The 57,671-nt window shown below is 59.3% G+C and carries 45 protein-coding genes (2 of these 45 cut by a window edge); 22 read left to right on the forward strand and 23 right to left on the reverse strand.

The annotated features are described in order from the left end of the window. Positions 1-980, forward strand: the 3' portion of a protein-coding gene (gene guaD / locus JFU37_RS04500; RefSeq protein WP_201113362.1) for a guanine deaminase. It extends 325 nt beyond the left edge of the window; the window shows 980 of its 1,305 coding nt (coding positions 326-1,305); its start codon lies beyond the left edge, outside the window; its stop codon occupies positions 978-980. Between the two features lie 154 nt (positions 981-1,134). Here guaD and JFU37_RS04505 read toward each other — a convergent pair whose 3' ends face one another. Next, a complete protein-coding gene (locus JFU37_RS04505) occupies positions 1,135-1,899 on the reverse strand; it encodes a GntR family transcriptional regulator (protein WP_084318661.1) in 765 nt (254 codons plus the stop codon). Between the two features lie 338 nt (positions 1,900-2,237). Between JFU37_RS04505 and JFU37_RS04510 the strand changes: the two genes are divergently transcribed. Then, positions 2,238-3,431, forward strand: a complete 1,194-nt coding sequence (locus tag JFU37_RS04510; protein WP_201113364.1) for a benzoate/H(+) symporter BenE family transporter — start codon at positions 2,238-2,240, stop codon at positions 3,429-3,431. Positions 3,432-3,594: 163 nt separating this feature from the next. Here the strand turns inward: JFU37_RS04510 and JFU37_RS04515 are convergent, their stop codons facing one another. After that, complete coding sequence (locus JFU37_RS04515) at positions 3,595-3,939, reverse strand: YggL family protein (RefSeq protein ID WP_007896965.1); 345 nt, start codon at positions 3,937-3,939, stop codon at positions 3,595-3,597. A 233-nt stretch (positions 3,940-4,172) separates the two neighbouring features. Between JFU37_RS04515 and dacB the strand changes: the two genes are divergently transcribed. Then, on the forward strand, positions 4,173-5,633 hold the full coding sequence (gene dacB / locus JFU37_RS04520) for a D-alanyl-D-alanine carboxypeptidase/D-alanyl-D-alanine endopeptidase (RefSeq protein ID WP_201113372.1): 1,461 nt from the start codon (positions 4,173-4,175) through the stop codon (positions 5,631-5,633). 111 nt (positions 5,634-5,744) lie between these two features. Here the strand turns inward: dacB and JFU37_RS04525 are convergent, their stop codons facing one another. Together JFU37_RS04525 and rlmKL are read right to left on the reverse strand one after the other, a co-directional pair. After that, positions 5,745-8,144 carry a sensor domain-containing diguanylate cyclase gene (locus JFU37_RS04525; protein WP_201113380.1) on the reverse strand — a complete coding sequence of 800 codons (2,400 nt, stop codon included), beginning with the start codon at positions 8,142-8,144 and terminating at the stop codon, positions 5,745-5,747. A gap of 222 nt (positions 8,145-8,366) precedes the next feature. After that, entirely contained in the window at positions 8,367-10,643 is a 2,277-nt protein-coding gene (gene rlmKL, locus JFU37_RS04530) for a bifunctional 23S rRNA (guanine(2069)-N(7))-methyltransferase RlmK/23S rRNA (guanine(2445)-N(2))-methyltransferase RlmL (protein ID WP_201113390.1), read from the reverse strand. Positions 10,644-11,172: 529 nt separating this feature from the next. On the opposite strand from rlmKL, the gene rmf reads away from it, so the two are divergent. After that, positions 11,173-11,388, forward strand: a complete 216-nt coding sequence (gene rmf / locus JFU37_RS04535) for a ribosome modulation factor (protein ID WP_003223300.1) — start codon at positions 11,173-11,175, stop codon at positions 11,386-11,388. 292 nt (positions 11,389-11,680) lie between these two features. On the opposite strand, the gene JFU37_RS04540 is transcribed toward rmf, so the two are convergent. Both JFU37_RS04540 and JFU37_RS30590 read right to left on the reverse strand, forming a co-directional pair. Then, on the reverse strand, positions 11,681-12,700 hold the full coding sequence (locus tag JFU37_RS04540; RefSeq protein WP_201113392.1) for a quinone-dependent dihydroorotate dehydrogenase: 1,020 nt from the start codon (positions 12,698-12,700) through the stop codon (positions 11,681-11,683). Between the two features lie 82 nt (positions 12,701-12,782). Next, on the reverse strand, positions 12,783-13,130 hold the full coding sequence (locus tag JFU37_RS30590) for a hypothetical protein (RefSeq protein WP_242485716.1): 348 nt from the start codon (positions 13,128-13,130) through the stop codon (positions 12,783-12,785). A 1,125-nt stretch (positions 13,131-14,255) separates the two neighbouring features. Between JFU37_RS30590 and JFU37_RS04550 the strand changes: the two genes are divergently transcribed. From JFU37_RS04550 to JFU37_RS04590, 9 genes are all read left to right on the forward strand, one after another. After that, positions 14,256-15,467, forward strand: a complete 1,212-nt coding sequence (locus tag JFU37_RS04550; RefSeq protein ID WP_201113394.1) for a CmpA/NrtA family ABC transporter substrate-binding protein — start codon at positions 14,256-14,258, stop codon at positions 15,465-15,467. Positions 15,468-15,482: 15 nt separating this feature from the next. After that, positions 15,483-16,058, forward strand: coding sequence for an ANTAR domain-containing response regulator (locus tag JFU37_RS04555; protein ID WP_201113396.1), 576 nt, complete (start codon positions 15,483-15,485; stop codon positions 16,056-16,058). A gap of 320 nt (positions 16,059-16,378) precedes the next feature. Then, a complete protein-coding gene (locus JFU37_RS04560; protein WP_201113398.1) occupies positions 16,379-17,590 on the forward strand; it encodes a nitrate/nitrite transporter in 1,212 nt (403 codons plus the stop codon). A 7-nt stretch (positions 17,591-17,597) separates the two neighbouring features. Continuing rightward, positions 17,598-19,262, forward strand: a complete 1,665-nt coding sequence (locus JFU37_RS04565; protein ID WP_201113400.1) for a bifunctional protein-serine/threonine kinase/phosphatase — start codon at positions 17,598-17,600, stop codon at positions 19,260-19,262. A 375-nt stretch (positions 19,263-19,637) separates the two neighbouring features. Further along, the gene (nirB, locus tag JFU37_RS04570) at positions 19,638-22,106 is read left to right on the forward strand and encodes a nitrite reductase large subunit NirB (protein WP_201113401.1); all 2,469 of its coding nucleotides are present in this window, start codon (positions 19,638-19,640) and stop codon (positions 22,104-22,106) included. Continuing rightward, positions 22,103-22,420, forward strand: a complete 318-nt coding sequence (nirD, locus tag JFU37_RS04575) for a nitrite reductase small subunit NirD (protein ID WP_201113404.1) — start codon at positions 22,103-22,105, stop codon at positions 22,418-22,420. Before nirB ends, nirD begins: the two co-directional genes overlap by 4 nt. After that, on the forward strand, positions 22,420-25,137 hold the full coding sequence (locus JFU37_RS04580; RefSeq protein WP_201113406.1) for a nitrate reductase: 2,718 nt from the start codon (positions 22,420-22,422) through the stop codon (positions 25,135-25,137). Before nirD ends, JFU37_RS04580 begins: the two co-directional genes overlap by 1 nt. 11 nt (positions 25,138-25,148) lie before the next feature. Further along, entirely contained in the window at positions 25,149-25,937 is a 789-nt protein-coding gene (cobA, locus tag JFU37_RS04585; protein WP_201113408.1) for a uroporphyrinogen-III C-methyltransferase, read from the forward strand. A gap of 203 nt (positions 25,938-26,140) precedes the next feature. Continuing rightward, positions 26,141-27,112 (forward strand): IS110 family transposase, encoded by a 972-nt coding sequence (locus tag JFU37_RS04590; protein ID WP_201113410.1) that lies wholly within the window; start codon positions 26,141-26,143, stop codon positions 27,110-27,112. A gap of 162 nt (positions 27,113-27,274) precedes the next feature. On the opposite strand, the gene JFU37_RS04595 is transcribed toward JFU37_RS04590, so the two are convergent. The 8 genes from JFU37_RS04595 to ppsA form a co-directional block, all read right to left on the reverse strand. After that, entirely contained in the window at positions 27,275-28,324 is a 1,050-nt protein-coding gene (locus JFU37_RS04595) for an OmpA family protein (protein WP_201113412.1), read from the reverse strand. Between the two features lie 107 nt (positions 28,325-28,431). After that, positions 28,432-29,022 carry an RNA polymerase sigma factor SigX gene (gene sigX / locus JFU37_RS04600; RefSeq protein WP_026331741.1) on the reverse strand — a complete coding sequence of 197 codons (591 nt, stop codon included), beginning with the start codon at positions 29,020-29,022 and terminating at the stop codon, positions 28,432-28,434. An 87-nt stretch (positions 29,023-29,109) separates the two neighbouring features. Continuing rightward, complete coding sequence (locus JFU37_RS04605; RefSeq protein WP_008027407.1) at positions 29,110-29,934, reverse strand: mechanosensitive ion channel family protein; 825 nt, start codon at positions 29,932-29,934, stop codon at positions 29,110-29,112. Between the two features lie 2 nt (positions 29,935-29,936). Beyond that, positions 29,937-30,185, reverse strand: coding sequence for a CrfX protein (locus JFU37_RS04610; RefSeq protein WP_201113414.1), 249 nt, complete (start codon positions 30,183-30,185; stop codon positions 29,937-29,939). Between the two features lie 63 nt (positions 30,186-30,248). Further along, positions 30,249-31,244, reverse strand: a complete 996-nt coding sequence (locus JFU37_RS04615; protein ID WP_201113416.1) for a zinc transporter ZntB — start codon at positions 31,242-31,244, stop codon at positions 30,249-30,251. A gap of 39 nt (positions 31,245-31,283) precedes the next feature. After that, the gene (rraA, locus tag JFU37_RS04620; protein WP_201113418.1) at positions 31,284-31,775 is read right to left on the reverse strand and encodes a ribonuclease E activity regulator RraA; all 492 of its coding nucleotides are present in this window, start codon (positions 31,773-31,775) and stop codon (positions 31,284-31,286) included. A gap of 115 nt (positions 31,776-31,890) precedes the next feature. Further along, positions 31,891-32,886, reverse strand: coding sequence for an alpha/beta fold hydrolase (locus tag JFU37_RS04625; protein WP_201113420.1), 996 nt, complete (start codon positions 32,884-32,886; stop codon positions 31,891-31,893). A gap of 236 nt (positions 32,887-33,122) precedes the next feature. Then, positions 33,123-35,498 carry a phosphoenolpyruvate synthase gene (ppsA, locus tag JFU37_RS04630; protein WP_201113422.1) on the reverse strand — a complete coding sequence of 792 codons (2,376 nt, stop codon included), beginning with the start codon at positions 35,496-35,498 and terminating at the stop codon, positions 33,123-33,125. Between the two features lie 174 nt (positions 35,499-35,672). Here ppsA and ppsR point away from each other — a divergent pair, with 174 nt between their 5' ends. Then, entirely contained in the window at positions 35,673-36,491 is an 819-nt protein-coding gene (ppsR, locus tag JFU37_RS04635) for a posphoenolpyruvate synthetase regulatory kinase/phosphorylase PpsR (RefSeq protein ID WP_046053150.1), read from the forward strand. A 168-nt stretch (positions 36,492-36,659) separates the two neighbouring features. Here the strand turns inward: ppsR and JFU37_RS04640 are convergent, their stop codons facing one another. Next, the gene (locus tag JFU37_RS04640) at positions 36,660-38,069 is read right to left on the reverse strand and encodes an aminotransferase-like domain-containing protein (protein ID WP_201113424.1); all 1,410 of its coding nucleotides are present in this window, start codon (positions 38,067-38,069) and stop codon (positions 36,660-36,662) included. Positions 38,070-38,161: 92 nt separating this feature from the next. Between JFU37_RS04640 and JFU37_RS04645 the strand changes: the two genes are divergently transcribed. Beyond that, positions 38,162-39,094 carry a DMT family transporter gene (locus JFU37_RS04645; RefSeq protein WP_201113426.1) on the forward strand — a complete coding sequence of 311 codons (933 nt, stop codon included), beginning with the start codon at positions 38,162-38,164 and terminating at the stop codon, positions 39,092-39,094. Positions 39,095-39,194: 100 nt separating this feature from the next. Here JFU37_RS04645 and prpD read toward each other — a convergent pair whose 3' ends face one another. The 6 genes from prpD to JFU37_RS04675 form a co-directional block, all read right to left on the reverse strand. Then, on the reverse strand, positions 39,195-40,679 hold the full coding sequence (gene prpD / locus JFU37_RS04650) for a 2-methylcitrate dehydratase (protein ID WP_201113435.1): 1,485 nt from the start codon (positions 40,677-40,679) through the stop codon (positions 39,195-39,197). A 182-nt stretch (positions 40,680-40,861) separates the two neighbouring features. Next, a complete protein-coding gene (gene prpF, locus JFU37_RS04655; RefSeq protein WP_201113444.1) occupies positions 40,862-42,052 on the reverse strand; it encodes a 2-methylaconitate cis-trans isomerase PrpF in 1,191 nt (396 codons plus the stop codon). Positions 42,053-42,114: 62 nt separating this feature from the next. Next, complete coding sequence (gene acnD, locus JFU37_RS04660) at positions 42,115-44,709, reverse strand: Fe/S-dependent 2-methylisocitrate dehydratase AcnD (RefSeq protein ID WP_201113446.1); 2,595 nt, start codon at positions 44,707-44,709, stop codon at positions 42,115-42,117. Between the two features lie 202 nt (positions 44,710-44,911). Then, positions 44,912-46,039 carry a bifunctional 2-methylcitrate synthase/citrate synthase gene (gene prpC / locus JFU37_RS04665; protein WP_201113448.1) on the reverse strand — a complete coding sequence of 376 codons (1,128 nt, stop codon included), beginning with the start codon at positions 46,037-46,039 and terminating at the stop codon, positions 44,912-44,914. 169 nt (positions 46,040-46,208) lie between these two features. After that, positions 46,209-47,099 carry a methylisocitrate lyase gene (gene prpB, locus JFU37_RS04670; protein WP_162438309.1) on the reverse strand — a complete coding sequence of 297 codons (891 nt, stop codon included), beginning with the start codon at positions 47,097-47,099 and terminating at the stop codon, positions 46,209-46,211. Further along, positions 47,096-47,815 carry a GntR family transcriptional regulator gene (locus JFU37_RS04675; RefSeq protein WP_201116400.1) on the reverse strand — a complete coding sequence of 240 codons (720 nt, stop codon included), beginning with the start codon at positions 47,813-47,815 and terminating at the stop codon, positions 47,096-47,098. The genes prpB and JFU37_RS04675 overlap by 4 nt, the downstream gene beginning before the upstream one ends. A gap of 302 nt (positions 47,816-48,117) precedes the next feature. On the opposite strand from JFU37_RS04675, the gene rloA reads away from it, so the two are divergent. From rloA to pabB, 4 genes are all read left to right on the forward strand, one after another. Then, positions 48,118-48,654, forward strand: a complete 537-nt coding sequence (gene rloA / locus JFU37_RS04680; RefSeq protein ID WP_201113450.1) for a retropepsin-like aspartic peptidase RloA — start codon at positions 48,118-48,120, stop codon at positions 48,652-48,654. A gap of 5 nt (positions 48,655-48,659) precedes the next feature. Beyond that, positions 48,660-50,195: an osmotic stress tolerance membrane protein RloB gene (rloB, locus tag JFU37_RS04685; RefSeq protein WP_201113452.1), complete on the forward strand. Its 1,536-nt coding sequence runs from the start codon at positions 48,660-48,662 to the stop codon at positions 50,193-50,195. After that, positions 50,195-51,181 carry an alpha-L-glutamate ligase-like protein gene (locus JFU37_RS04690; protein ID WP_201113454.1) on the forward strand — a complete coding sequence of 329 codons (987 nt, stop codon included), beginning with the start codon at positions 50,195-50,197 and terminating at the stop codon, positions 51,179-51,181. Before rloB ends, JFU37_RS04690 begins: the two co-directional genes overlap by 1 nt. A gap of 205 nt (positions 51,182-51,386) precedes the next feature. Continuing rightward, positions 51,387-52,724, forward strand: a complete 1,338-nt coding sequence (gene pabB / locus JFU37_RS04695; RefSeq protein WP_201113456.1) for an aminodeoxychorismate synthase component I — start codon at positions 51,387-51,389, stop codon at positions 52,722-52,724. 132 nt (positions 52,725-52,856) lie between these two features. Here the strand turns inward: pabB and thrH are convergent, their stop codons facing one another. Continuing rightward, a complete protein-coding gene (gene thrH / locus JFU37_RS04700; protein WP_201113458.1) occupies positions 52,857-53,474 on the reverse strand; it encodes a bifunctional phosphoserine phosphatase/homoserine phosphotransferase ThrH in 618 nt (205 codons plus the stop codon). Positions 53,475-53,647: 173 nt separating this feature from the next. Between thrH and JFU37_RS04705 the strand changes: the two genes are divergently transcribed. From JFU37_RS04705 to JFU37_RS04715, 3 genes are all read left to right on the forward strand, one after another. Next, entirely contained in the window at positions 53,648-54,388 is a 741-nt protein-coding gene (locus JFU37_RS04705) for a phosphoadenylyl-sulfate reductase (RefSeq protein WP_008042297.1), read from the forward strand. A gap of 564 nt (positions 54,389-54,952) precedes the next feature. Then, positions 54,953-56,494 carry an NCS1 family nucleobase:cation symporter-1 gene (locus JFU37_RS04710; RefSeq protein ID WP_201113460.1) on the forward strand — a complete coding sequence of 514 codons (1,542 nt, stop codon included), beginning with the start codon at positions 54,953-54,955 and terminating at the stop codon, positions 56,492-56,494. Positions 56,495-56,551: 57 nt separating this feature from the next. Next, positions 56,552-57,280, forward strand: coding sequence for an aspartate/glutamate racemase family protein (locus tag JFU37_RS04715; RefSeq protein WP_201113462.1), 729 nt, complete (start codon positions 56,552-56,554; stop codon positions 57,278-57,280). 116 nt (positions 57,281-57,396) lie between these two features. On the opposite strand, the gene JFU37_RS04720 is transcribed toward JFU37_RS04715, so the two are convergent. Beyond that, positions 57,397-57,671, reverse strand: the 3' end of a protein-coding gene (locus JFU37_RS04720; protein ID WP_201116402.1) for a LysR family transcriptional regulator. 649 nt of this gene lie beyond the right edge of the window; only the last 275 of its 924 coding nucleotides appear in the window; the start codon falls outside the window, past its right edge; the stop codon is at positions 57,397-57,399.

The following is a 57,671-nucleotide window of genomic DNA, read 5'->3' on the forward strand; positions in this document are numbered from 1 at the left end:
TCGCCGACAAGGCTCACGCCGACGAAGTCGCCGACATTTTCATCAAGGAACTGCTGCGCAATGGCACCACCACCGCGCTGGTGTTCGGCAGCGTGCACCCGCAATCGGTGAATTCATTCTTCGAAGCCGCCGAACAGCTGGACCTGCGGATGATCGCCGGCAAGGTGATGATGGACCGCAACGCGCCGGACTACCTGACCGATACCGCCGAATCCAGCTACGTGGAAAGCAAGGCGCTGATCGAACGCTGGCACGGCAAAGGTCGGCTGCACTACGCCGTCACCCCGCGCTTCGCCCCGACCAGCACCCCGGAACAACTGACCCTCGCCGGCCAGTTGCTCAGCGAATTCCCGGATCTGTACATGCAGACCCACATCAGCGAAAACCTCAAGGAAGTCGAGTGGGTCAAGGCGCTGTTCCCGGAGCGTAAAGGCTATCTGGACGTCTATGACCACTACCAACTGCTGGGCGAGCGCTCAGTGTTCGCCCACGGCGTGCACCTGTGCGATGACGAATGCGCGCGCCTTGCAGAAACCGGTTCGGCGATTGCCTTCTGCCCGACCTCTAACTTCTTCCTCGGCAGCGGTTTGTTCAACCTGCCGATGGCCGAGAAGCACAAGTTGAACGTCGGTTTGGGCACTGACGTTGGCGGCGGCACCAGTTTCTCGCTCCTGCAAACGCTGAATGAAGCGTACAAGGTCATGCAACTTCAAGGTGCGCGACTGAGCCCGTTCAAATCGTTGTACCTGGCCACCCTCGGCGGCGCACGGGCACTGCGACTGGAAGACAAGATCGGCACCCTGCAACCGGGCACCGACGCCGATTTCCTGGTGCTCGACTACAACGCCACGCCGCTGCTGAGCTATCGCTTGAAGCAGGCGAAAAACATTGCCGAGACGTTGTTTGTATTGATGACGCTGGGGGATGACCGGACGGTGTTGCAGACGTATGCGGCGGGGAATCAGGTGCATCAGCGCTAAGGTTTTACAGGCACAAAAAATCCCCCGCAATCGATGGTTGCGGGGGATTTTTTATGATCTGTAGGAGCGAGCTTGCTCGCGATGGGCTTGAGGACGCCAGGGGGTGTCAGACTTCCCGCGTAATCGTTTACGACCATCGCGAGCAAGCTCGCTCCTACAGTTTGGCGGTCGGCCGCCCTGGCTTCTTGGTCTGCAACAAATGCGAGAACACCGCATGCAAATCATCCGACGCGCTTTCTTCGTCGAGGTTGAGTTTGCTGTCGATGTGATCCATGTGATGCATCATCAGGTTCACCGCCAGCTCACCGTTGCGTGCTTCGATCGCGTCGATCAGTTGCGTGTGCTCGTCGTAAGAGCAATGCGAACGGTTGCCACTTTCGTACTGCGCGATGATCAACGAGGTCTGGGAGACGAGGCTGCGCTGGAAGCTGATCAGCGGGGCATTCTTCGCCGCCTCGGCCAGTTTCAGGTGGAATTCGCCCGACAGACGGATGCCGGCACCGCGATCGCCGCGGGAGAAGCTGTCCCGCTCGTCGTTGACCATTTGGCGCAACTCGGCAATCTGCTCGGCGGTAGCGTGCTGCACCGCCAGCTCAGTGATTGCTCGCTCCACCAGACGCCGTGCCAGGAAGACCTGACGGGCTTCTTCGACGCTCGGGCTGGCGACGACAGCGCCACGATTCGGTCGCAGCAGCACAACGCCTTCATGGGCCAAACGCGACAACGCGCGGCGAATGATGGTGCGGCTGACCCCGAAAATTTCCCCCAGCGCTTCTTCGCTCAACTTGGTGCCGGGCGCCAGACGCTGTTCGAGGATGGCCTCGAAGATATGCGCGTAGACAATATCGTCCTGGGTACCACTGCGGCCGGCTTTGCCTGCGCGTGGCTGTTTCTTTAGGGGTTGCAACTGTTCGTTCATGGGCACTCGAGTCGGGAGAACTGCGGCGAATTGACCGTGACTGTAATACGGCACAGTGGGTCGCTGGCAAGTATCGCGTAAAAAACACCGCGATTGTACACAATGGATGGTGGCAACACGACTGTACGGCTGTTTGTTGCCTCCGCTGTACTGCAACGACGGGTTACTTTTGAGTTTAGGCTTTAACGCAGAATCCGCGATCTCTGTGGGAGCGAGCCTGCTCGCGATGGTGTGTCAATCGACACCGATGTATCTGACACTCCATCGCGAGCAGGCTCGCTCCCACAGGGTATTGCGGCGCTACGGACATCTTTATCTGAGCAAGGAACACCGCTGTCATGAATGACGCCACGCACACGCAACTGCGCCCATTGGCCGACACATCACCCTCGGCCATCGTGGCCGGGTTCATCGCGATGATGACCGGTTACACCAGTTCACTGGTGCTGATGTTCCAGGCCGGGCAAGCGGCTGGCCTGACCAGCGGGCAGATTTCGTCGTGGATCTGGGCGATTTCGATTGGCATGGCGGTGTGTTCGATCGGCCTGTCCCTGCGCTATCGCACCCCGATCACCATTGCCTGGTCGACCCCCGGCGCCGCGCTGCTGATCACCAGCCTGGGCGGTGTGACTTACGGCGAAGCCATCGGCGCCTATATTACGTGTGCGGTGCTGGTGACCCTGTGTGGTCTGACCGGCAGCTTCGAACGGCTGGTGAAAAAAATTCCGGCCTCCTTGGCTGCAGCGTTGCTGGCGGGGATTTTGTTCAAGATCGGCAGCGAGATTTTTGTTGCCGCTCAGCACCGAACAGGACTGGTGTTGGGGATGTTCTTCACGTACCTCGTGATCAAACGCCTGTCGCCGCGTTATGCGGTGCTCGCCGCGCTGCTGATCGGCACCGCACTGTCGGGGCTCATGGGTTTGCTGGACTTCAGCGGCTTTCACCTGGAAGTGGCGACGCCGATCTGGACCACCCCGCATTTCTCCCTGGCCGCGACCATCAGCATCGGCATTCCGCTGTTCGTGGTGGCGATGACTTCGCAAAACATGCCGGGCATTGCCGTATTGCGTGCCGACGGTTACACGGTGCCGGCCTCGCCGCTGATCACCACCACTGGCATCGCCTCGCTGCTGCTTGCGCCGTTCGGTTCCCACGGGATCAACCTGGCGGCCATCAGCGCAGCCATTTGCACCGGGCCGCACGCCCATGAGGATCGCAACAAGCGCTACACGGCGGCCGTATGGTGCGGGATTTTCTACGGGATCGCCGGGGTGTTCGGCGCGACGTTGGCGGCGTTGTTTGCTGCGTTGCCGAAAGAACTGGTGCTGTCGATTGCGGCGCTGGCGTTGTTCGGCTCGATCATCAATGGCTTGAACATCGCCATGAGCGAAGTGAAGGAACGTGAAGCGGCGTTGATCACGTTCATGGTCACGGCGTCGGGGCTGACGCTGTTTTCCATTGGGTCGGCGTTTTGGGGGATTGTGGCGGGGGTGTTGACGCTGGTGATTTTGAATTGGCGCAAGGTGCCTTGAAACACGCCCCTCTGTAGGAGCGAGCTTGCTCGCGAAAAACGTTAACAATGACGTGGGCCGCTTGAATGCACACGTTGTCTGGACGTCTTTCGCGAGCAAGCTCGCTCCTACAAAAAGCAGGCATAAAAAAACGGCGACCCTTGGGCCGCCGTTTTTTAGAACATCAAGCTACCGGATTGATCGGCTTTTCCGGGTACCAGACGTCGATCAGCGGGCTGACGGTTGCTTCGGTCAGTTCGCTGCGGCCTTTGAGCCAGGCTTCAACAGCGGCACGCTGCTCTTCGGAAACCGAGCCACGCTTCTGCAGGCAAACCAGACCGAAGTCGTCGCCGCCGACATAGCCCAGACCATTGGCTTCCATGGCTTCTTTCAGGAACGCGTCGAGGAAAGCATCAATGGCTTCATCAGCCAAATCTTCTTTGAAATCCAGGTTCAGTTCGAAACCCAGCTCTTGAAATTCATCGACGCACAGTTTTTTGCGCAGACGCTGGGAACGGTTAGTCGCCATTGGAACAATCCTCATAAGTAATAACGGGCGGCACTTTAGCAGTTTAAGCCGCCAATTGCCCGAATCTCTGGGCTTGCGGGCCTACCATCGGTAAAAAATAGCGCATTAGAGGGCCAGGGCACGGCACAAGCCGCTACAGCTTGGGGCATAATGCCGACACTTTCGTGACCACTGAGGGAATTTATCTTCATGCCCTCGTCTTTTTCCCCCTCGGCTGTAGGGTTTTATTTCAGATGATCAAATCTTTGCGTCCATTGTTGCTGGCCGGTTTTCTGCTCCCACTGGCCTTCTCCGTCTCTGCTGAGCCCATCAATACCGCCCTGTCGCCCAATGTCGAGAAAGCCCTCAAGGCCAGCAAACTGCAGGACAACGCCCTGTCGCTGGTGATGATCCCGCTCACCGGCCCTGGCACCCCGACCGTGTTCAACGCTGACGTCTCGGTCAACCCGGCCTCGACCATGAAGTTGGTCACGACTTACGCGGCGCTGGAAATGCTCGGTCCGAATCACCAGTGGAAAACCGAGTTTTACACCGACGGCACCCTGAGCGGCGGCATCCTCAACGGCAACCTCTACCTCAAGGGTGGTGGCGATCCGAAGCTGAACATGGAAAAACTCTGGCTGCTGATGCGCGACCTGCGCGCCAATGGCGTGACGCAAATCACCGGCGACCTCGTGCTGGATCGCAGTTTCTTCGTACAGCCGCAATTGCCCGAGTTCAACGATGATGGCAATGACGAGAACAAGCCGTTCCTGGTCAAGCCGGACTCGCTGATGGTCAACCTCAAGGCCCTGCGCTTTGTGGCGCGCAACGATAATGGCCGAGTGCTGATCTCGGTCGAACCGCCGATTGCCAGCATCAACATCGAAAACCAGGTCAAAGCCATCAACTCCAAGCAATGCACCGGTGGCGTGCGCTACAACCCGGTGACCCAGGCCGATGGCAGCGTGACCGTGACCGTTGGCGGTCAGTTGGGCGACGGTTGCAGCTCTCAGACCTACCTGTCGCTGCTCGACCACGCGACCTACACCGCGGGTGCCGTGCGGGCGATCTGGAAGGAACTGGGTGGCAGCATTCAGGGCAAGGACCGTCTGGCGCCGACGCCAGGCAACGCCAAGGTCCTGGCTCGGGCTTTCTCGCCTGACCTCGCGGAAATCATTCGTGACATCAACAAATACAGCAACAACACCATGGCTCAGCAGCTGTTCCTGAGCCTGGGTCAAAAATTCCGCACTGACGCCGACGCCGACGATGCCAAAGCGGCGCAGCGTGTTGTACGTCAGTGGCTGGCGAAGAAAGGCATCACCGCACCGCACCTGGTGATGGAGAACGGCTCTGGCCTTTCCCGTGCCGAACGTGTGAGTGCGCGGGAAATGGCTGCGATGTTGCAGGCCGCATGGCGCAGCCCGTACGCCGCCGAGTTCATCAGTTCGATGCCGATTGCCGGCACCGACGGCACCATGCGCAAACGCCTGAAAACCACCGCGATGCGCGGTGAAGCCCACGTCAAGACCGGCACGCTGAACACCGTGCGCGCGATTTCCGGCTTCAGCCGCGACGTCAACGGCAATACCTGGGCGGTGGTAGCGATCCTCAACGATAAGGCACCGTTTGGCGCGTCCTCGGTGCTGGATCAGGTGCTGCTGGACCTGTATCGCCAGCCAAAACTGCCGACCACGGCTTCTGTGTTGTAAGCTTTTAACGGCAAAAGATCGCAGCCTCGTTTCACTCGACAGCTCCTACAGGTGTACGCATAACCCTGTAGGAGCTGTCGAGTGAAACGAGGCTGCGATCTTTTGATTCACCTAATTCAACGCCCCCTCAACCCGATCCCGTCCTGCCTGCTTCGCCTCATACACCCCCGAATCCGCCCGCAACAACAGCGCATCCGCGCCCTCGCCGACGCGCCAACTGGCAATCCCGAAACTCGCGGTCACCGTCCCGACGCCGTCGATCGGTGAATTGCGCAAGCCTTGCCACAGTTGCAAGGCCAGGACGTGAGCGTGTTTGCCGTCGATATCCGGGCAAAGCACCATGAACTCTTCGCCGCCCAGACGACAGAACACGTCGGTGCGCCTCAGCCGATGACCAATGCGCTCACACACGACCTGCAGCACCCGATCGCCCACCGCGTGACCGTGCTGGTCATTGATCCGTTTGAAGTGGTCGATATCGAGCATGATCACCGACAGCTCGCCACCGCCGCGCTCGACACGGTCCATTTCGGTGGTCAGCCGTTCCTGGAAATAGCGGCGGTTATAGATGCCGGTCAGGGAGTCGGTGACCGACAGTGCGCGCAACTCTTCTTCCACGCGCTTCAGGTCGGAGATGTCCGAAATGTAGCCATGCCACAGCACACCGCCACCGGGCAGTTCCTCCGGGGTTGCCTCGCCCCGGACCCAACGCAGCCCTCGCTGAGGCAGCTGCACGCGATATTCCTCACGCCACGGGCTGAGGGTGTCCGCAGAGGCCCGGATCGAGGCGCGGACGCGGGTGGAGTCCTGGGGATGAATCCGGGTAAAAATCGCTTCGGCATTCAACAGCAGTACGTCCGGTTCGAGTTCGTAGATCTCGCGAATGCCATCACTGGCGTAGATCACACTGAAACGACCGTCGAACTCCATCTTGAACTGGTAGATCCCGCCAGGCACGTGGGCGCTGAGTTTCTTCAACAGCAGGTCCCGTGCCGCCAATGCCTCGTGGACCCGCTTGCGTTCGGTGATGTCGATACAGATCGCCAGGTGTCCGACCCACAGGCCTTGCTCATCGAGGACCGGGGTCGCCAGCATGTTTACCGTCAGGTGGCTGCCATCGCTGCGGACCAGCGTCCACTCCCGCGCTTCGTGCCCTCCCTTCTCGCCACCCTCGACCAGCATCGCCTGGCACGTCGGCACCGGTTTTCCATAACGAGCGCTCAACTCCGCCGAACGTGCGACGAGCTCTCGGGGCAGGTGCAGGTTTTCCAGGGTCATGTGGCCCACCACCTCAATGCTGGCGTAACCGAGCATTTGCTCGGCTCCGGCATTGAAGGTGCTGATGACCCCACGCAGGTCGGTGGCGATGATCGCCACTTGGGTCGCGGCATTCAGCACGCCGCGCAACTGGCCATGCGTGCCGCGCAGCTCCTGTTCACGGGCGCGCAGTTCCTGGGTCCGCTGTTCGACCATCTTCAGCGCCCGTTGTCGCTGGCTGACCAGCACATACAACAAGGCACTGAGCAACAGACTTAGCAAACCGCCCAATACCACCAGACTGCTCACCGAAGAATGGTTGGCTTGCAGAAATGCCTCGCTGGGCTGAATGTCGACCTGGTAGTCGTGATCAGCCAGCCGCAGCAACCGGGTCGCAGCCAACTCACTGGCGGCCGGCGTATTGGGGGATTGATAAAGCACTTCGTGCTGATCGTCTGTGGATAAATCGAGAATGCGCACCGACAAATAGTCACGGTCCACCTCTGGCAATCCATCGGCTAGCAATTGACGCATGCTGATGACCGCCATCACGTAACCGAACGGTTTTTTCGTCGTCGGTCCCGGATTATTGCCAAGCATGACCGGCGCGACGAGTAGCACACCCCGGGCATAAGCGGGCTCGATATTGACCAGATGCATCGGTTGGGAAACGGCCATGCCGCCATGCTGGTCGGCCCGCTCAAGGGTAGACCGGCGCAGGGGTTGGGCCAGCAAGTCATAGCCCAGCGGCGAGCCAAGTTTGCTTTGTGTCTGGCTATACAGCACCACCACATACTCATCCCGCTCGGTCGCCAGTTGCAGTTCGCCGTCGGCATTGAGCTCACGCAGGGTGAAATCGCTCAACCCCTCATCCCGCACCCGGCGTTCGAAAGCCCCGCGTTCGGCACCGCTTACCCGCTCAGCAAATGAGTACGCCTGAGTCCGGTGCAACAGAGGTTGGGTGTAGCCGTCGAATTCTTCTCGGGACACCGAGTCGGAATTGGCAAAGAACCGGCGCAGGCCATCGAGGCGCTGTTCCTGATCTTCGAAACGCTCTTCGATACGGCTGTAACGTTCACTGGCCAGTAGCTGGAAACGTTGCCGCAATTGATGGTGAAACAGATTCAGCGTCGACCAGGTCAGCAACCCCGTGAGAATCCCGCCGAGGAGCAATACCAAAAGCGCGACCAGCCAGGCCGAGACATCTTCGCTGATAAAACCCAGGATCTTGGGGCGCACGGCGTGCAACGACATAAACGCAACTCAAAACGCCAGGTGCGGGAAAGCCCTTTGGCCATGCGTTGAGTTATAGCTATTAGCCACTAATTTGACCAGCACTGAAAGAAGCCTGTAGGAGCGAGCTTGTTCCGGGCGGCGTTCCGACGATAGACACGAGAGCACCGCGTGCATCCAGAAAGCACGCGTTATCGTTATCGATCATCGCGAGCAAGCTCGCTCCTACAGTGGATCTGACTATCAACGCGCCATGATTTTCCAGGCGCGGTGGATTTTGCCGTTGCGGGAAAAGTCCGGGTCGATGGTCTGTGTGGTGATTTCCTCGACCGCGTAACGCTCGGCGAGGTTTGGCTCCAGCTCGAATTTGCGGAAGTTGTTGGAGAAGTACAACACCCCACCCGGTGCCAGACGCGCCATCGCCAAGTCAATCAATTGCACCTGGTCACGCTGCACGTCGAAGATCCCTTCCATACGCTTGGAGTTGGAGAACGTCGGCGGGTCGATGAAAATCAGGTCGTACTCTTCACGGCAGGCGTCGAGCCAGACCATCACATCGCCCTGCTCCAGACGGTTCTTGTCGGAGAAACCGTTCAGCGACAGGTTGCGACGCGCCCAGTCCAGATAGGTTTTCGACAAGTCGACACTGGTGGTGCTGCGCGCACCGCCCTTGGCCGCGTGAACACTGGCGGTCGCGGTGTAGCAGTACAAATTGAGGAAGCGTTTGCCGGCCGCCTCTTTCTGAATCCGCATGCGCATCGGCCGGTGATCGAGGAACAGCCCGGTGTCGAGGTAGTCGGTGAGGTTCACCAGCAGCTTCACGCCGCCTTCGTTCACCTCGACGAATTTGCCCTGTGCAGCCTGGCGCTCGTACTGTTTGGTGCCGCTCTGACGTTCGCGACGCTTGACCACCACACGGCTCTTGTCGATGTTCAACGCCTGCGGAATGGCTGCCAGGGCATCGAACATGCGTGCCGAGGCCTTTTCCGGATCGATGGATTTTGGCGCGGCATATTCCTGGACGTGGACCCAGTCGTGATACAGGTCGATGGCCATGGAGTATTCAGGCATGTCAGCGTCATACACGCGATAGCAGTCGATGCCTTCACGCTTGACCCATTTGCCCAACGCCTTGAGGTTTTTTTGCAGACGGTTGGCGAACATCTGCCCGCCTTCGCTCAAGCGCGGTTGCTCGACCACCACCGGTGCCGGTTTGATCGGGTTGCCGTTCTTGTTGTACTTCTCGTATTTGCCCGGCGCCACATCGTTCTCGACGACGTCGACTTCCGCTTGAGCTTGCTCACGCTCGACCTGACGTTGTTCCGGGGTGCGACGTTCGCCGGTGACGAACTGATCCGGGGTGACCTTGATCAGCAGCAATTTGCACGGCAAGGCACCGTTCCAGAACGAATACTGTTTGTGGCTGCGGATGCCCATGCGCTTGCCTAGGTCCGGGGCGCCTGTGAAGACAGCGGCTTCCCAGTTCAGACAGGCCTGACGCAGACGCTCACCGAGGTTCTGGTAGAGGTAGAGCAGGCTCGCCTCGTCGCCCAGACGCTCGCCGTAGGGCGGGTTGCAGATCACCAGGCCTTTCTGGTTCTGGTCCGGACGTGGTTCGAATGTCCCGACTTCGCCCTGGTAGATCTTGATCCATTCGCTCAGGCCGGCACGCTCGACGTTGTTGCGGCCCGGTTGAATCAAGCGCGGGTCCGCTTCGTAACCGCGAATCCACAGCGGTGGCTTGGCCAGGCCGGCAGCGGCGCGTTCGGTGGCTTCTTCATGGAGCTTTTTCCACAGCGCCGGCACGTGGCCGAGCCAGGCGGTAAAGCCCCACTGCTCACGACGCAGGTTCGGCGCCATATCGGCGGCGATCATTGCCGCTTCGACGAGGAACGTACCGACACCGCACATTGGGTCAGCCAGCGCGCCGCCATCGGCCGCAATACGCGGCCAGCCGGAACGGATCAGGATGGCCGCCGCGAGGTTTTCCTTCAGCGGTGCCGCGCCCTGCTGCAGGCGATAGCCGCGCTGGTGCAGGCTATGGCCGGAAAGGTCGAGGGAGAGAATCGCTTCGCCACGGTCCAGACGCAGGTGAATGCGCAGGTCCGGGTTGAGTTTGTCGATCGACGGACGGTCGCCCTGCGGCGTACGCAGTTTATCGACGATCGCGTCTTTGACCTTCAAGGCGCCGAAGTGGGTGTTGTCGATGCCCGAGCCGTGACCGCTGAACTCGACGGCCAGGGTGCCGTCGTTGAGCATGTGGTCTTGCCACTCGATATCGAGCACGCCGTGGTACAGGTCTTCGGCGTCCTTCATCGGGAAACGCTTGAGCACCAGCAGCACCCGGTTCGCCAGACGCGACCACAGGCACAGGCGATAAGCGGTTTCCATGGTGGCCATGCCGCGCACGGCAGAGGTGTGTTCACGTGCTTCTTCAAGGCCAAGCCCGACGGCTTCCTCGATGAGCAGGCCTTCCAGGCCTTTGGGGCAAGTGAGGAAGATTTCGAATTGATCGGACATTGGAATTTCAGAGCCTTTGGCTAAGTGAACGGGCAACGCATTGCCGGTCCGGTTTTCAATCAGGCGCTTTTCTCGAAGAGCGCCCGCGTGGCACGAAGGTGTGCCGTTCCACCCCTGCTGCTCGGGTTAAATGAGCTTAGATGCAAGGACAGATAAAAAAGTTGATGCAACAAAATGTCACAACTCGACCCTTCGTCGAATAGTCCCCCGGCGCTACAGGCCCCTCCCCACTGAAGGAATAGCCCCGCCAGCCAGCGGGGGGCCGATCATACCGGGGTTTGGTCAATAAATATGCGACAAACATCGCGTTACTTATGGCCATACCACCTAAATGGTTACGTTCTTATGACAAAACGATCATTCCCTCGATGTGACGCATTGGTTAGAACTCAATACAGGTTGGCGCCGCAATGACGCCAACACCTTGGCTCGCGACGCCGGCAGCGAGCCGCCAACGGCAGAATTTTTCTGCCAGACCTCGATTGAGGTCGACGCGATAAATACAGTCAACAAGTGAGGGCAACACCCTATGAGAAGACTTAAGCGTGATCCGTTGGAAAGAGCATTTTTGCGCGGATATCAATATGGCGTTGGTGGCAAATCCCGTGAGCTTTGCCCATTTACTCTACCGTCGGTACGCCAAGCCTGGATTAACGGCTGGCGCGAAGGACGCGGCGACAACTGGGACGGTATGACCGGCACTGCGGGAATCCATAGACTCAACGAACTTCACGCCGTCGGCTAATTACAGGGCTTATCACTCCGACACGACAATCTGATAACTGAATCAATTAACCACGCACGTCCCATCCGGACGGCGGGCTCCGGCCCAGGGGCTCCTTTAGGGAGCCCTTTTTTATGCCTGCTTTTCGCCGAAACACAATTCCCTGTAGGAGCTGCCGAAGGCTGCGATCTTTTGATCTTGATTTTGAATTCACGCACAAATTACCAAGAAGCAAGATCAAAAGATCGCAGCCTTCGGCAGCTCCTACATTGACGGCGCACACCGCGATTCAACGGGTGCGCGCGGGAATCGGTTATCTCAGGGCTGCGATGGCGTCTACCGACTCACGAATCAACGCCGGGCCTTTATAGATGAAGCCGGAATAGAGCTGCACCAGGCTCGCACCCGCCGCGATTTTCTCAGCCGCGTGCTTGCCTTCGGTGATGCCCCCCACTGCGATGATGGGCAAACGACCGGCCAATTCCGAGGCCAGCACCTTAACGGTGTGGGTGCTTTTGTCACGAACCGGAGCGCCGGACAGACCGCCCGCCTCGTCACCGTGTTCCATGCCTTCGACGCCGACGCGGCTGAGGGTGGTGTTGGTGGCAATCACCGCGTCCATCCCGGTGTCGATCAGCGCTTGTGCGACCTGAGCAGTTTCTTCGTCGGTCATGTCCGGTGCGATCTTGATCGCCAGCGGGACGTGTTTGCCATGACGCAGCGCCAGTTCCGCCCGGCGTGTGGCCAGGTCCGCGAGCAACTGCTTCAACGAATCTCCAAATTGCAGGCTGCGCAGGCCCGGGGTGTTCGGCGAGCTGACGTTGACCGTCACGTAACTGGCGTGGGCGTAAACCTTGTCCAGGCAGATCAGGTAGTCGTCGACCGCACGTTCAACCGGCGTATCGAAATTCTTGCCGATGTTGATGCCCAGCACGCCCTTGTACTTGGCCGCAGCCACGCGGGCCAGCAGGTGATCGACGCCAAGATTGTTGAAACCCATGCGGTTGATGATCGCCTCGGCTTCCGGCAGTCGGAAAATCCGTGGTTTCGGGTTGCCTGGCTGCGGGCGCGGGGTGATGGTGCCGATTTCGACAAAACCAAAACCCAGTTGGGCAAAACCGTCGATGGCCGCGCCGTTCTTGTCCAGGCCCGCCGCCAGCCCCACCGGGTTCGGGAAGTCGAGGCCCATGACGCTCACCGGCATTTTCGCCGGGGCCTTGCACAGCAAGCCGTTGAGGCCCAAACGCCCGCCCGCGCCGATCAGGTCCAGGGACAGATCATGGGAGGTTTCCGGGGAAAGTTTGAACAACAGCTGACGGGCCAGGGTGTACATGGGCGGGTTTGACTCTGGGCTACGAAAAGTGGCGGCGATTATAGCCGGGGTTCACAGAGACAGGCGACCTCTTTGCCTTGGCTCAAGGAACCGCAGTCTCCTGCAGCGTGTAGAAGTTATCGGTGCGCTTGGTACTGCCAAAAACCAGTGGAAAGTAAATAATCATCGCCATCAGGGCCAGGCAACCGCTCATGACATGACCCTGATAACCTTCTTCGATCTCGGAATTACTCAGCAAAGAAGCTACCGCGCCCGTCACCAAAGCGATGGCGTGCCCTACCGAGAGACGCAACGCCCCGATATTGAGTAGCGCATCCGCCAGTTGTGTTCGGGTCGGTCGCTGAACACCGGCGCGCACCTCCAAAACCACTTGCTGCAAAGCTTCCGGGTCAGAAAATATCGAGTCCATCCCCGGGGTTGGAGACAGCACGTGCCAACTCTGCAAAGAATTGAGATGACGTCGTCCACGACAATGCCAAAGCCATTCAATAACCCCTGGATCGCGTCAGCGCCAAGACTGTAACCCAGTTCTGCAGCTGCTCGGGCCGCGCCGCTCAACGGTGCCAGTTGCCCCAGCTCCGCCAGTAAAAACTGAGCCACACCATAGGCAGCGGTCGCTACTCCGGTGGTCGCGGAGGTGGCGGGATTCGCGTTGTCATGCAATGGAATGAAGACGTTGGCCAAGCCTCTGGCCAGCGTATAAATCGACCCGCCGACCACCGCCGGCAGTAACCGTTGAGACGCGCCAGTGAGATGCGCCGCAATCAGAGCCCCCATCGTAATACTGGCCATGCCAACACGCCCCAGACGCGACGCTAAATTAGCGGTCCCGTCACACTCATTTCGAATGGCCCCTACCAAGGTTAGCGCCGGGCCGATCATTGATATCGCGACAACTGCCCATGCGCGGGTGGCCTCAGCTGAATCGCCTTCGCGCAGAGCGTGCTCGACGTTGTAAGCGACGACCTGGCGCAGCACCACCGTCAACGCAACGATCAACCCCGTACGTCCGGTGATATTCAGCAGGTTGAGCCCAGGCCCTCTGGCACCCTCAAGCCAATCCATGCCCGCCTGGAGCATGGTGTGCATTCGGCTTTCACGGGTTTGCTCGGTATCTGCTGCATTCAACTCCGTGACCCGATTAAAAAAATCCTAGTTGAGAGATTCCTCGGGTAACTGCCCATGCTCAATAAAATCGCTGGCACGCCCCACCACAACTCGGTCAGTTTCGCCGAGTTGCGTATAACTCTCCTCCATCTGTATGGCGACCTCGCGGTCCGCTCGCGCCATCGCCGCTCCGATTTGCCTGGGGGTTCGATCTGCACACTGGCCTCCTTATGCAACCTGGCGTTGGAATGGACGACAGGATGAAAGAGGCGGCGCATTGAATCCTGATGGAAAGCTGATGGGCCCCACGCTGGCATATGCCTTGCACCAGCTTTGTCATCAGCGCTCATGCCAACGACGGGATGAGTGGAAGGACAATGGCGTCGTCACCTGACCTTGCTCATGCAAGAACACTGGGGCGGCGTTTTTTTTTGAAGGTGCAGAATCGATGAATGAACCATCAGCCGGCCCACTGGCCTGGGTCAATGGCAGCGACGCCCCGGAAAAGTCCGCGATCAATGTAGGCTTCATGGCCCTGAGCGACTGCGCCTCCGTGGTGGTCGCCGCCACCCAGGGTTTCGCCCAGCCCTATGGCCTGACGCTAAACCTCAAGCGCCAATCGTCCTGGGCCAACCTGCGGGACAAACTGGTCAGTGGCGAGCTCGATGCCGCCCATAGCCTGTACGGGTTGATCTACGCCGTGCACTTGGGTATCGGCGGCGTGGCTCCTACGGACATGGCCGTGCTCATGGGCCTGAACCAGAACGGTCAGAGCATCAACCTCTCCCACGGCTTGCAAGCCCTGGGCGTGACCAGTCCTGAAGCGCTGGCTCGTCACGTGCACCAAAGTCGCCCAAAACTGACCTTCGCCCAGACATTTCCGACCGGCACTCACGCCATGTGGCTGTATTACTGGCTGGCGAGCCAAGGGATTCATCCCTTGCAGGACGTCGACAGCGTGGTGGTGCCGCCGCCGCAAATGGTCGCGCACCTGCAAGCGGGGCGCATCGACGGTTTCTGCGTCGGTGAACCCTGGTCTGCCAGCGCGGTGAAACAGAACCTCGGCTTCACCCTCGCGACCACCCAGACTGTCTGGCCCGATCACCCGGAAAAAGTCCTCGGCTGCACCCGCGCCTTCGTCGAGCAATACCCCAACACCGCCCGGGCGTTGGTGATGGCGATTCTGCAAGCCAGCCGTTTTATCGAAGAAAGCCCCGACAATCGCCGCAGCACCGCGCAGTTGTTGAGCGCACCGGAGTACCTCGATGCGCCGCTTGATTGCATCGAACCGCGGTTACTGGGCGACTATGCCGACGGTCTTGGAAATCGCTGGCAAGACCCGCACGCGCTGCGTTTTCATGGCGAAGGCGAGGTGAATTTGCCCTACTTGTCCGACGGCATGTGGTTCATGACCCAGTTTCGCCGTTGGGGGTTAGTGCGTGAAGACCCGGATTACCTCGGCGTGGCCCGCCAGGTCCAGCAACTCGACCTCTACCGCGACGCCGCTGCCGCCGTGGGTGTCGCGGCCCGGGGCCAGGAAATGCGCAGCAGCCAGTTGATCGACGGTAAGGTCTGGGACGGCTCGGACCCCGCCGGGTATGCGCGCAGTTTCAAGCTGCACGCCCTGAGCGACAGCTCGCTCCGATTTTCCAGCCGCTGACAGGTGCCTTCGACTATGTTGCGTATCCTGCTGATCAACGACACAGCGAAAAAAGTCGGGCGCCTGAAAGCGGCGTTGACCGAAGCCGGGTTCGAGGTGATCGACGAATCCGGCCTGACCATCGACCTGCCCGCACGCGTCGAATCGGTGCATCCGGATGTGATTCTGATCGATACCGAGTCACCGAGCCGCGATGTCATGGAGCAGGTGGTCCTGGTGACTCGCGATCAGCCACGGCCGATCGTGATGTTTACCGACGAGCATGACCCCGGCGTGATGCGCCAGGCGATCAAGTCCGGGGTCAGTGCCTACATTGTCGAAGGCATTCACGCACAACGCTTGCAGCCGATTCTCGACGTGGCCATGGCTCGCTTCGAAAGCGACCAGGCCCTGCGCGCGCAACTCCATGCCCGCGACCAGCAACTGGCCGAGCGCAAGCGCATCGAGCTGGCCAAAGGGTTGCTGATGAAAATGAAGCACTGCAACGAGGAAGAGGCCTACACCCTCATGCGCCGTCAGGCCATGAGCCGACAGCAGAAGCTGATTCAGGTGGCGGAGCAGATTATTGCCATGAGTGAATTGCTGGGTTGAACAGCAAAAGATCGCAGCCTTCGGCAGCTCCTACAGGGTGTACGCATTCCAATTGTAGGAGCTGCCGAAGGCTGCGATCTTTTCGGCCTCACCACAAAACCCGATCTGGCACAGATCTCGCTAAGTAATCGCTACAGGTAACCAACGGCGGTTGCCCCACCTACGACAAAGACGTCGCTCACCTCATTTGCCCATGGCGAATCGGGGGGCGGCGTTTTTTTGTTTTGGCCCCACAGCCCGGGGCCGGTGGTGCGGCCGTTGCGGCGCCCCACTTGCAAGCTCATGACTCCTTCCGAGACGACTAACAGCTGAGGTGCGCGATGAATTCAAGCTTCTGGAAATCCGGCCATACCCCGACATTGTTCGCGGCCTTCCTCTATTTCGACCTGAGCTTCATGGTCTGGTACCTGCTCGGCCCATTGGCGGTGCAGATCGCCGCCGACCTGCACCTGACCACCCAGCAGCGCGGAATGGTGGTGGCGACGCCGATTCTGGCCGGTGCCGTGCTGCGTTTTATCATGGGGATGCTGGCGGATCGTCTGTCGCCAAAAACCGCCGGATTGATTGGCCAGGTGATTGTTATCTGCGCCTTGTTCGGCGCCTGGAAACTCGGCATTCACAGTTACGAACAAGCGCTGCTGCTGGGCCTGTTCCTCGGCATGGCCGGCGCGTCGTTCGCCGTCGCGCTGCCCCTGGCCTCGCAATGGTATCCGCCCCAGCATCAAGGCAAAGCCATGGGCATTGCCGGTGCCGGTAACTCGGGCACCGTGCTCGCCGCCCTGATTGCCCCGGTGCTGGCCGCCGCCTACGGCTGGAGCAACGTGTTCGGTTTCGCGCTTATCCCGCTGATCCTGAGCCTGATCGTCTTCGCCTGGCTGGCCAAAAACGCGCCGGAACGGCCGAAAGCCAAGTCCGTCTCCGACTACTTCAAAGCCTTGGGCGACCGCGACAGCTGGTGGTTCATGTTTTTCTACAGCGTGACGTTTGGCGGTTTCATCGGCCTGGCCAGCGCCCTGCCCGGCTACTTCAACGACCAATATGGCCTGAGCCCGGTGACCGCCGGTTACTACACCGCGGCCTGTGTATTCGGTGGCAGCCTGATGCGTCCGTTGGGCGGCGCCCTGGCCGACCGCTTCGGCGGAATCCGCACATTGCTGGGGATGTACACCGTGGCGGCGATCTGCATCACCGCCGTGGGCTTCAATTTGCCAAATTCCTACGCGGCACTGGCACTTTTCGTCTGCACCATGCTCGGTTTGGGTGCCGGCAACGGTGCTGTTTTCCAATTGGTACCGCAGCGTTTTCGTCGGGAGATCGGCGTAATGACCGGCCTGATCGGCATGGCCGGCGGCATCGGCGGTTTCGCCTTGGCGGCAGGCATGGGCGCGATCAAGCAAAGCACCGGCAGCTATCAGCTGGCCTTGTGGTTGTTCGCCAGCCTCGGCGTCCTCGCCTGGTTCGGACTGCACGGGGTGAAACGCCGCTGGAGAACCACTTGGGGTTCGGCGGCCGTGACCGCTGCACGGGTCTGACACCTCAATGAGCCTGCAACTGAGTTTCGCCGAAGCCAGCGCCACCGGTCCCCGCGAGGAGAATCAGGACGCTCTGCGCCTGGTCACCCCGGCCCCGGCGCTGGCGGCGAGCAAGGGTTACCTGTTCGCCATCGCCGACGGCGTCAGTCAATGCGCCGACGGTGGGCTCGCCGCCCGCTCGACCTTGCAAGCCCTGGCACTGGACTACTACGCCACGCCGGAAACCTGGGGCGTTGCTCAAGCACTGGATCGCCTGTTGCTGGCGCAGAATCGCTGGCTGCAGGCCAATGGCGGTGGGCAACCGCTGTTGACCACCGTCAGCGCGTTGGTCCTGCGTGGCAGGCGTTTTACCCTGGCCCATGTCGGCGATTGCCGGGTCTATCGCTGGTACGCCGGTCAGTTGCTGCGGGTCAGCGAGGATCACGTCTGGGATCAGCCGGGCATGCAGCATGTGCTCAAGCGTGCATTGGGGCTGGATCAGCATCTGGTGCTGGATTTTCTGGATGGCGAATTGCGCCTCGATGAGAGCTTCGTGCTGCTCAGCGATGGCATTTGGGCGGTGTTGGGCGATACCGCCATTGCGGCGATTCTGCGCGATCAACCGGATCTGCACAGCGCTGCGCAGACCTTGGTGTGTGCGGCGCATCTGGCGGGTAGCCAGGACAATGCCAGCGCGTTGCTGGTGCGGGTTGATGCCCTCGGTGAAACGAGCATTGGTGATGCCCTGATTCATTTACAGCAATGGCCGTTACCGCCGGCACTGAGACCGGGTCAGATGTTCGAGGGTTGGCAGGTCGAAGGGATACTTGGCCAGAGCCAGCAGTCGTTGCTCTATCGGGTGCGCGATGGGCAACAACAACCCTGGCTGCTGAAAACCTTGCCCGGTGCGTTGCGCGACGATCATCTGGCCGGGCAGGCGTTATTGTCCGAGGAATGGTTTCTCAAACGCGTGGCCGGGCGGCATTTCCCTGAAGTCCATGCCGCCACTCAGCGTCAGCATTTGTACTACGTGATGCGCGAATATTCCGGCTCTACCCTGGCGCACCTGCATGAACAGGCAGGACCGCTGCCGCTGGCCCTATGGCAGGATTGCGCCGAACGCCTGCTGCGGTCGGTCGGCATGCTGCATAGACGACAGATTCTGCATCGTGACATCAAACCGGAGAACCTGCTGCTGGGGGACGACGGCGAATTACGCCTGCTGGATTTCGGGCTCGCCTACTGCCCCGGCCTGTCCGAAGATCAGCCCTCAGCCCTGCCCGGCACGCCCAGCTATATCGCCCCGGAAGCCTTTCGCGGCGAAGCGCCGACACCGCAACAGGATCTGTATGCGGTCGGTGTGACCTTGTATTTCCTGCTCACCGGGCATTATCCCTACGGCGAAATTGAAGCGTTCCAGCGGCCCCGGTTTGGTGTGCCGATCAGCGCCAGTCGCTATCGACCGGACCTGCCGGAATGGCTCGCACAAAGCCTGGAGCGCGCGGTTGCGGTGGATCCGGGTCAGCGCTTTGAAACGGCGGAAGAATGGTTGCTGCTGCTGGAACAAGGCGAGCGGCGTAGTTTGAGCATGCGCCCCAAACCGTTACTGGAGCGCGAGCCGTTAAAGGTCTGGCGGACTGTGGCGCTGGTGTCGTTGGTGGTGAACCTGATGTTGTTGTTTTTGCATCGTTAAAAGATCGCAGCCTGCGGCAGCTCCTACATGGAATGCGTTCTCCTGTAGGAGCTGCCGCAGGCTGCGATCTTTTGATCTTTGCGCTTCAAAACCGCGCGTCATGCCTTAAACCGGTGCATCAAATTCCCTTCGCCCCTTATGAATCGTCCATAAAAACGGCATTTGGCGCACTTGGCACAACCACTGCATTACCTCTCTCACCACACATAAAGCCCAACCTTCAACGATGAAGGCTGCGCTTCCCGACAGAACGGGACAAGGACAAAGGCGTCCTCGCTAGGCAACTAGCGGGACGCCTTTTTTTGTTTGCGCAAAATATGTCGAGCACGACCTGAAAGCCCTGATGAGGCGGGTCCAAGCTCCCCGGAGAATCTGATGAAAAAACTAAAACTGGTGATGATCGGCAACGGCATGGCCGGGGTTCGCACCCTGGAAGAACTGCTGAAACTGAGCGGCGAGCTGTACGACATCACGGTCTTCGGCGCCGAACCCCACACCAACTACAACCGCATCCTGCTATCACCCGTACTGGCCGGCGAACAGACCTTCGAAGAAATCGTACTCAACGATCTGGACTGGTACCTGGACAACAACATCAAGCTGCTGCTGAACCGCAAAGTGGTGGAGATCGACCGAGTCAAGCGCCGGGTCATCGCCGAAGACGGCACCGAGGCCGAATACGATCGCCTGCTGATCGCCACGGGCTCGACCCCGTTCATCCTGCCGATCCCCGGCAATACCTTGCAGGGCGTGATCGGCTACCGCGACATCGCCGACACCCAGGCGATGATCAACACCGCGAAAACCCACAAACACGCGGTCGTCATCGGCGGTGGTTTGCTGGGCCTGGAAGCGGCGAACGGCCTGATGCTGCGCGGCATGCATGTCACCGTGGTGCACCTCGGCGAATGGCTGCTGGAGCGGCAACTGGACAAAACCAGTGGCCAGTTACTGCAAACCGCCCTCGAAACCCGTGGCTTGCATTTTCGCCTGAGCGAACAAACCCAGGCGCTGCATGATGCCGGCAATGGCCGGGTTGGCTCGGTGCAATTCAAAAACGGCGACATCATCCCCGCCGACCTGGTGGTGATGGCCGCCGGTATTCGCCCGAACACCGAACTCGCGGAAAAATCCGGCATCCCGTGCAACCGCGGGATTCTGGTCAATGACACGATGCAAACCTACGACCCGCGCATCTATGCCATCGGCGAATGCGCCAGCCACCGTGGCATCGCTTACGGTCTGGTGGCGCCACTGTTCGAACAGGCCAAGGTCTGCGCCAATCACCTCGCCCAGTTGGGTTTCGCCAGCTACAAAGGTTCGATTACGTCGACCAAATTGAAAGTGACCGGCATCGACCTGTTCTCTGCCGGTGACTTTATGGGCGGCGAAGGGACCGAGACCATCACCCTGTCCGACCCTATCGGTGGGGTCTACAAAAAGCTGGTGATCAAGGATGACGTGCTGGTCGGGGCCTGTCTGTACGGCGATACGGCAGACGGTGGCTGGTATTTCCGGCAGATTCGCGAGAATCACGCCATCGGCGAGATCCGCGATCACCTGATGTTCGGCGGCTCTTCATCCATGGAGCTGGCCATAGGCGATGTAGGACACCAGGGCCAGGACAAAGCCATGAGCATGGCCGACACCGCCGAAGTCTGCGGCTGCAACGGCGTATGCAAAGGCACCATCGTCAAAGCCATTCAGGAGCACGGTCTGTTTAGCGTCGACGACGTCAAGAAACACACCAAGGCGGCCAGCTCCTGCGGCTCCTGTGCGGGGTTGGTGGAACAGATCCTGATCAACACCGTGGGCGGCGCAGCGGACGTCAAACCAAAAAGCGAAAAAGCCATCTGCGGCTGTAGCGACCTCAACCACGGGCAAATCCGCCAGGCCATCCGCGATCAGCATTTGCTGACCATCGTCGGCACCCAGAGCTACTTGAACTGGCGCACCCCGAACGGCTGCGCCACTTGCCGCCCAGCACTCAACTACTACCTGATTTCGACCTGGCCGGGCGAGGCTAAAGACGATCCGCAATCACGCCTGATCAACGAACGCGCCCACGCCAACATCCAGAAAGACGGCACTTACTCTGTAGTACCACGGATGTGGGGCGGCGTGACCAATCCTTCGGAACTGCGGCGCATTGCCGACGTGGCCGACAAGTACAACGTGCCGATGGTCAAGGTCACCGGCGGCCAACGCATCGATTTGCTGGGGATCAAGAAGCAGGATTTGCCGGGGGTCTGGAAAGACCTCGACATGCCGTCCGGTCACGCCTACGGCAAATCCATCCGCACCGTGAAAACCTGCGTCGGCAGCGAGTTCTGTCGCTTTGGCACGCAGAATTCCACGCAACTGGGCATCGAACTGGAGCATGACCTGTTCAACATGTGGTCGCCGCACAAGGTGAAACTAGCGGTCTCCGGTTGCCCACGTAACTGTTCGGAAGCGGGCATCAAAGATGTGGGAATTATCGGCGTCGACTCTGGCTGGGAGATGTACATCGGTGGCAACGGCGGGATCAAAACCGAAGTCGCCGAATTCTTCGTCAAGCTGAAAACCGCCGAAGAAGTGCGCGAATACAACGGCGCATTCCTGCAGCTGTATCGCGAAGAAGCCTTCTACCTCGAGCGCACCGTGCACTACCTGCAACGGGTCGGCATGGAACACATCAAGAAAGCCGTGCTGGAAGACCCTGAACGACGCAAGGCGCTCAACGATCGCCTGCAATTCTCCCTGTCGTTCGAACAGGACCCGTGGAAAGAACGCCTGGAACAGCCGCTGCTGAAGAAAGAATTCGACGTTATTCCCGTGAAGAACCTGGAGGTGCTGGCATGAACTGGCTGGATATCTGCGCACTGGAAGAGATCAATGCCCTCGGCTCGCGGATCATTGCGGGTCCGAAAGGTGACATTGCGATTTTTCGCACAAGCGACGATGAGGTTTTCGCCCTCGACGACCGCTGCCCGCACAAAGGCGGCCCATTGTCCCAAGGCCTGATCTACGGCAAACGCGTGGCCTGCCCGCTGCACAACTGGCAGATCGACCTGGAAACCGGCGAAGCCCAGGCGCCGGACATTGGCTGCGCCCATCACCATCCGGCGCGGGTGGAAAACGGCCGGGTGCTGCTGTCCCTACGGGATGCAGGCTGATGGACCGCCAAATCACCGCCTCGACTTGCTGTTACTGCGGGGTCGGTTGCGGTGTGCTGATCGAACATGACGGCGAGCGTATCCTTGGCGTCAGCGGCGATCCGGCCCACCCGGCTAACTTCGGAAAGTTATGCAGCAAAGGCTCGACCCTGCACCTGACCGGCGACCTCACCGCCCGGGCGCTGTACCCCGAACTGCGCCTGGGTAAAGGCCTGGCCCGTGGCCGCACCGATTGGGACACTGCTCTCGATCACGCCGCCAACGTATTTGCCGAAACCATCGCCGAACACGGTCCGGACAGTGTGGCGTTCTACATCTCCGGGCAGTTGCTGACCGAGGATTACTACACCTTCAACAAACTGGCACGAGCGCTGGTGGGCACCCACAACATCGACAGCAATTCACGGCTGTGCATGTCTTCGGCGGTGGTGGGCTACAAGCGCAGCCTGGGGGCGGATGCGCCGCCGTGCAGCTACGAAGACCTGGAGTTGAGCGATTGCGTGATGATCGTCGGCAGCAACATGGCCTACGCCCACCCGGTGCTGTTTCGTCGCCTGGAAGAGGCCAAATCCCGCCGTCCGCACATGAAAGTCATCGTCATCGACCCACGTCGTACGGACACCTGCGATCTGGCTGACCTGCACCTGGCGATTTTGCCGGGCACCGACGTCGCCTTGTTCCATGGGATTTTGCACCTGCTGCTGTGGGAAGACTGGGTTGATCGCGACTTCATCAACGCCCACACCGAAGGCCTGGCCGAGCTGAAAAGCCTGGTGCGCGATTACACGCCGCCGATGGTTTCCCAGCTCTGCGGTATCAGTATTGAGCAACTGCAACACTGTGCGGAATGGGTCGGCACCTCGCCGAGCTTCCTGTCGTTGTGGTGCATGGGGCTGAACCAATCCACCGCCGGCAGCGCGAAAAACAGTGCGCTGATCAACCTGCACCTGGCCACTGGGCAAATTGGCCGTCCGGGTGCAGGACCTTTCTCGCTGACCGGTCAGCCGAATGCCATGGGCGGACGGGAAACCGGCAGTTTGTCGAACCTGTTGCCAGGTCATCGCGACGCCGCCAATGCCGAACATCGCGCCGAAGTGGCGTCTTACTGGGGCGTTGAGCAACTTCCCGCGACCGCAGGTCTCACCGCCATCGAACTGTTCGAGCAGGTGCGCAACGGCAAGATCAAGGCACTGTGGATCGCCTGCACCAACCCCGCGCAATCTCTGCCAGATCAGGGCGCTGTGCGCGCGGCACTGCAAGCCTGCCCGTTCGTGGTGTTACAGGAAGCCTTTCGTACCACCGAAACCGCAGCGTTCGCCGACCTGCTGCTGCCAGCCGCCAGCTGGGGCGAAAAGGACGGCACGGTGACTAACTCCGAACGGCGTATTTCCCACGTCCGTCGGGCAATCGTCGCACCCGGTGAAGCACGCCCCGACTGGGCTATCACGGTGGATTTCGCACAGCGCCTGGAAAGACATCTGCGTCCTGAGCGCATCAGTCTGTTCGCCTTTGAAACGCCGGCGCAGGTGTTCGATGAGTACAAGCTACTGACCCGCGGGCGTGATCTGGACTTGTCCGGCCTCAGTCATGACCTGATTGACCGCCTCGGCCCCCAGCAATGGCCGTTCCCCGAGGGCGCCAGCGAAGGGACGGCGCGGCTGTACCTGAATGGGGTTTTCCCGACGACCAGCGGTCGAGCGCAGTTCGTGGCCGACCCTTACCGCGCGGCCAAGGAACAACGTGATGCACGTTTTCCACTGACCCTGATCACTGGCCGCCTGCGTGATCAATGGCATGGCATGAGCCGCACCGGCACCGCCGCGCAGCTTTTCGGCCACGTCAGTGAAGCCGTGTTGAGCCTGCACCCGGATGAACTGCGCCGGCACCGGCTGCAATCGGGCGACCTCGTCAGCCTGAAAAGTCGTCGCGGTGCCGTGATTGTCGCGGTGGGCAGCGACGACAGTGTGCGCCCGGGCCAGGCATTTCTGCCCATGCACTGGGGTGACCGCTTCCTCAAGGGTGGCGTTAATGCGATCACCCAACCGGCATTCGACCCGTTGTCGAAACAACCGGAACTCAAGCACAGCGGTGTGCGCCTCGAGCCCGTGCACCTACCCTGGCACCTTTTCGCCCTGATCGAGGGCGATGTTCAACGGCATTTTGAGACGCTACGACCGCTTTGCGAGGCGTTTTCCTACGTAAGCCTCAGCCTGGCAGGCCGAGAACGCCCCGCGCTGCTCATACGCGCTGCCAGCGCCACAGCGCCGGATCCGAAACTGTTGCGCGAGATCGATCATTGCCTGGGACTCAACGAAGGCCCGGTATTGGCCTACGACGACCCACGGCGCTCTATCGGCAAACGGGTACGAATAGAAAACGGCCGGATCACTGCGATTCGCCTGGCCGGCGAAACCCTCGCCCAACACTGGTTGCAAAACCTGTGGATGGAAGGTCGCGCCGACGAACAACTGCGGCGCTGGCTGCTCGCACCGCTGAGCGCGCCACCGGGCAACATCGATACGCCGGTCGCCGGCAACAAAACCTTGTGTAACTGCAAGAACGTCAGCCAAACCGCGGTGTGCGCCGGTATCAGCCGTGGCCTGGACTTGCAGGGTTTGAAACAAGCATTGGGTTGCGGCACGCAATGCGGCTCCTGCGTCCCGGAAATCAAGCGATTACTGGCTGCCACTGCGCAGCCCGTCGCCGTCATCTCGTAAGGAAAAAAACCATGAGCGCAAAAGTCTGGCTGGTAGGTGCGGGGCCTGGGGATCCGGAATTACTGACGCTCAAGGCTGTACGGGCGTTGAGGGAAGCGGATGTGGTGCTGATCGATGATCTGGTGAATGACGCGGTGCTGGAGCATTGCACTCAGGCACGGATCATTCCCGTGGGCAAGCGCGGTGGCTGTCGCTCCACGCCTCAGGCATTCATTCATCGCCTGATGCTGCGTTATGCCCGCCACGGTCAATGCGTGGTGCGACTCAAGGGCGGCGACCCGTGCATTTTTGGCCGGGGCGGTGAAGAGGCGCAATGGTTGCGCGAGCGCGGGGTCGAGGTCGAACTGGTCAACGGCATCACCGCCGGACTGGCTGGTGCGACGCAATGTGATATTCCGCTGACCTTGCGGGGCGTGGCACGCGGCGTGACGCTGGTTACCGCCCACACTCAGGACGACAGCAGCCTGAACTGGCGAGCCCTGGCTCAAGGTGGCACGACGTTGGTGGTCTATATGGGAGTGGCAAAGCTGAGCGAGATTCGCGAGCAACTGCTGGCCGGTGGAATGGCGGCGGATACGCCCGTAGCGATGATTGAAAACGCTTCACTGCCACATCAGCGGGAATGTCGGAGCGATCTGACAGCCATGGAGGAAGATGCCTGCGCCTTCGAGTTGAAAAGCCCGGCGATCCTGGTGATTGGCGCTGTGGCAGCTTGTGATGAGATCAAAAGATCGTCCGAACGCGGCCCGAACCTGCGGCAGCTCCTTGTATCTCGACTATCGCTCCGTCAGGAGCGATAGTTCTCGACTGATCATCGAGGGAGGGATCTGGAAGCCGTGCAGCTCCTTAGGCTTTTTGCCTGTGACGTAGATTGTGCTCCAGCCCTCCACACTCACTCATACAGTTCGAACGGTATCTTGGGCCCGTCTCTGGCGAGAGCCCGCATTCACAAGGTTGGACGGAGTGCAGTGATGATCGCAAGGGATCTAATGGAGAGACGGTCATGTCCAGTTTCGTTGGTGTCGATGTCGCTAAAAACACTTTTGATATTGCTACCCATCTGCCAAACGGCAAGCACAAAACCAAGGCCAAGCTGGCGAACGATGCCAAGGGTTTCAAAGAATTTGAAGCCTGGTTGCACAGGCAGGTCGAGCCCTCAGCGCTGATCGTGATGGAAGCTACCAGCGTCTATCACCTGGAGCTCGCCGAGTTCGTCTACAACAAGGGTTACCGGGTCTGCGTGGTCAATCCGGCCACGACCCATGCGTACGCCGGCAGCGAATTACGCCGGATCAAAACCGATAAAAGCGACGCCAAGCTGATCGCCGATTTCGCCCGGGAAAAAGCTGAAAAGCTTCAACTGTGGGCGCCGGAGCCGTTGAAGTACCGCCAGCTCAAAGCTATGGTGCGCCGCCTGGATGACCTTCAGGAAATGGAGCAAATGGAACGCAATCGTCTGGAGGTGTCCGATGAAAAGGTCAAAGACTCGATCAACTCCGTGCTGCGCCACATCGAAAAAGAGATCGCTGAAACGCACAAAGCAATCAAAAACCACATCGATGACGACCCTGATATGCGCGAGATGCGCGACTTGATCGTGACCATCGATGGTATCGGACAGAAAACCATTGAGCGGCTGCTCGCCGAGCTGGGTGACCTGCGCAAATATGACGATCCTCGCAAGCTGGTCGCTGCTGCTGGGTTGAACCCGAAATTGCAGGACTCGGGACTGCTCAAAGGCCGGACCGTGATCTCCAAGATCGGCTCAGCGCGAGTACGGGCAGGCCTTTACATGCCTGGCCTGGTGGCGCTGAAGCATAACGAGGCGATCATCGCCATGAAGGATCGCCTGAAGGCCAACGGCAAGGCCCCCAAGCAGATCATCTGTGCGGCGATGCGCAAGCTGCTGCACTTCGTTTACGGCGTGCTCAAGTCGGGTCAACCCTTTGACCCGAAACTTGCGCTTGCTCGGTGAGGTTCAAGACGGTATCTACAGGATTGGGTTCGCACGCGGTCCATGTAGGAGCTGCCGCAGTCTGCGATCTTTTCGAAGCCCACCAGAATTCACGGTGAAACCCAAATCGCAGACAAAGAAAAGCCCGGCCTAAGCCGGGCTTTTCTCAGAGCTGCGAGCTAATTACTTAGCTGGAGCTTCAACCTGCGCTTCTACGCGACGGTTAACAGCGCGACCAGCTTCAGTTTTGTTGTCAGCAACTGGGCGGGATTCGCCGTAGCCAACAGACTGAACGCGGGAAGGAGCTACACCGTACTGGTTGGTCAGAACTTGTTTAACGGCGCTAGCGCGACGCTCGGACAGTTTCTGGTTGTAAGCGTCAGGACCGACGGAGTCAGTGTGACCTTCAACAGTAGTGGTGGTGGATGGGTACTGCTTCATGAAGTCAGCGAGGTTTTTGATGTCGCCGTAGCTGTTAGGCTTGACTACCGACTTGTCGAAGTCGAATTTCACGTCCAGCTCAACACGAACAACTTCAGCAACTGCTGGGCAGCCATCAGCGTCAACAGTTACGTTGGCTGGGGTGTCCGGGCACTTGTCAACGTTGTCGCACACGCCATCGTTGTCGCTGTCGGAGCAGACTTCAGCGGGTGCTGCAACTGGAGCAGCAGCAGGCTTGTTGCCGCCACCGAAGTTCACACCCACACCGATGGAAGGAATGTAGTCCCACTTGCCGTTGTCCAGCTTGTAGTCAGCTTCTACGCCAGCACGGGCGAAGACGTTCTCGACGAAGTAGTACTTAACGCCAGCGCCTGCAGTCAGGAAAGTCGACTGGTCACGACCGGTGTGGCCATCAGCGGCTACGTTGGTCATGCTGCCGTGCTTAACACCACCTTGAACGTAAGGACGCAGAGCGTCGCCGGCGTTGTTGAAGTGGTACTGAGCGTTCAGACCGAACTGGTCGCCTTCGATATTCTGAGGGCCCTTGCCGTTGTTCGCACGGGTGTAGTCATCTTTGTTGTAGGTCAAATTCAACGATACATCGTCGGTCAGGAAGTAACCGATGGCAGCGCCAGGAGTGTAACCATCTTCAACGTTCTTAACGCTGTCGTTGTACTTTTTCCCGTAGTTGAGCTCGCCTTCAACTGCGCCTTGGCCTTGTGCCAGAGCGCCGAAAGAAGTAGCGGCAATAAGAGTACCAATGGCCAAGCCCAAGGTGTTTTTCAGTTTCATCCGTTAAATCCCCATCTGGTGATTGTGAAGCAGTCCCGCAAACCGGGGGACAACTCGGCGGCAAGTCTATCAGAACTTGCCTACACGTAAGAGATATTTGCGCCGAACTAAGTTTCAGCAATGCCTGCAAATTTCTCACGCAATTTGTCTAGAGCGCGTTTGTACCGCATTTTTGTTGCACTCAAACCCATGTGCATGATGTCTGCGATCTCCTGAAATTCCAGCTCTGCGACAAATCGTAGCACCAGAATTTCGCGGTCAATCGGGTTCACATACACCAGCCAGCGATCAAGTCCACCCTTTTCCTCAGGTTTCGGCGCCTTTTCTTCGGACGCTTCCTCGAGGGGGTCAAGACTCAAAGCGTCCATCAAGCGACGCTTTCGCCGTTCCTTCCGATACTGTGTGATGCATTCGTTGTAGGTGATGCTGTATAGCCACGTTTTGAACTTCGATTTGCCCTCGAAGTTCTTCAGACCGTACAACACCTTCAACATCACTTCCTGACAGACATCGTCTGCGTCGCGATCGTTCCCAAGATATCGTGCACAGACGTTAAATAATGTTCGTTGGTAACGCCGCATCAGTTCTTCATAGGCGCGCGTCACGTGAAACAGCTCGGAATGCGAGCGCGCGACCAACTCCTCATCAGAGAGCTCGCGGGGGTCGTAGCGCGTGGAGAGCGATTGAGCTTTATTCAAAACAAGTCGGGCCGACAGTCAGGTCAATGTCCGCCGCAGCCCATTCAGGGCATTTTGCGGCGGCATACATTAGCAGGGTTTGCCGGGTTAGCGGCTACTCACATGCTGCTCCAGGAGGATCCGATTGGAGAGAGAGACTAGCTCACCCTCGTCGGTCAGCAATGTGGTTTTAACCGTGCCGATCTCTTCGATCTGACCTTCGACCTCGCCAACACGTACTTGTTGCCCAACCTGGTACAACTCACGCACATAGATTCCCGCAAGAATCTGACCGGCAATTTCCCGGCTTCCCAATCCCATGGCCAAGGCTACAGCCAGACCAACGGTAATCAAAACGATCACAATCACATGGTTGAGCAGGTCAGTCTTGACCTCCAACTGGCTGATCGCAACCGAAATACTGATGATGATCACCAGGCCCTGGGCGATTCGCCCCAGGCCAGCAGCGTAATCGAGCCCTACTCCCTCGGCTGCGCCGCGCACCAGCCCATTGGCCAGTTGTGCGAGCAATACACCCACCAGCAGCACCAGCGCGGCGCCGAATACCTTCGGCAAATAGAGCGCAAGCATGTCAAGCGTAGCTGAGACTCGCTCAAGTCCAAGAGATTCCGCAGCAGAAACCAAAAATATTAGCAGAACGAACCAATAGACGATTTTGCCGATCAGTGTCGAGATCGGTACTTGAAGGCCGGCGCGGGACAGCAACTTGGTCAGACCGGTGCCGCCCATCAGGCGATCAAGGCCCAGTTTGGCGAGTAATTTGGACAGCAATGTGTCCAGCAGCTTGGCTACGACGAACCCTAGCAGCAGCACAACCAGTGCGCCAAACAGGTTCGGAATGAAGTTTGCAACCTTGGTCCATAACGCAGTCATTGCAGTGACGAGGCTCTGTGTCCAGAGATCAAGTTCCATATTCAATCAGCCTTATCAGCAGTGCGAACAGTAGGTTTACGGTGACGGGAAACCGGCGAGACATGCGCCGATCCGCTATTCACGGCGATCATCAGCGCGGGCAACCAGCGGCCCAGCAGGCTGAACAAATCACCGGCGCCGACCTGGCGGTTGGCGGTTTTCAGCACACGACCAAGGCACGCATCGTCGTCCCGGGTGGACGGTGATGCCCTGAGCATGTCACGCAAAGACTGTTCAAACGGATCGTGCATACGCACCTCTCGTGATGTCTGTGAAAGACGCAGTCAAATTTGACCGGGTCACATGGCTCACTCTCAGACCCAGCGCAAACGTCGGAATAACCACCACTGCCCCAGTGCCACCGAGACCATGATCAGGCAGGCAATCAGGAAGCCATAAGGGCTCGCAGAAAACGGAATACCGCCGACGTTAATGCCCAGCAAACCGGTCAGGAAACTCATCGGCAAAAAGATTCCGGTGATGATTCCGAAGCGGTACATCGTGCGGTTCATCCGCACGCTCAATCGCCGGTCTTCGGCCTCAAGGACCAACCCCACCCGCTCCCGGGTCAATTCCAGCTCCTCAAGATATCGAGTCAGGCTGTTGTTCAATTCGTTCCAGTAATCGCCGTCGTCCTCAACGAACCAGGGCAATTTTATCCGCGTCAGCTGACCGAAAATATCCCGTTGCGGCGCGAGAAACCGCTTCAGTGCAGCAGCCCTGCGCCGGATTTGCAAAATGGCCCCATGCTCGGGTGTATACCGTTCGTCGGCATCCAGCTTTTCTTCTTCCTCATCGACCACTTCCGAGAGGCAGCTGATCAGATCCTGCACCTTGTTGGTGAGGTACTGCGCCATATAAAGAATGAGCTCGGAGGCGGTTTTCGGGCCTTTGCCTTCGCCGAGCTGCACCAGCAACTCATCGGTGGCGCGCAACGGACGCAAACGCAGGGAAATAACCCGCTGCGCCGAGGCGAAGATCCGCACCGACACCATGTCTTCCGGTTCTGCGCCCGGGTTCAGGTTAACCCCACGCAAAAATAGCAGCAGTTCGCTGTCCGAAAGCTGTAGAAGACGCGGTCGGGTGTTTTCTTCGAGAAGCAGGTCACAACTGAATTCACTCAGACCGCTGGATTTGCGCAGCCAGGTCTGGGTTTGCGGGTGACTGCGATCCCAGTGCAGCCACAGGCTTTCATGCGCCTGCAGCTGCAAGTCATCGAGTTCAGTCCGGGCTATCGAACGCGCGCCGCCTCTACCGTCCAGCACCAGGGCATGCACCAGCCCCCACTGCGCGTTTTCTTCCTCGAACATCCTCACCCCGTTTTTGCCACAAAAATTCGCATCGACGCTTTATTCAGGCATCTTCAGCGGGCTTGGCGAGATGATCACGCCGTTGTTATCCGCATAAATGTAATGGCCCGGATGGAAGGTCACGCCTGCAAATGTCACCGCAACGTTCAGATCACCGATACCGCGCTTGTCGGTTTTCATCGGATGGCTGGCCAGGGCCTGCACACCGAGATCGGTTTGCGCAATGACGTCGACGTCGCGGATGCAACCGTAGATCACCAGCCCTTCCCAACCGTTTTTAACGGCTTTCTCGGCCAGCATGTCGCCAAGCAGCGCCCGACGCAGGGACCCGCCACCGTCAACGACCAACACTTTGCCATTACCCTTGAGCTCGACCTGGTCCTTGACCAGCGAGTTGTCTTCGAAACACTTGATGGTCACAATTTCGCCGCCGAAGGAATCACGACCGCCAAAATTGCTGAACATCGGTTCCAGCACCTGCACCAGTTCCGGATAGGCATCGCACAGGTCAGGCGTGAGGTAATGGTTCATCGAGAAACTCCTGTAAAGAGGAAGACAATCGAGGATGTCGCAAAGTGACCGAAAAAGCTGAACGCGTCATATCTTATCCGCAAGCCGATCAGAGCGAAATGCCCTTGATAGAGCGTCAGGCTGAGATTGCTGTGACCAAATCCGGTTTATCACCGAGCAATGGCGTCTGCGGATCCGCCAGCCAGCGGGCCACCAGCGGCCAAACTTCGACCTGTGCGGCTTTGCTGACAAGCATTTCCACATGACCAAAATTGTCGCCAAAGCCCTGCTCGCGGCCCAGGTTGATGAATTGCTTGTGCTCGGCACCGATCTGATCGAACAGCTTGCGACAGGCCCAGGTCGGGTCCTGATGATCGCCCACTGCGCTGACGGCCAGTATCGGCAACTTGACCTCGGCCAGCCCGGCCCACCAATCCTTGTCGGCATCGCCAAAGCGTCCGAACAAGCCATACCAGCGCATGCTTTCCAGGGCCAGGCCAATGGGCTCGTCTTCCGGACCGCGCTTGAGCCGTGAACCGGAGAGCTGGGCAAAACGTTTGAGAATGAAGCGCCCGCTCCACTCCACCGGCGGAATTTTCAACGGCCAGTAGGTGCGGCTGACTTGCGTACCGAAGAACGCCGCAGACGCCACAACCGGCTCGCCGATGTACTCACCCCCCAACGCCGCCGCCAGGGTAATGCCGCCCAGCGAGTGACCGATCCAGTGCGGGACCTGGCCACTTTGCTCACGCACGAATGCACCAATGGCCGGCAGATCATAACGAGCGTAGTCGGCGACGCGGTTCTTGCGGTAGTTCTGGTTGCGCTGGGACAGGCCATGACCGCGCATTTCCGGGATCCACACATCAAATCCCAGGCGAGTCAGATAAGCCCCCAGGCCCAGGCCCTTGGGTGAAAACCAGAACCGGCGATTGGAAAAACTGCCGTGCAACAGGATCACCGGCACGCCACGCACGGCGGGCTCGTCAGCCATGCCCAGGCGGGTCACGGCCAGTTCCACCGTACCGTCAGGGCTGTTGCCGGGTTTCAAACGGTAAACGTCTTCGCTCAGATCGCCGCGCCGTTCGGCGCTGATCAGAGCGACAGGAAATAGGTTGCTGCTGCTTTGCATAATGCTCTTGCACAAAAAAGGGCGGCGTCCAGAGGAGCCCGCCCTACTTGATTGTCTGAAAGGGCCAATCAATGACCACGATGTTCATCACTGTGTAGGAGCGAGCTTGCTCGCGATGGACTTCCGAACACCGCGTTTATCCAGCAAACACGCGTCATCGTTAACGACCATCGCGAGCAAGCTCGCTCCTACAGTGACCGGCATTGCAGTCAATAGCCGGTCCGTTCACGCACCCATCAAGCCGACGCTTGACCTTCAGCCAGGAAGAACCAGGTTTCCAGTACGGAATCGGGGTTCAGCGAAACACTTTCAATGCCCTGCTCCATCAGCCACTTGGCCAGGTCCGGATGGTCCGAAGGACCCTGGCCGCAAATGCCGATGTACTTGCCAGCCTTGTTGCATGCGGCAATGGCGTTCGCCAGCAGCTTCTTGACCGCCGGATTACGCTCGTCGAACAAGTGAGCGATGATCCCGGAGTCACGGTCCAGGCCCAGCGTCAGCTGAGTCAGGTCGTTGGAGCCGATGGAGAAACCGTCGAAGAACTCGAGGAATTCTTCAGCCAGAATCGCGTTGGACGGCAATTCGCACATCATGATCACGCGCAGACCGTTCTCACCACGGGCCAGACCGTTTTCGGCCAGCAGGTCGACAACCTGGCTCGCTTCGCCCAGCGTACGGACGAACGGCACCATGATTTCCACGTTGGTCAGGCCCATCTCGTTGCGCACGCGCTTGAGAGCGCGGCACTCGAGTTCGAAGCAGTCACGGAACGCTTCGCTGATGTAACGCGAGGCGCCGCGGAAACCCAGCATCGGGTTTTCTTCTTCTGGCTCATACAGTTTGCCGCCGATCAGGTTCGCGTATTCGTTGGACTTGAAGTCCGACAGACGCACGATGACCTTTTTCGGCCAGAACGCTGCAGCAAGGGTGCTGATGCCTTCGACCAGTTTCTCGACGTAGAAGCCGACCGGATCGTTGTAACCGGCGATGCGCTTGTCGACGCTGTCCTTCATGTCCTGCGGCAGACCGTCGTAGTTCAACAGCGCTTTCGGGTGCACACCGATCATGCGGTTGATGATGAACTCCAGACGGGCCAGGCCCACACCGGCGTTCGGCAGTTGTGCGAAGTCGAAGGCACGGTCCGGGTTGCCGACGTTCATCATGATCTTGAACGGCAGGTCCGGCATGGCATCGACGGAGTTTTTCTTGATATCGAAGCCCAGTTCGCCTTCGAAGATGTAACCGGTGTCGCCTTCAGCGCAGGAAACAGTCACGCCCTGGCCGTCTTTCAACAATTGGGTGGCGTTGCCGCAACCGACCACAGCCGGGATGCCCAGCTCGCGAGCGATGATCGCTGCGTGGCAAGTACGACCGCCCCGGTTGGTGACGATGGCGCTGGCGCGCTTCATGACCGGTTCCCAGTCCGGGTCGGTCATGTCGGACACCAGAACGTCGCCTGGCTGGACTTTGTCCATTTCGGACACGTCCTTGATGATGCGCACTTTGCCGGCGCCGATGCGCTGGCCGATGGCGCGACCTTCTACCAGCACGGTGCCGGTTTCTTTCAACAGGTAACGTTCCATGACGTTGGCCGAGGTGCGGCTCTTCACGGTTTCAGGACGCGCCTGAACGATGTAGAGCTTGCCGTCGTCGCCGTCTTTGGCCCATTCGATGTCCATCGGGCACTTGTAGTGCTTCTCGATGATCATTGCTTGCTTGGCCAGTTCGCTGACTTCGGCGTCGCTCAGGCAGAAGCGTGCGCGATCAGCCTTGTCGACATCAATGGTCTTGACCGACTTGCCGGCCGTGGCGACTTCGCCGTAGATCATCTTGATGGCTTTGCTGCCCAGATTGCGGCGCAAGATGGCCGGACGGCCGGCGGCCAGCGTGCCTTTGTGGACGTAGAACTCATCCGGGTTCACCGCGCCTTGTACGACGGTTTCACCCAGGCCGTAGGCGCCGGTGATGAACACCACGTCACGGAAGCCCGATTCGGTATCGAGGGTGAACATCACGCCGGCGGTGCCGGTTTCGGAGCGGACCATGCGCTGCACGCCGGCCGACAGGGCAACCAGCTTGTGGTCGAAGCCCTGGTGCACGCGGTAGGAAATCGCGCGGTCGTTGAACAGCGAAGCGAACACCTCTTTGGCGGCGCGAATGACGTTTTCGACACCACGGATGTTCAGGAAGGTTTCCTGCTGACCGGCGAAGGAAGCGTCCGGCAAGTCTTCGGCTGTCGCGGAAGAGCGCACGGCGACGGCCATGTCAGGGTTGCCGGCCGACAGTGTGGCGAAGGCGGTGCGGATCTCGGCGTTGAGCTTCTCGGGGAACTCGGCTTCCATGATCCATTGACGGATCTGGGCACCGGTCTTGGCAAGGGCGTTGACGTCGTCGACGTCCAGGGCATCCAGGGCGGCGTGGATCTGATCGTTCAGGCCGCTCAGTTCCAGAAAATCACGATAAGCCTGAGCTGTCGTGGCAAAGCCACCGGGCACCGATACACCGGCACCTGCAAGGTTACTGATCATCTCGCCCAGGGATGCGTTCTTGCCCCCCACATGCTCTACATCATGGACGCCGAGCTTATCGAGGGAAACTACGTACTCTACCAAGGTGATCTCTCCACTAACTGTGTTGGAAAAGCTCAGAAGCCGGCTGCTCAAGAGAGCGTTTGCCAGCTGTATGGCCTGGACCTGGAAAATAAGTGAGAATGCGGGCCATTGGCGGCCGGCAAATCGCGCCTATCATATCCAAGATTCGTCACTAGCTTAAGGCCCAAGGTGCAAATGAAACGATCTGCTTTCTTTATCTCCGATGGCACGGGCATTACAGCCGAAACCCTGGGTCAAAGCCTCCTGGCGCAGTTCGAAAACATTACCTTCAGCAAATTCACGCGACCGTACATCGACAACGTGGATAAAGCGCGGGCCATGGTACAACAAATCAACAAAGCCGCCGAAACCGACGGCTTTCGGCCGATTATTTTTGACACCATCGTCAACCAGGACATTCGTGAGATCCTCGCGACCTCCAATGGTTTCATGATCGATATTTTCTCGACCTTCCTGGCCCCCCTGGAACAGGAACTGACCGAGCACTCTTCCTACACCGTCGGCAAGTCCCACTCCATTGGCAGTAACTCCAATTACATGGAGCGGATCGAGGCGGTGAACTTCGCCCTCGACAACGACGATGGTGCGCGCACGCACTATTACGACAAGGCCGACCTGATCCTGGTGGGCGTGTCCCGTTGTGGCAAAACCCCGACCTGCCTGTACATGGCCATGCAATTCGGCATTCGTGCGGCCAACTACCCGCTGACCGAAGACGACATGGAGCGCTTGCAACTGCCTGGCACCCTGCGCGCCCACCAGCACAAGCTGTTCGGCCTGACCATCGACCCGGATCGCCTCACCGCGATCCGCAACGAGCGCAAGCCTAACAGCCGCTATTCGAGCTACGCCCAGTGCGAGTTCGAAGTGCGCGAGGTGGAGAATCTGTTCCGCCGCGAGAACATCCCGCACATCAACTCCACACATTTTTCGGTGGAAGAGATTTCGGCGAAGATTCTGGTGGAGAAAGGGGTGGAGCGGCGGTTCAAGTAGGAGCTGCCGCAGGCTGCGATCTTTTGATGTTGCTTGAAAGGCAAAATTCATGGCGCCTGATCTGCCGCTTTCGCGAGCAAGCCCGCTCCCACATTGGATCTCTGTCGTACACAAATACTGTGTCCACTGAAGATCCAATGTGGGAGCGAGCCTGCTCGCGAAGAACGATTACACGGTCTCTGCCAATGCTGCCGCCAACGCGTCAAACCCTTGCAGCAACAGCCGATCATCCCCCGCCGAATGACACACACTCGCCCTGATGAACTGCGGCACCGCCCCCTGCCCAACCGCAAACATCTCGGCAGTCGCCACCAGAAAATTATTCTCCTTAAGCTCCGCCGCGATCTGCGACGCCCGCCACGGGTCGGGCACTTCGATCCAGAAGTGCGGGCTGTGAGGATGCGTTTTGTACGCCAACCCATCCAGCCGCCCAGCGACCAAGGCCTTGCGCCGACTGATCTCAACCGTCTGCCGGCCCAACAACTGCTCCGCCGTGCCATTTTCAATCCACCGACTCGCCACCTCCAGCGTCAGAGGGCTAGCCATCCAGCACGTCCCGCGCACCGCCGCGCTCAAGCGTCCGATCAACGGTTGCGGCGCATGCAGGTAACCCACCCGTAATCCCGCCGAAACCGCTTTGCTCAGGCTACCGATCAGCACCGAGCGCTCCGGGGCAAAATAGCTCAAGGGTAATGGTCGCTGTTGCGCCAATACCGCGTGGGCTTCGTCTTCGAAGATCAGCAGATTGTGCTGACGACAGACTTCAACTATCGCCTCGCGCCGTGGGACGGACATCACTGCCGCCGTGGGATTCTGGATCGTTGGCGTGCAATACAGCGCTGAGATGCGGTGGTTGCGACAAGCCTCATTCAGGGCGTCAGGCATCAGCCCTTCCGCGTCCATTGCGACGCCGATGAGCTTGATCCCGAGCAGGCGTGCGACGCTGATCAGCCCCGGGTAAGTCAGGTGCTCCGTAACTAACGTGTCACCCGCCTTCAACAGCCCCGTCAAAGCACACAACAGGCCGTGCTGACCGCCGTTGACGCAGACAATTTGCTCTGCATTCGCAACAAACGCCTGGTGTCGTAGCCAGTGTGCGCCTGCCGCACGATAGCGAGGCAATCCGGCCTCAGCGGTATAACCGCCGATGCGTTGCAACGCCACAGGATCAAGGGCCAGTGCTTGCAAGCTTTGACTCAAAAATAGCGCTTCGTCCCCGGGAATCGGTTGATTGCGGCTCATGTCAAAAAACGGCTGCGGCTCATCACTCACATTGCGAAAACCACCGTCACGCGGCCGCTCCATCCCGTGCTGACGCACATAGGTGCCGTCTCCTACACGAGCGACGACCAATCCCACACGCTCCAGCTCGCCATACGCGCGACTGATGGTGCCGATGGTCACGCCGAGGCTGTCGGCCAACAGTCGATGGGGTGGCAATTTGCAGCCCGGCTCGATCAACCCTTGGGTGATGCCTTTCTCGACGGCATCGGCCAGGCGTTTGTATTTCACGCCCAAGCCGTTGGCAAGGCCATCACGCAGGATTGACACCATGGCAATACTTACTTTGACAGTCATTCAAGCCCCGAATAGCGTGCTTAAAACAGGTTCAATCAGGGATAGACCTTTTGCAGATGAAGGTCAATTCCGACGATAAAAGGAGCTCGATCATGTCCGTCGCCATCAGTGCGTCTTCACCTCATGCAAGACCCTGGCTAGCCGTAGTGATTACCAGCGCGCTGTTCTTGATCGTTTGCCTCAGCTGGGGCACCACATGGCTGGGCATCAAGATTGCGGTAGAAACGGTGCCGCCGCTGACCGCTGCCGGCCTGAGGTTCCTGATCGCGTTCCCGCTGTTCTTGAGCTTTGCGCTTTTGCGGGGTGAACCGCTGTTGTTCCCGAGGCAAAGCCGCTGGTTTTTCGTGTTCGTGACGCTGTCCTATTTCAGCCTGCCGTACTACTTGCTCAACTATGGAGAAATGCATGTTTCATCAGGGCTCACGGCACTGCTGTTCAGTTGCATGCCCGTGTTCATCCTGCTGTTTTCCGCACTGTTTCTGCGGGAGAAAATCTACCTTTCCCAAGTGCTCGGCATCGCCATCGGCTTCGGCAGCCTGTTCATGATTATTCGTAGCCAAGGGTTGCACCTGGACGATGCGGAAGGGTTCGGGGTGCTGGCGATTCTCTGCGCGGCGGTGATGCATGCGCTGTGCTATGTGGTGACCAAAAAACACGGCAGTGCAATCAGTGTGATCACCTACAACACCCTGCCGATCGGCATCGCCGGTTTGATGCTGTTTGTCGCGGGCCTGAATGTCGAAGCGCCAGTGTTTGCTGCGATCAGCCTGCGCTCGTGGAGCGCCCTGCTCTATCTGGGGCTGGTGGCGTCGGTGGGCGGGTTTATTGTCTATTTCCTGCTGCTCAAAAGGCTGAGCCCGATCATCCTGTCGTTTGTCTTCATCATTTTTCCGGTGTTCGCCGTCGTCATCGGCGCCTGGTACGAGGGGCAACCCCTGTCCGGGGAACTGATGATGTACTCGGCGATTTTGCTGACGGGGTTTGCGATCACCAAGCTACCCATCGAAAAATGGTTCAAAGCTTGAAATGCAAACTCCTGTAGGAGCTGCCGTAGGCTGCGATCTTTTGATCTTAAAAAATCAAGATCAAAAGATCGCAGCCTGCGGCAGCTCCTACAGGGGGGGGCTAGATGACGAACAGGTCCATGAAGCGGTTGACCGGGGTGGCTTCAAGCGCAGCCTGATCCTTGCACAACGCAAAAATCTCGGCGCTACGCTGGGCCGTGAAGCGGGTCGCCAGATTGGTCTTGAACTTTTCCTCCAGCAACGGGATGCCATCGGTACGGCGACGGCGATGACCGATCGGGTACTCAACCACCACGTTCTCGGTGCTGGTGCCGTCCTTGAAGAACACTTGCACTGCATTGGCGATGGAGCGCTTGTCCGGCTCCAGGTATTCCCGGGTATAGCGCGGCTCTTCGACGATGACCATTTTGTCGCGCAGTACGTCGATGATCGGATGCTCCGCGTGGAAGTCATCTTCGTATTGCTCAGCCACCAAATTGCCGAAGGCCAGTGGCACGGCGGTCATGTACTGAATGCAGTGGTCGCGGTCGGCAGCGTTGGCCAACGGGCCGACCTTGGAAATGATGCGAATCGCCGACTCGTGAGTGGTGATGACAATTTTGTCGATCTCGTGCAAACGATTTCTGACTTGAGGGTGCAGGATTACCGCTGCTTCGCACGCGGTTTGCGCGTGGAATTCGGCAGGGAAGCTGATTTTGAACAGCACGTTTTCCATCACGTAGCTGCCGTACTTCCGGGAGAAACTGAACGTGCGTTTGCCTTCAGGCTTGAGCGCCAGGTCATTGTTGGTGTGGCTGAACAGCACGTCGTAGAAGCCCCACTGCCTGGCGCTGAGCACGCCAGGAATACCCATCTCGCCACGCATCGCGATGTCCGCCAGCCGCACGCCGCGACTGGACGCATCGCCGGCCGCCCAGGATTTTCGCGATCCGGCATTCGGCGCATGCCGGTATGTGCGCAGCGCCTGGCCGTCGGCGAACGCGTGGGACAACGCGGACAGCAGCTGCTCGCGATTGGCCCCCATCAGTTTGGCGGTCACGGCGGTCGAGGCGACTTTCACCAGGATCACGTGATCGAGGCCGACTCGGTTGAAGGAGTTTTCCAGTGCTATGACGCCTTGAATCTCGTGGGCCATGATCATGGCTTCGAGTACAGTGCGAACAGTCAGCGGCGTGTCGCCATTGGCCAGGCGTTTTTGCGACAGGTGATCGGCCACCGCGAGAATGCCGCCGAGGTTATCGGACGGATGGCCCCATTCGGCAGCGAGCCAGGTGTCGTTGTAGTCGAGCCAGCGGACGATGCAACCGATGTCCCAGGCGGCTTTGACCGGGTCGAGGCGAAAGCTGGTGCCAGGCACGCGGGCGCCGAACGGGACGACGGTGCCTTCAACGATGGGGCCCAGGTGTTTGGTGCATTCGGGGAAGCGCAGGGCCAGGAGGCCGCAGCCGAGGGTGTCGATCAGGCAGTTGCGGGCGGTATCCAACGCTTCTTTGGATTCGATGTTGAAAGTCAGGACGTAATCGGCAATGTCCTGCAGGACCGTGTCGTAGTCGGGGCGGTTGTTCAGGTCGACGTTGGCGCTCATGTTCGATTCACTCTTGAAGTGGTTCGTTGATGGAGGACCTCGGTTCAGGACTAATCTTTCTTATTCTTGAAATGCGCCCCCCCTGTAGGAGCTGCCGAAGGCTGCGATCTTTTGATCTTGATTGTAAAAGCAACATCAAAAGATCGCAGCCTTCGGCAGCTCCTACAGGGGGTATGTGTCAGTTAGAAAGAGTCGCCCGGCACACGGACGAAGCCTTCCATCAACACCCGCGCACTGCGGCTCATGATGGCTTTGTTCACGGTCCATTCACCGTTGATCTGACTGGCTTCTGCCCCTACACGCAACGTGCCCGACGGATGGCCGAAACGCACAGCATTGCGTTCAATGCCGCCTGCCGCGAGGTTCACCAAGGTGCCGGAAATGGCGGCGGCCGTACCGATAGCGACGGCTGCCGTGCCCATCATCGCGTGGTGCAACTTGCCCATCGACAGCGCGCGTACCAACAGGTCGACATCACCCGCCGCAATCGCCTTGCCGCTGGACGCCACGTAGTCGGCTGGCTTGGCAACGAACGCCACTTTCGGCGTGTGCTGACGCTTGGCCGCTTCGTCCAGGTTCGAAATCAGCCCCATGCGCAGGGCGCCGTAAGCACGGATGGTCTCGAACATGGCCAAGGCTTTCGGATCACCGTTGATCGCGCCTTGCAACTCGGTGCCTGTGTAGCCGATGTCTTCAGCATTAACGAAAATCGTCGGGATGCCGGCATTGATCATGGTCGCCTTGAAGGTCCCGACGCCGGGCACTTCGAGGTCATCCACCAAGTTACCGGTAGGGAACATCGAACCGCCGCCGCCCTCTTCTTCCGCCGCCGGGTCCATGAACTCGACCTGCACTTCGGCGGCCGGAAAGGTCACGCCGTCGAGTTCGAAATCGCCGGTTTCCTGCACTTCGCCGTTGGTGATCGGCACGTGGGCGATGATGGTCTTGCCGATGTTGGCTTGCCACACGCGCACCACGGCAATGCCGTTCTGCGGAATGCGGCTGGCGTCCACCAGGCCGTTGCTGATGGCGAACGAACCGACCGCTGCCGACAGGTTGCCGCAGTTGCCGCTCCAGTCGACGAAAGGCTTGTCGATCGAGACTTGACCGAACAGGTAATCGACGTCGTGATCAGCCTTGATGCTTTTCGACAGGATCACGGTTTTACTGGTGCTGGAGGTCGCGCCGCCCATGCCGTCGATTTGCTTGTCGTACGGATCGGGGCTGCCGATGACGCGTAGCAACAAGGCATCGCGGGCCGGACCTGGAATCTGTGCCGCTTCGGGCAAATCTTTCAGGCTGAAGAACACGCCTTTGCTGGTGCCGCCACGCATGTAGGTGGCGGGAATCTTGATCTGAGGTGCGTGAGCCATGGTGCTCCTTACTCCTTGAAAACAGACACGGGACTTGAAGTCCCGTGTCTGCACAGCCTGTGTTAGACGGCGACCGCCGATTCTTCGAGGAAGTCCTGGGCGAAACGTTGCAGTACGCCGCCGGCCTCGTAGATCGACACTTCTTCGGCGGTGTCGAGGCGGCAGGTCACCGGCACATCGACGCGCTCACCGTTCTTGCGATGGATGACCAGCGTCAGCTCGGCGCGCGGCGTACGCTCACCGATCACGTCGTAGGTTTCGCTACCATCGATGGCCAGCGTGTGGCGGTCGGTGCCCGGTTTGAATTCCAGCGGCAACACGCCCATGCCCACCAGGTTGGTGCGGTGAATGCGCTCGAAGCCTTCGGCCGCAATCGCTTCCACACCCGCCAGACGCACACCTTTGGCCGCCCAGTCGCGGGACGAACCCTGACCGTAATCGGCACCGGCGATGATGATCAGCGGCTGCTTGCGATCCATGTAGGTTTCGATCGCTTCCCACATGCGCATCACTTTGCCTTCCGGCTCGACGCGAGCCAGCGAACCCTGCTTGACCTTGCCGTTTTCCTGAACCATTTCGTTGAACAGTTTCGGGTTGGCGAAGGTCGCGCGCTGCGCGGTCAAGTGGTCACCGCGGTGAGTCGCGTAAGAGTTGAAGTCCTCTTCCGGCAAGCCCATTTTCGCCAGGTATTCGCCGGCGGCGCTGTCGAGCATGATCGCGTTGGAGGGCGACAGGTGATCGGTGGTGATGTTGTCCGGCAGCACCGCCAGCGGGCGCATGCCCTTGAGCGGACGCGCGCCGGCCAGTGCGCCTTCCCAGTACGGCGGGCGACGGATGTAGGTGCTCTTTTCGCGCCAGTCGTACAGCGGCGTCACTTTCGGGCCGGTGTCTTCGTGGATGGCGAACATCGGAATGTAGACCTGACGGAACTGCTCCGGTTTGACCGAGGCCTTGACCACCGCGTCGATTTCTTCGTCGCTCGGCCAGATGTCTTTCAGGCGAATTTCCTTGCCGTCGACCACACCCAACACATCTTTTTCGATGTCGAAACGGATGGTGCCGGCGATGGCGTAAGCCACGACCAAAGGCGGCGACGCAAGGAAGGCGTTCTTGGCGTACGGGTGAATCCGGCCATCGAAGTTGCGGTTACCGGACAGCACGGCAGTGGCGTACAGATCGCGGTCGATGATCTCTTGCTGAATCACCGGATCCAGCGCGCCGGACATGCCGTTGCACGTGGTGCACGCGAACGCCACGACGCCGAAGCCCAGCTGCTCCAGTTCAGTGGTCAGGCCGGCTTCATCGAGGTACAGCGCCACGGTTTTCGAGCCCGGTGCCAGGGACGATTTGACCCACGGCTTGCGGGTCAACCCGAGCTTGTTGGCATTGCGCGCCAGCAGGCCGGCAGCGATGACGTTGCGCGGGTTGCTGGTGTTGGTGCAGCTGGTGATGGCGGCGATGATCACCGCGCCGTCCGGCATCTGGCCTGGCACGTCATCCCACTGACCGGAGATGCCTTGCGCAGCGAGATCGGACGTCGCGACGCGGGCGTGCGGGTTGCTCGGGCCAGCCATGTTGCGCACTACCGAGGACAGGTTGAAGGTCAACCCGCGCTCGTATTGCGCACCTTTCAGGCTGTCGGCCCACAGGCCGGTGGTCTTGGCGTAATGCTCGACCAACTGCACTTGCTCGTCTTCACGGCCGGTGAGTTTGAGGTAGTCGATGGTCTGCTGGTCGATGTAGAACATCGCGGCCGTGGCACCGTACTCCGGGGCCATGTTGGAAATGGTTGCGCGGTCGCCCAGGGTCAGGGCCGAGGCGCCTTCACCGAAGAACTCCAGCCACGCGCCGACGACTTTCTGTTTACGCAGGAATTCGGTCAGCGCCAGCACCATGTCAGTGGCGGTGATGCCGGGTTGCAGCTTGCCTGTCAGCTCGACGCCGACGCTTTCCGGCAGGCGCATCCACGACGCGCGACCGAGCATCACGCTTTCTGCTTCCAGACCACCGACACCGATGGCGATCACGCCCAGCGCATCGACATGCGGGGTGTGACTGTCGGTGCCGACGCAAGTGTCGGGGAATGCCACGCCATCGCGCACCTGGATCACCGGAGACATTTTCTCCAGGTTGATCTGGTGCATGATGCCGTTGCCCGGCGGGATCACGTCGACGTTTTTGAAGGCCTTTTTGGTCCAGTTGATGAAGTGGAAACGGTCTTCGTTGCGACGGTCTTCGATGGCGCGGTTCTTCTCGAACGCCTCCGGATCGAAACCACCACGCTCGACGGCCAGGGAGTGGTCGACGATCAACTGCGTCGGCACCACCGGGTTCACTTGCGCCGGATCGCCACCTTGCAGGGCGATGGCGTCACGCAGGCCGGCGAGGTCGACCAGCGCGGTCTGGCCAAGAATGTCGTGGCACACCACGCGGGCCGGGAACCACGGGAAGTCGAGGTCGCGTTTGCGCTCGATGAATTGCTTCAGGGATTCGGTGAGCGTGGCCGGGTCACAGCGACGCACCAGGTTTTCCGCCAGCACGCGGGAGGTGTATGGCAGGGTGTCATAGGCCCCAGGCTGGATGGCTTCGACAGCCGCACGGACGTCGAAGTAATCCAGATGGCTGCCGGGCAGCGATTTGCGGAATTCAGTGTTCATCGTCAGGACTCGGTCACGGTAATTTCAAAAGATGGGGCTGGCACGGCCCTGAACTGAAACCGGATCAAATGTGGGAGCGGGCTTGCTCGCGAAAGCGGTGTATCAGTCGACATCAATGTTGGATGTCAGTCCGTCTTCGCGAGCAAGCCCGCTCCCACAGTGGTTCCCGGTTCCTTCAGTAATCAGTGCCAGTGCCCACCATTCAGCGTTGTTCGATTGGCACGAACTTGCGCTGTTCGACGCCGACGTACTCGGCGCTTGGACGGATGATGCGGTTGTTGGCACGTTGTTCGAACACATGCGCTGCCCAGCCGGTCAGGCGCGAGCAGACGAAAATCGGTGTGAACAACTTGGTCGGGATGCCCATGAAGTGGTACGTCGACGCATGGTAGAAGTCGGCGTTCGGGAACAGCTTCTTTTGCTCCCACATGGTCTTGTCGATGGCCTCGGAGACCGGGAACAACACCGTGTCGCCCACTTCTTCGGCGAGTTTTTTCGACCAGCCCTTGATCACTTCGTTACGCGGATCGTTGTCTTTATAGATCGCGTGGCCGAAGCCCATGATCTTGTCCTTGCGCTCGAGCATGCCGAGGGTGCCTTTGATCGCCTCTTCAGGCGAGCTGAAGCGCTCGATCATTTCCATCGCCGCTTCGTTGGCGCCGCCGTGCAGCGGACCGCGCAGGGAACCGATGGCTGCGGTGATGCAGGAGAACATGTCCGACAGCGTCGATGCGCAAACCCGTGCGGTGAAGGTCGAAGCGTTGAACTCGTGTTCCGCATAGAGAATCAGCGAAACGTTCATCACTTTGACGTGCAACTCACTCGGCTTCTTGTCGTGCAGCAGGTGCAGGAAGTGGCCGCCGATGGACTGTTCGTCGCTCACGCAGCTGATGCGCTTGCCGTCGTGGCTGAAGCGATACCAGTAGCACATGATCGCCGGGAATGCGGCCAGCAGGCGGTCAGTCACGTCGTGCTGTTCGGAGAAATCTTTCTCCGGTTCGATGTTGCCCAGGAACGAGCAACCGGTGCGCATCACGTCCATCGGGTGGGCGTCGGCGGGGATGCGTTCCAATACTTCTTTGAGGGCTTGCGGCAGGTCACGCAGCTTGCTCAGCTTGCTGACGTAAGCGGCGAGTTGTGCTTTGGTCGGCAGTTCGCCGTAAAGCAGCAAATAGGCCACTTCTTCGAACTGTGCGTCAGCCGCCAGGTCGCGAACGTCGTAGCCGCGATAGGTCAGACCGGCGCCCGACTGGCCCACGGTGGACAATGCGGTTTGTCCGGCAACCTGGCCACGGAGCCCGGCGCCACTGAGTACTTTTGCTTCGGCCATTGCTGTCTCCAATCTTGAAATTATTAGGGGATCTGCAAATACACTGGACGGGATGCACCCCGCCTCTGTAGGAGCGAGCTTGCTCGCGATGGTGGACGGCCCACCGCGTTGTATCAGGGGGCCCGCGTTAGCGTTAACGTCCATCGCGAGCAAGCTCGCTCCTACAGGGTTATTTTTTAGCAGCAAACAACGCATCGAGCTTCTGCTCGAAGGTGTGGTAATCGATGCGATCGTAAAGCTCCATGCGGGTCTGCATGGTGTCGATGACGTTCTGTTGCGTGCCGTCGCGACGAATCGCGGTGTAGACGTTTTCCGCCGCCTTGTTCATCGCGCGGAAAGCCGACAGCGGGTACAGCACCAGCGATACATCGGCACCGGCCAATTGCTCGGTGGTGTACAGCGGCGTCGCGCCGAATTCGGTGATGTTGGCCAGGATCGGCGCTTTCACACGGTTGGCGAACAGCTTGTACATGTCCAGCTCGGTGATGGCTTCCGGGAAGATCATGTCGGCGCCGGCCTCGATGCACGCCGCGGCGCGATCCAGTGCGGATTCCAGACCTTCCACCGCCAGGGCGTCGGTACGGGCCATGATCACGAAGCTGTCGTCGGTGCGCGCATCGACGGCGGCCTTGATGCGGTCGACCATTTCCTGCAGCGACACGATCTCTTTATTAGGACGGTGACCGCAGCGCTTGGCGCCGACCTGGTCTTCGATGTGAATCGCCGCCGCGCCGAACTTGATCATCGACTTGACGGTACGCGCGACGTTGAACGCCGAAGAACCGAAACCGGTGTCAACGTCCACCAGCAGCGGCAGGTCGCAGACGTCGGTGATACGGCGCACGTCGGTCAGCACGTCATCCAGGCCGGTGATGCCCAGGTCCGGCACACCGAGGGAGCCGGCAGCCACCCCGCCACCCGACAGGTAAATCGCCTTGAAACCGGCGCGCTTGGCCAGCAGTGCGTGGTTGGCGTTGATCGCGCCGACGACTTGCAGCGGATGTTCGCTGGCGACCGCATCGCGGAAACGCTGGCCTGGAGTGCTCTTGTTGGAACTCATGACTCACCTCGTTCAGTGGCTGTCGGGTTAGCGCCGTCCTGGTAGTGACGGGCGATATTGCGTTTCGAGGCGCCGATGTGGCGGCGCATCAACAACTCGGCCAGCTCACCGTCACGGTCGGCGATGGCATCGAGAATTCGGTGGTGCTCGGCAAAGGCCTGGTGCGGGCGATTGGGCGTGGTGGAAAACTGGATGCGGTACATGCGCACCAGTTGATAGAGCTCGCCGCAAAGCATCTGGGTCAGGGTACGGTTGCCGCTGCCCTGGATGATTCGGTAATGGAAGTCGAAATCGCCTTCCTGCTGGTAATAGCCTATGCCGGCTTGAAACGCCTCATCGCGCTCGTGGGTTTCGAGGACGCGGCGCAGTTCGTCGATTTCTTCGACCGTCATGCGTTCGGCGGCCAGGCGGCAGGCCATCCCTTCAAGGGATTCACGGATTTCGTAGAGTTCCAGCAGCTCGGCGTGGCTCAGCGAAACGACCCTCGCCCCGACGTGCGGCACACGGACCAGCAGGCGCTGGCCTTCCAGGCGGTGGATCGCCTCGCGTAGCGGCCCACGGCTGATGCCATAGGTGCGCGCCAGTTCCGGCTCGGAAATCTTGCTGCCCGGTGCGATTTCGCCCTTGACGATGGCGGCCTGAATGCGGCGGAAGACATTCTCGGAAAGTGTTTCCGAATCGTCTTGCGTAATGACCGGGGGATCGAGTTGATCCAGCATATTGTCGACACCTTGAAAGCTGATGCCGCAAAAACTAGCGAATACAGGCCTAAGAGTCAAAGAAAAAATACGTATTGTCGACAATCGTCTAAGAACCAACCGCACCATAACGAAGCAGTACTGCTGTTTATAGCCGTCGGCCAGCGCTGGCGCCATAAAACCACCGTGCTAGAATGCCGCCCGCATTTGTTTGTGACGTCTGCACGGCTTGTCACAAAGAGCTGTTAGGCATACGAGAGAGCTTGCGCAGCAATGCCAGGGCCTTGAATCGAAGTACGGACCGCTGCGCACCAGGATTTATGAGACTCAAGCCCTTCCCCACCTTCCTTTATCTTCTTTGCCTGCCCGGTTTTGCCGCAGCAGGGGAAAAGACCGTGTATGGCCTCAATGAGTACGCATCCCTGGACGGCATCGACCTGGAAGTCGCCGCCAAGCTCGATACCGGGGCAAAAACCGCGTCCCTGAGTGCTCGCGACATCAAACGTTTCAAACGCAATGGTGAGTCCTGGGTGCGTTTCTATCTGGCCATCGACGCCGCTCATTCGCACCCGATCGAACGACCACTGGCCCGGGTCAGCAAAATCAAGCGCCGGGCCGGTGACTACGACCCGGAAGAAGGCAAGAAGTACACCGCCCGTCCGGTGATCGAACTGGATATCTGCATGGGCTCGGCTTTACGCAGCATAGAAGTGAATTTGACCGACCGCAGCGCCTTTCAATACCCGCTCCTGATCGGCTCCGAAGCGCTCAAACGCTTCGATGCGCTGGTCGATCCCAGCCTTAAATACGCTGCTGGCAAACCCGCCTGCGCCATCGACGCTCATACCGCAGAGTAATTCCAATGCGCTCTCTTACCCTCCATCTGAAACTGCTGATCGCCATCCTGGTGGTCCTGGGCATTTCAGTTACGGCCTATCAAATCTTCGTGCTCGGGATTCCCGTGACCGAAGACGCCACCGACGACTTGTGGAACATCGACGCCAAGGTCGAGTTCGTCGCCAGTGCCAAGGACCCGGTCAAGATCCAGATGTTCGTGCCGCCGCTGAGCCGCGATTACGTCAGCCTCAACGAGAGCTTCATCTCCAATAACTACGGCGTGGCGGTGAATCGTGTCGACGGCAACCGCAAGGTGACCTGGTCGGCGCGTCGGGCCAAAGGCAACCAGACCCTTTATTACCGTCTGGTGCTGACCAAGCGCTACACCGGTGAAAAATCCAAGGTCAAAGGCCCGACTTTCCGCGACAGCATTGCGGTGGAAGGCCCGGAAAAAATCGCTGCCGAAGCCCTGCTCGCGCCGATTCGCCAGCACTCGGCCGACGTTGAAACCTTCATCGGCGAAGCCATCAAGCGTGTCAACAATCTCAGCGACGACAACGTGAAACTGCTGCTGGGCGGCGATCCCTCCACCGCCAACAAAGCCAAAATCGTCGAGCTGGTACTGTCCATCGCCCACGTGCCGGTGGAAAAGGTCCACACCATTCGTCTGGTGGCCGACCAACCACAAATTCCGGAACTCTGGCTGCGCAGCTTTAACGGCACCGACTGGCTGTACTTCAACCCCGAAACCGGGGAACAGGGCCTGCCGACCGACCGCCTGCTGTGGTGGACCGGCGATGAAAACCTGATCACCGTTGATGGCGGCAAGAAAGCCAACGTGACGTTCAGCCTGAACAACAGTGAAATGAACGCCATTCGTCTGGCCAAGCTGACCGACGAAAACACCGACGCCAACTTCCTCGAATACTCGTTGTACGGTTTGCCCCTGCAAACCCAGCAGACCTTCATGATCATGGTGATGATCCCGATTGGCGTGCTGGTGATTTTGATCCTGCGCAACCTGATCGGCATTCAGACCCTCGGCACCTTTACCCCGGTGCTGATCGCCCTGGCCTTCCGCGAAACCCAGCTCGGCTTCGGTATTGCACTGTTCACGATCATCACGGCGCTGGGGCTGTCGCTGCGCTCCTACCTTGAACACTTGAAGCTGCAAATGCTGCCGAGGCTGTCCGTGGTGCTGACGTTTGTGGTGGTGCTGATTGCGGCCATCAGCCTGTTCAGTCATAAACTTGGCCTGGAGCGCGGGTTGTCGGTGGCACTGTTCCCGATGGTCATTCTGACCATGACCATTGAACGCCTGTCGATCACCTGGGAAGAGCGCGGTTCCGGCCATGCCATGAAAGTGGCGATCGGCACGTTGTTCGCCGCGTCCCTGGGGCACCTGATCATGACCGTGCCGGAACTGGTTTACTTCGTGTTCACCTTCCCGGCGATCCTGTTGATTCTGGTGGGCTTCATGCTGGCCATGGGTCGTTATCGCGGCTATCGCCTGACCGAACTGATCCGTTTCAAGGCGTTCCTGAAAAAGGTTGACGCCTGATGTTCGGTCTCTGGAAGACCTGGAAGGCCCTTGAAGCCCAGGGCATCATGGGGATCAATCGGCGCAACGCGGACTACGTGCTCAAGTACAACAAACGCAGTCTGTACCCGATCGTCGATGACAAGATCATCACCAAGGAGCGCGCCATCGCCGCCGGGATCCATGTGCCGGAATTGTATGGCGTGATTTCCACCGAGAAGGAAATCGACAACCTCGAGGAGATCATCGGCGGGCGCAACGACTTCGTGATCAAACCGGCCCAGGGTGCGGGCGGTGATGGCATCCTGGTGATCGCCGACCGCTTCGAGGGCCGTTATCGCACGGTGTCTGGCAGGATCATCAGCCATGAGGAAATCGAGCATCAGATTTCCAGCATCCTGACCGGTCTCTATTCCCTGGGCGGTCACCGTGACCGCGCGCTGATCGAATACCGCGTGATCCCGGACCAGATCTTCAAAAGCATCAGCTATGAAGGCGTGCCGGACATTCGCATCATTGTGCTGATGGGTTACCCGGTGATGGCCATGCTGCGTTTGCCGACGCGCCAGTCCAACGGCAAGGCCAACCTGCACCAGGGCGCTATTGGCGTTGGTGTCGACCTCGCCACCGGCCTGACCCTGCGCGGCACCTGGCTGAACAACATCATCAACAAACACCCGGACACCACCAACGCAGTGGATGGCGTGCAGCTGCCGTACTGGGACGGCTTCATGAAACTCGCCGCCGGCTGTTATGAGCTGTGCGGGCTGGGTTACATCGGTGTCGACATGGTGCTGGACCAGGAGAAAGGGCCGCTGATTCTTGAGCTTAATGCCCGGCCGGGGCTGAACATTCAGATTGCCAATCATTGCGGGCTGACATTGCGTACGCATGCGGTCGAAGCGCGACTGGAAGCGCTGAAGGCTCGCGGGGTGACCGAGACTGCGCAGGAACGGGTCGAGTTTGTTCAGGAGATGTTTGGGCATATTCCTGCGGTTGAGGGTTGACCTGTGGCGAGGGGATTTATCCCCGTTGGGCAGCGAAGCGGCCCCAAAATCAGGCCTGCTGCGCAGTCCAACGGGGATAAATCCCCTCGCCACGGGTCTCTCACCCATTGCCGACAACCTGCCAATCCCCGACATTCCCTCTAGGAGCAAATCCTGCAGGAGACTACAATCGCCACCCCGCCTCGATGGCTGATCTGCCCCGCCCATGCTGACTTGTTCCGTTCACCCGCTCCCCTATCGCGCCAACCCCGCCGAGTACTTCGCGGCGATTCGTCATGCCCCCGGTGCCGTGCTGCTCGACAGTGGCCGCCCAAGTGCCGAGCGCGGGCGTTATGACTTGCTCAGTGCCTGGCCGCTGGAACAACTGGCGGTAATGCCTGACGAAAGTGGTGCTGATTTCCTGAAGCGCCTTCGCGACAATCTGACCCGACTCGGTGAAGCATCTGTTCCTTTAGACCTGCCCTTCGCCGGTGGCCTGATCGGCTACCTGAGCTACGACTTCGGCCGGCACCTGGAAAACCTGCCGAGTCAGGCGCGCGATGACCTGCAATTACCTGATGCGCGTTTCGGGCTGTACGACTGGGCGCTGATCAGTGATCACCACCAGATGACCAGCCAGCTGATGTTCCACCCGTCACTGATCGACAGCGAACGTCAGCGCCTGATCGCGTTGTTTAGCCAGCCTGCGGTTGAACCGGTTGAACCGTTCAAACTGAACGCCCCGATGAGCGCCGACCTGAGTGCTGATCAATACCGACAAGCGCTAGAGCGTATTCAGCAGTACATCCAGGCTGGCGACTGCTATCAGGTCAACTTTGCCCAGCGTTTCCGCGCCGAGTGCCAAGGGGATCCGTGGACCGCGTATGTCGCGCTACGGGCGGCCTGCCCGACGCCGTTTTCCGGTTTTCAGAGCCTGCCTGACGGCGGCGCCGTGTTGAGTCTGTCACCGGAGCGTTTCGTCAAAGTCAGCGAACGCCACGTGGAAACCCGGCCGATCAAAGGCACCCGCCCTCGGGGCCTGACCACCGCCGAAGATGCGGCGAACGCCGCCGAGCTGCTGGCCAGCCCCAAGGACCGCGCAGAAAACCTGATGATCGTCGACCTGTTGCGCAACGATCTCGGTCGTACCTGCCGCATCGGTTCCGTGCGGGTGCCCGAGTTGTTCAGCCTGGAAAGCTATCCGAACGTGCATCACCTGGTGAGCAGCGTGACCGGTGAACTGGCGGATAACCGCGATGCGCTGGACCTGATCGCCGGCAGCTTCCCGGGTGGTTCAATCACCGGAGCGCCGAAGATTCGGGCGATGCAGATTATTGATGAGCTGGAGCCGACCCGTCGCGGGCTGTATTGCGGTTCGTTGCTGTACCTGGACGTACGCGGCGAGATGGACAGCTCCATCGCGATTCGCAGCCTGCTGGTGAAGGATGGGCAGGTGTGTTGCTGGGGCGGTGGCGGGATCGTGGCTGATTCGGAGTGGCAGGCTGAGTATCAGGAATCGATTACCAAGGTGAAAGTGCTGCTCGATACCCTGCAGAGCCTCTGACCTAAACCGTTCCCTGTATGTAGGAGCGAGCTTGCTCGCGAAGAACTTGAAGGCGGCGCTTGTTTCCAGACAGCACGCGTCATCGTTCACGTTCATCGCGAGCAAGCTCGCTCCTACATACAGGGATCGGGTTTACAGGCTTAGTGCCCGGTTGGAAGCCTTGATGAACTCCTGCTTCAACTCCGCAAAACTGTGCACCGCCGGAAACTGCGGGAACTCACGAATCACGTTATCCGGTGCATGGAACAGAATTCCGGCATCCGCCTCGCCCAGCATCGTGGTGTCGTTGTAGGAATCCCCTGCTGCGATCACCCGGTAGTAAAGGCTTTTGAACGCCAATACCGACTGACGCTTCGGATCTTTCTGACGCAATTGATAGCTGGTCACCCGCCCGGAATCGTCGGTAATCAGACGATGGCAGAGCAAGGTCGGGAAGCCCAACTGACGCATCAGCGGCTGGGAAAATTCGTAGAACGTGTCCGACAGAATCACCACCTGAAAGCGCTCACGCAGCCAGTTGACGAACTCGATTGCGCCATCGAGTGGCTTCAGCGTGGCAATCACTTCCTGAATGTCGGTGAGTTTCAGGCCGTGTTCGTCGAGAATCCGCAAACGTTGCTTCATCAGCACGTCGTAGTCGGGAATGTCCCGGGTGGTCGCCCTGAGGGATTCGATCCCGGTTTTTTCGGCAAAGGCGATCCAGATTTCCGGGACCAGCACACCTTCAAGATCCAGACAGGCAATTTCCACAAGACACTCCCATTTGTAGTGATTATTGAGTCGAGCGAGCAAAAAGACTGCCGAACTCTAGCGACTCAAGCCATCCTGCGCAACGCAGAGGGCGCACCAGACTTCGCAGGATTTTGTTACCATCTGGCCCATATAGAGCGCCCAGCGCCACCGACCTGTAGGAAGCCGCCCTGATGAGCCCATCGTTCGATGTTGTGGAACTCGCCACGACCTATGCCAACAAATCCGCCCAGGACATCCTGAAACTCGCGTTTGCCGAGTTTGGCGATGACCTATGGATATCTTTCAGCGGCGCCGAGGACGTGGTGCTGGTGGACATGGCCTGGAAGCTGAACAAGAACGTCAAGGTGTTCAGCCTCGACACCGGCCGCTTGCACCCCGAGACCTATCGCTTCATCGATCAGGTGCGCGAGCACTACAAGATCGACATTGAACTGGTGTCACCGGACTACACGAAACTTGAACCGTTCGTGAAGGAAAAGGGCCTGTTCAGTTTCTATAAGGACGGTCATGGCGAATGCTGCGGCATCCGCAAGATCGAGCCGCTGCGTCGCAAACTGTCCGGAGTAACTGCGTGGGCCACCGGCCAACGCCGGGACCAGAGCCCTGGCACTCGCAGCGCCGTTGCAGTACTGGAAATCGACACTGCGTTCTCCACCCCGGAACGCACCCTGTACAAATTCAACCCGTTGGCGCAAATGACCAGCGAAGAGATCTGGGGTTACATCCGCATGCTGGAGCTGCCGTACAACAGCCTGCATGAACGCGGTTTCATCAGCATTGGCTGCGAGCCTTGCACCCGCCCGGTGTTGCCGAACCAGCACGAGCGTGAAGGTCGTTGGTGGTGGGAAGAAGCGACGCAGAAAGAATGCGGGCTGCATGCAGGGAATATCATCAGCAAATCCAAGGCGTAACCGCCGGTTTAATGCAATTCCCTGTAGGAGCGAGCTTGCTCGCGATGAACCTGAGAACGCCGCGGGGATGTCAGGCTTGCCGCGTTATCGTTGACGACCATCGCGAGCAAGCTCGCTCCTACAAAACGTGTACACATGACTGTCACCATAGGTGCCATTTATGTGTGCACTTTTTGTTTCTGCGCCCTGAAAAGTTACATCCGCCTTTCCTGACTTCCCCAGTCGACCTTCCGCGCAAACTTCACTGAAAAGTAAATACCTGCTCAATCGGTCAATTTATATCGCCTTTATTTCAATAACTTATCTCTAATCGATAACAAAACGAAATCAGCAGCGAAATTTATAGATCGAGAGCTGGCATGGATCTGGCTTAAGTGCATACATGTTTTGTATACAATCAACTCAAAACATACACACACTTTAGATCCGCAAGCCTGAAGCGCCCTATCCCGTACAGGCTGCAGATGCCCCGTAACCAATGATGCTTTTTGCCCGCGACGAAGATTTGTCGAGCCCACGCTCAAGCACAGTCATCGCGACGCCAAGCTTCAGGAGTCTGCCGGAATGCGTACTAGCCTCTCCAATAACAACATCGCGCTGGATCTGCCCTCCTTTCCACCCACCTCCGCCCCTCACGATCAAACGTATCTAGATCCTGTCGTGCTCAGCCCTCGCTTGCACAACAAAGACCTGGCGCCGACCAAAGCTGAGGGTCGACGCTGGGGGCGCTACAGCATCTTCGCCCTGTGGACCAACGACGTTCATAACATCGCCAACTATTCCTTCGCCATCGGCTTGTACGCGCTGGGCCTGGGCGGTTGGCAAATACTCTTGTCCCTGGGGATCGGCGCGGCGCTGGTGTATTGCTTCATGAACCTGTCGGGATACATGGGCCAGAAGACCGGCGTGCCGTTTCCTGTCATCAGCCGGATCAGTTTCGGCATTCACGGAGCGCAAATTCCTGCATTGATCCGCGCCGTTATCGCCATCGCCTGGTTCGGTATCCAGACGTACCTCGCATCGGTGGTCTTTCGTGTATTGCTGACGGCGGTTCATCCGGGGTTCGCCGACTACGACCATAACTCGATCCTTGGTTTGTCGAGCCTGGGCTGGGTGTGTTTTGTGGCGATCTGGCTGGTGCAGCTGGGCATCCTCGCCTATGGCATGGAAATGGTCCGCCGCTACGAAGCGTTCGCCGGGCCGGTGATTCTACTGACCGTCGCCTCGCTCGCTGCGTGGATGTACACCCAGGCCAACGCAACCATTGCCTGGTCGATCCGCGAACCGCTGAGCGGCGGCGAGATGTGGCGCAACATCTTTGCCGGTGGCGCGTTGTGGCTGGCGATCTACGGCACGCTGATTCTTAACTTTTGCGACTTCGCCCGTTCTTCGCCGTGCCGCAAGACCATCAAGGTCGGAAATTTCTGGGGCCTGCCGGTGAACATTCTGGTGTTTGCCAGCATCACCGTCCTGCTCTGCGGCGCGCAATTTCAGATCAATGGCCACATCATCGAAAGCCCGACGGAAATCATCGCCTCGATCCCCAATACCTTCCTGTTGGTACTCGGTTGCCTGGCCTTCCTGATCGTCACCGTGGCGGTGAACATCATGGCCAACTTCGTAGCCCCGGCCTTCGTGCTCAGCAACCTGGCGCCGAAGTACCTGACGTTCCGGCGCGCCGGACTGATCAGCGCGACCATTGCCGTGCTGATTCTGCCGTGGAACCTCTACAACAGCCCGCTGGTGATCGTGTACTTCCTGTCCGGCCTCGGCGCCCTCCTCGGCCCGCTGTATGGGGTGATCATGGTCGACTACTGGCTCGTACGAAAAGGTCAGGTCAACGTACCGCAGTTGTACAGCGAAGATCCCAACGGTGCTTATTACTACAGCCGAGGGGTCAATTTGCGCGCCGTAGCGGCGTTCATTCCCGCAGCGATGATCGCGATTGCCCTGGCGCTGATGCCTGGTTTCCATAGCGTGTCGCCATTCTCCTGGCTGATTGGCGCCGGGATTGCGGGGATGCTCTACCTGATCATCACCAAGCGGCAGTCCCATTACGCCGACGTCAGCGGTGAAGCCATCGCGGTCGATAACGTCTGCCATTAATCCATCGCGGCCCAGCGCAGCCGGGCCGCAGAACCACCCCGTTTGTAAGGACCTCCCATGCGAATTCTCGTGGTCAACGTCAACACCACCGAATCCATCACCCAGGCCATCGCACGTTCGGCACAATCCGTGGCTGCGCCTGGCACCGAAATCATCGGCCTGACGCCCTACTTTGGTGCCGACTCCATCGAAGGCAATTTCGAAAGCTACCTGGCAGCGATTGCCGTCATGGACCGGGTGATGTCCTACGACCAACCCTTCGATGCCGTGATCCAGGCCGGTTACGGCGAGCACGGCCGCGAAGGTTTGCAGGAATTGCTCAACGTACCGGTGGTGGACATCACTGACGCGGCGGCCAGCACCGCAATGTTCCTCGGTCACGCCTACTCGGTGGTCACGACATTGGACCGCACCGTGCCGCTGATCGAGGATCGGCTGAAATTGTCCGGGTTGTGGGATCGATGCGCATCGGTACGGGCCAGTGGGTTGGCGGTACTGGAACTGGAATCCGATCCTGAGCGTGCGTTGGAGGCAATCATTCGTCAGGCGGAACTGGCAGTGCTTGAAGACAAGGCCGAGGTGATTTGCCTCGGTTGTGGCGGGATGGCCGGGCTGGATGAACAGATTCGCCAGCGTACTGGCGTGCCGGTGGTGGATGGCGTGACGGCGGCGGTGACGATTGCCGAATCGTTGGTGCGGCTGGGGTTATCGACATCGAAGGTGCGCACGTATGCGACACCGCGGCCGAAGAAAATCATTGGCTGGCCGGGGCGGTTTGGCAGGTAGACCGCGTTATCGTTCATCGCGAGCAGGCTCGCTCCCACAGTTGATGTGTGTCGCACACAAATCCCCTGTGGGAGCGAGCCTGCTCGCGAAGGCCGCGCCTCGGTATTAAGCCAGACTCATAGCGCGCTAAACCGTGCGCCCAACCCCTGCTCCGCAAACTGCTCAATAATGAAATCCACAAACGCCCGGGTCTTGCCTGGCAACAATTTGTGCTCCGCGTAATAGATAGAAATGTTGCCATCGTCGACATACCAGTCCGGCAACACCCGCTGCAACGTCCCGGCCTCCAGATAACCGGATGCGAACGGCATGCTCACCAGCGCAATCCCCAAATCCTGGACTGCCGTCGCGCAAGCCGCTTCCGAATCGCTCATGGTCATCCGCGCCTTTA

The organism is Pseudomonas sp. TH41 (assembly GCF_016650695.1).
Classification (GTDB): Bacteria; Pseudomonadota; Gammaproteobacteria; order Pseudomonadales; family Pseudomonadaceae; genus Aquipseudomonas.

Coding starts and splice junctions, on each gene's coding strand:
- JFU37_RS04505 (WP_084318661.1), bottom strand. CDS start 1,899: ATGAACGAACAGTTGCAACCCCTAAAGAAACAGCCACGCGCAGGCAAA.
- JFU37_RS04510 (WP_201113364.1), top strand. CDS start 2,238: ATGAATGACGCCACGCACACGCAACTGCGCCCATTGGCCGACACATCA.
- JFU37_RS04515 (WP_007896965.1), bottom strand. CDS start 3,939: ATGGCGACTAACCGTTCCCAGCGTCTGCGCAAAAAACTGTGCGTCGAT.
- dacB (WP_201113372.1), top strand. CDS start 4,173: ATGATCAAATCTTTGCGTCCATTGTTGCTGGCCGGTTTTCTGCTCCCA.
- JFU37_RS04525 (WP_201113380.1), bottom strand. CDS start 8,144: ATGTCGTTGCACGCCGTGCGCCCCAAGATCCTGGGTTTTATCAGCGAA.
- rlmKL (WP_201113390.1), bottom strand. CDS start 10,643: ATGTCCGATCAATTCGAAATCTTCCTCACTTGCCCCAAAGGCCTGGAA.
- rmf (WP_003223300.1), top strand. CDS start 11,173: ATGAGAAGACTTAAGCGTGATCCGTTGGAAAGAGCATTTTTGCGCGGA.
- JFU37_RS04540 (WP_201113392.1), bottom strand. CDS start 12,700: ATGTACACCCTGGCCCGTCAGCTGTTGTTCAAACTTTCCCCGGAAACC.
- JFU37_RS04550 (WP_201113394.1), top strand. CDS start 14,256: ATGAATGAACCATCAGCCGGCCCACTGGCCTGGGTCAATGGCAGCGAC.
- JFU37_RS04555 (WP_201113396.1), top strand. CDS start 15,483: ATGTTGCGTATCCTGCTGATCAACGACACAGCGAAAAAAGTCGGGCGC.
- JFU37_RS04560 (WP_201113398.1), top strand. CDS start 16,379: ATGAATTCAAGCTTCTGGAAATCCGGCCATACCCCGACATTGTTCGCG.
- JFU37_RS04565 (WP_201113400.1), top strand. CDS start 17,598: ATGAGCCTGCAACTGAGTTTCGCCGAAGCCAGCGCCACCGGTCCCCGC.
- nirB (WP_201113401.1), top strand. CDS start 19,638: ATGAAAAAACTAAAACTGGTGATGATCGGCAACGGCATGGCCGGGGTT.
- nirD (WP_201113404.1), top strand. CDS start 22,103: ATGAACTGGCTGGATATCTGCGCACTGGAAGAGATCAATGCCCTCGGC.
- JFU37_RS04580 (WP_201113406.1), top strand. CDS start 22,420: ATGGACCGCCAAATCACCGCCTCGACTTGCTGTTACTGCGGGGTCGGT.
- cobA (WP_201113408.1), top strand. CDS start 25,149: ATGAGCGCAAAAGTCTGGCTGGTAGGTGCGGGGCCTGGGGATCCGGAA.
- JFU37_RS04590 (WP_201113410.1), top strand. CDS start 26,141: ATGTCCAGTTTCGTTGGTGTCGATGTCGCTAAAAACACTTTTGATATT.
- JFU37_RS04595 (WP_201113412.1), bottom strand. CDS start 28,324: ATGAAACTGAAAAACACCTTGGGCTTGGCCATTGGTACTCTTATTGCC.
- JFU37_RS04605 (WP_008027407.1), bottom strand. CDS start 29,934: ATGGAACTTGATCTCTGGACACAGAGCCTCGTCACTGCAATGACTGCG.
- JFU37_RS04610 (WP_201113414.1), bottom strand. CDS start 30,185: ATGCACGATCCGTTTGAACAGTCTTTGCGTGACATGCTCAGGGCATCA.
- JFU37_RS04615 (WP_201113416.1), bottom strand. CDS start 31,244: ATGTTCGAGGAAGAAAACGCGCAGTGGGGGCTGGTGCATGCCCTGGTG.
- rraA (WP_201113418.1), bottom strand. CDS start 31,775: ATGAACCATTACCTCACGCCTGACCTGTGCGATGCCTATCCGGAACTG.
- JFU37_RS04625 (WP_201113420.1), bottom strand. CDS start 32,886: ATGCAAAGCAGCAGCAACCTATTTCCTGTCGCTCTGATCAGCGCCGAA.
- ppsR (WP_046053150.1), top strand. CDS start 35,673: ATGAAACGATCTGCTTTCTTTATCTCCGATGGCACGGGCATTACAGCC.
- JFU37_RS04640 (WP_201113424.1), bottom strand. CDS start 38,069: ATGACTGTCAAAGTAAGTATTGCCATGGTGTCAATCCTGCGTGATGGC.
- JFU37_RS04645 (WP_201113426.1), top strand. CDS start 38,162: ATGTCCGTCGCCATCAGTGCGTCTTCACCTCATGCAAGACCCTGGCTA.
- prpD (WP_201113435.1), bottom strand. CDS start 40,679: ATGAGCGCCAACGTCGACCTGAACAACCGCCCCGACTACGACACGGTC.
- prpF (WP_201113444.1), bottom strand. CDS start 42,052: ATGGCTCACGCACCTCAGATCAAGATTCCCGCCACCTACATGCGTGGC.
- acnD (WP_201113446.1), bottom strand. CDS start 44,709: ATGAACACTGAATTCCGCAAATCGCTGCCCGGCAGCCATCTGGATTAC.
- prpC (WP_201113448.1), bottom strand. CDS start 46,039: ATGGCCGAAGCAAAAGTACTCAGTGGCGCCGGGCTCCGTGGCCAGGTT.
- prpB (WP_162438309.1), bottom strand. CDS start 47,099: ATGAGTTCCAACAAGAGCACTCCAGGCCAGCGTTTCCGCGATGCGGTC.
- rloA (WP_201113450.1), top strand. CDS start 48,118: ATGAGACTCAAGCCCTTCCCCACCTTCCTTTATCTTCTTTGCCTGCCC.
- rloB (WP_201113452.1), top strand. CDS start 48,660: ATGCGCTCTCTTACCCTCCATCTGAAACTGCTGATCGCCATCCTGGTG.
- JFU37_RS04690 (WP_201113454.1), top strand. CDS start 50,195: ATGTTCGGTCTCTGGAAGACCTGGAAGGCCCTTGAAGCCCAGGGCATC.
- pabB (WP_201113456.1), top strand. CDS start 51,387: ATGCTGACTTGTTCCGTTCACCCGCTCCCCTATCGCGCCAACCCCGCC.
- JFU37_RS04705 (WP_008042297.1), top strand. CDS start 53,648: ATGAGCCCATCGTTCGATGTTGTGGAACTCGCCACGACCTATGCCAAC.
- JFU37_RS04710 (WP_201113460.1), top strand. CDS start 54,953: ATGCGTACTAGCCTCTCCAATAACAACATCGCGCTGGATCTGCCCTCC.
- JFU37_RS04715 (WP_201113462.1), top strand. CDS start 56,552: ATGCGAATTCTCGTGGTCAACGTCAACACCACCGAATCCATCACCCAG.